The sequence below is a fragment of the Blastococcus sp. SYSU DS0616 genome (assembly GCF_054051015.1).
Window position 1 is genome coordinate 114881 of the sequence record NZ_JBJHAJ010000002.1, and the last position, 57671, is coordinate 172551.

A 57671-nucleotide genomic window follows, 5' to 3' on the forward strand; every position below is an offset into this window, starting at 1 on the left:
TCGGGTCCGTCGGCGAGCACCGGCACGTCGGCTCGGCCGCCCGCGCCACCCAGGCAGCTGACCGCGAGGACGGCGACCAGCAGGATCACCGCCGCGGCCGCGAGCAGGCGCCGCGGGGACCAGTCCCGGGCCCACGGCGGGAGCCGGTCGGTCACCCGCTCCAGCGTCGAAGGCTCCACCTGCTGCCCGCCCCCTTCCGTCTGCGGCCGGGGACGGGCAGCAGGGTTCAGCTACCGCCGGCGATCCGGCAGATCTGCGCGAACTCGTCGGCGTCCAGGCTGGCCCCACCGACGAGTGCGCCGTCGATGTCCGCCCCGGCCAGGATCCCGGCCGTGTTGGCGGCCTTCACCGACCCGCCGTAGAGGATACGGACGCCGGCGCCGGTCTCGGCGCCGAAGCGCTCGGCGAGCCGCGCCCGCAGGGCACCGCACACCTCCTGCGCGTCCTCCGGGGTGGCCACCTCGCCGGTGCCGATGGCCCACACCGGCTCGTAGGCGACCACCAGCCCGCCCACCTGCTCGGCGGTCAGGTTCTCGAGCGCGGCGTCCAGCTGCCGGGTGCAGTGCGCGACGTGGTCGCCGGCCTGTCGGACGTCGAGCCCCTCCCCCACGCACACGATCGGCACGAGCCCGTGGCGCACCGCCGCCTGCACCTTGGCGGCCACCACGGCGTCGTCCTCCGCGTGCAGCGCCCGCCGCTCGGAGTGCCCCACGGTCACGTACGTGCAGGCGAGCGCAGCGAGCATGCCCCCGCTGACCTCACCGGTGTAGGCGCCGGCGTCGTGGGCGGAGAGGTCCTGGGCTCCGTAGCCGATCGCCAGCTTGTCGCCGGCCACCAGCGTCTGCACGCTGCGCAGGGCGGTGAAGGGCGGGAGGACGACGACCTCGGTGGCGTCGAGCTCCTTCTCCTTGAGGGAGAACACGACCTTCTGGACGAGCCCGATGGCCTCCAGGTGGGTCATGTGCATCTTCCAGTTGCCGGCGATGAGCGGCCGGCGGCCCTCGCGGGGCTGGGTGCGGCGGTCGTTGCGGGCCATCTCACTCCCCCGCTCGGTCGGCCAGCACGGCGAGGCCCGGGAGCTCCCGGCCCTCCAGGTACTCCAGCGACGCACCACCGCCGGTGCTGATGTGCCCGTAGGCGTCCTCGTCGAGGCCCAGCACCCGGACAGCGGCCGCCGAGTCCCCGCCGCCCACGACCGACAAGCCGGCGACGGCGGAGACCGCCTGGGCCACCCCGCGGGTGCCCGCCTGGAAGGGAGCCAGCTCGAAGACCCCCATCGGCCCGTTCCAGAACACCGTGCGGGCGTCGCCCAGGGTGGTCCCGAAGAGCTCCACGGTGCGCGGGCCGACGTCCAGGCCCATCTGGTCGTCCGGGATGGCGTCGACCGCCACGGTGGTGGTCGGGGCGTCCGCGCTGAACTCCGGCGCGCAGACGACGTCGACCGGGAGCACGATCCGGTCGCCGGCCTCGGCCAGCAGCCGGCGGCAGGTCTCGACCTGGTCGGTCTCCAGCAGCGACTTCCCGACCCCGTGCCCCTGCGCGGCCAGGAAGGTGAAGCACATCCCGCCGCCGACGAGCAGCCGGTCCACCTTGGGCAGGAGCGCCTCGATCACCGCGAGCTTGTCGCTGACCTTGGAGCCACCGAGCACGACGACGTACGGCCGCTCGGGTTCGGCCGTGAGCCGGGTGAGCACCTCGAGCTCGCGGGCGACCAGCCGCCCGGCGTAGCGCGGGAGCCGCTCGGCGACGTCGAAGACCGAGGCGTGCGCCCGGTGCACCGCGCCGAAGGCGTCGTCGACGTAGACGTCGGCCAGCGTGGCGAGCCGGTCGGCGAGCGCGCCCCGCTCGGCGGCGTCCTTGGCCGTCTCGGCGGCCTCGAAGCGGACGTTCTCCAGCAGCAGGACGTCGCCGTCGCCGAGGGCGGCGGCCTTGGCCTGCGCGTCCTCGCCGGCCACGTCGGACGCCAGCGGGACCGTCGTCCCGAGCAGCTCGCCCAGGCGGGCGGCGACCGGCCCGAGCGAGAACTGCGGGTCGGGCGCGCCCTTCGGGCGGCCGAGGTGGGCGGCCACGACCACCCGCGCCCCGGCCTCCCGCAGCGCCTGGAGCGTGGGCAGGCTGGCGCTGATCCGGCCGTCGTCGGTGATCGCGCGGGTCTTCTTGTCCAGCGGGACGTTTAGGTCGGCGCGCAGGAGCACGCGCCGACCCGACACGCCTTCGGCGATGAGGTCGTCGACGGAGCGCATCAGAGGGACTTGCCCACCAGGGTGGTCAGGTCGACGAGGCGGTTGGAGTAGCCCCACTCGTTGTCGTACCAGCCGAGCACCTTGGCCATCGGCCCGAAGACCTTGGTGAGCTTGGCGTCGTAGATGCACGACGACGGGTCGGTGACGATGTCGGAGGAGACGATCGGCGCGTCCGTGTAGGTGAGGTACTTGCCGAGCGGGCCGGCGGCGGCCTCGCGGTAGGCGGCGTCGATCTCGTCGGCCGAGGCCTGCTTCGTCAGCTGGACGGTGAGGTCGGTCGCCGAGCCGGTGGGCACCGGGACGCGGATGGCGTAGCCGTCGAGCTTCCCCTTGAGCTCGGGCAGGACCAGGCCGATCGCCTTCGCCGCACCGGTGGAGGTGGGCACCATGTTGAGGGCGGCGGCGCGGGCGCGACGCAGGTCCTTGTGCGGGCCGTCCTGCAGGTTCTGGTCGGCGGTGTAGGCGTGGATGGTGGTCATCAGGCCGCGCTCGATGCCGAACGCGTCGTTGAGGACCTTGGCCAGCGGGGCCAGGCAGTTGGTGGTGCACGAGGCGTTGCTGATGATCGTCTGCGAGCCGTCGTACAGGTTGTCGTTGACGCCCATGACGATGGTGATGTCGTCGTCGGTGGCCGGCGCGGAGATGATGACCTTCTTGGCCCCACCGGCGTCGACGTGCTTGCGCGCGTCGGCGGCCTTGGTGAAGAAACCGGTGGACTCGACGACGACGTCGACGCCCAGGTCGCCCCACGGCAGGTTGGCCGGATCGCGCTCGGAGAGGACCTTCATGGTCTTCCCGCCGATCTTGATGCCCTCGCCGTCGGCGGCGACGTCCTCCTTGAGGACGCCCAGGATGCTGTCGTACTTCAGCAGGTGGGCGAGCGCCTCGTTGCTGGTGAGGTCGTTCACCGCCACGATCTCGATGTCCTGGCCGCTGGCGGCGGCGGCACGCCAGAAGTTGCGGCCGATCCGGCCGAATCCGTTGATGCCTACCCGGACCGTCACTGCAGACCTCCCATGGGAACCGTCACGTTGGCTGCCGCGCGGACCGCGCGGCCTCGCTCCGTGCAGACCCTATCGGTCGCGGCGAGACGCGGCTCCCACTCGCCCCGTTCGAGCACCCGCCCCCTGTTGATCAGGTCACCTGATCAACAGGGGTCCTGGCTCAGTGTCGACGGTGAGCCAGGACCCCGTCAGGTGAGCCAAGAGGCCGAGAGGTGAGTCGGGACGTCGGGCCGGCGCCCGCACGTCGACCGGCCCGCCACCCCGGGGGGCGACGGGCCGGTCGACGAAACGGTCGAGCAGTGCCGGGCGGGGCCGGGCCGCTACTGGGTCAGCATGTCGTCGGTGACGACCGACTCCGTGTCGGGGATGCCGAGATCCTTGGCCCGCTTGTCGGCCATGGCCAGCAGACGCCTGATGCGGCCGGCGACCGCGTCCTTGGTCATCGGCGGGTCGGCCCGCTGCCCGAGCTCCTCCAGCGAGGCCTGACCGAACTCCAGGCGGAGCCGGCCGGCGACGAGGAGGTGCTCCGGAGCGTCCTCCCCGAGGATCTGCAGGGCCCGCTCGACCCGGGCGCTGGCGGCGACGGCGGCCCGCGCCGAGCGGCGCAGGTTGGCGTCGTCGAAGTTGGCCAGGCGGTTGGCGGTGGCCCGGACCTCCCGGCGCATCCGCCGCTCCTCCCAGGCGAGCACCGCGTCGTGGGCGCCCATGCGGGTGAGCAGCGCGCTGATCGCGTCGCCGTCCCGGACGACGACCCGGTCGGCCCCGCGCACCTCGCGGGCCTTGGCGGCGATGCCCAGGCGGCGAGCGGCTCCGACGAGGGCCATCGCCGCCTCCGGGCCGGGGCAGGTGACCTCCAGAGAGGAGGAGCGGCCGGGCTCGGTCAGGGAACCGTGGGCGAGGAAGGCTCCGCGCCAGGCAGCCTCGGCGTCGTTGATGCTGCCGGACACGACCGCCGGGGGCAGGCCCCGGACCGGGCGTCCGCGCTGGTCGACCAGGCCTGTCTGGCGGGCCAGACCTTCGCCGTGCTTGGCGATGCGGACCAGGTAGCGCACGCCGCGGCGGATGTTGCCGCCGGCGAGCACGCTCACCCCGCTGGTGTAGCCGTAGACCTCGCTGATGTCCCGCCGCAGCCGCCGGGCGACCGAGCCGGTGTCCAGCTCGGCCTCGATGACCACGCGACCACCGACGATGTGCAGGCCACCGGAGAACCGCAGCAGCGCGGTCACCTCGGCCTTGCGCTCGGAGGTCTTCGTGCACTCCACCCTGGAGAGCTCGTCCTTCACCATCGCGGTCATCGCCACGCCGTCCACCCCCACGTTCCCCCGGGGTTTGCCGCCCCCGCAGTCCGGGTCAGCGTCATCTACGCCGTCCCCTCTCCCCCTCGTGCCGGCCGGTCGACCGTCCACCTGGTACCCGCTCGCACACCGCTATTCGTTCACCGCAGCCCGACCACGGAGGCCAGCGCCGCGGACAGCCGCACCGGGTCGTGCCGCGGCGCGCCGTCCGGCTCGGCGACCGGCGCCAGCAGCAGCTCCGCGCCGCACCCGCGGACCGCCTCAAGCAGACCACGGCGGTCAACCACCGATTCCACGTCCGCGATCACGGTGTGCAACGCCACTCCGTCCAGATGGACCTGCAACACGGACAGGTGCTCCTCCGGGGAGAAGCCGTCCGTCTCGCCGGGCTGCGGTTCCAGGTTCAGCACCACCACCACCCGTGCCCGGGTCGCCGCCAGGGCGGCACGGAGCCGGGGCACGAGCAGGTGCGGCAGCACCGAGGTGTACCAGGAGCCGGGCCCGAGCGAGACCACGTCCGCCGCGGCGATCGCCTCGAGCACCGCGGGGTGCACCACCGGATCGGCCGGGGCGAGCCGGATCTCGCGGACCCGGCCCGGGGTCGCCGCGATCGCCACCTGCCCGCGGATGGTGCGCACGCGGGCCGGGTCGTCCGGGTCGGCGGTCTCCACCCGGGCGACCAGGTCCAGTGGCTCGTCGGCCATGGGCAGCACCCGGCCGGCGGCACCGACGAGCGAGCAGAGCTCGTCGAGGGCCCGGACGGTGTCACCGCCGAACATCTCCGTCAGCCCGGTCAGGAGCAGGTTGCCGACCGGGTGGCCGGCCAGGACACCGCTGCCACCGAAACGGTGCTGGAACAGCGTGGCGAGGGTCTGCTCGCGCTCGGCCTCACCCGCGAGCGCGGCCAGCGCCATGCGCAGGTCGCCGGGCGGCAGCACCGGCATCTCCCGCCGGATCCGCCCGGAGGAGCCGCCGTCGTCGGCCACCGTCACCACGGCGGTCAGCGCCGGGGTGATCCGGCGCCAGGCGGCCAGCGCAGCCGCCAGGCCGTGCCCGCCGCCGAAGGCGACCACCCGGGGCGCTCGTCCCGGGACCGTCGGCCCTGCCACTACTCGCGCCCCAGGTCGCGGTGCCGGGCCACGGCGGCGATGCCCTCGGCGCCCAGCCGCCGGGCGAACTCCTCGGCGATCGCCACGCTGCGGTGCTTCCCGCCGGTGCAGCCGACCGCGAGCGTCAGGTAGCGCTTGCCCTCGCGGCGGTAGCCGGGCAGCAGCAGCCGCAGCACCTCGCCGTACCGGTCCAGGAAGTTGGCGGCGTCCTGCTGCCCGAGCACGTAGTCGCGGACGTCGGCGTCGCGCCCGGTGTGCCCCCGCAGCTCCGGCACCCAGTGCGGGTTCGGCAGGAAGCGGGCGTCCACCACGAGGTCGGCGTCCAGCGGCAGCCCGTACTTGAAGCCGAAGCTCATCACCGTCGCGGTGAGGGGCGGGGTCTGGCCGTCGCGGGCGAACGCGTTCTCCAGGGTGGCACGTAGCTGGTGGACGTTGAGATCGCTGGTGTCCACCCACAGATCGGCCTCGCCGGCGATGCCGGTGAGCAGCGCGCGTTCGGCGGTGATCCCGTCGATGAGCGTGCCGTTCCCCTGCAGCGGGTGCTCCCGACGGACGGACTCGTAGCGCCGGACCAGCACCTCGTCGCGGGCGTGCACGTACACCACCCGGGGCCGGTGCCCGGCCTCGGAGAGGACCCGGATGGCCTCCTGCAGGTCGCTGGAGAAGGCCCGGCTGCGGACGTCGACGACGGCGGCGAACCGGCGCAGGTCCCCGCGGGCGCCCAGCTCCACCATCGGCAGCAGCAGCGCCGGCGGCAGGTTGTCCACGACGAACCAGCCGAGGTCCTCGAGCACCCGGCCGGCGCTGTTCTTCCCGGCGCCCGAGAGCCCGGTGACGACGACGACCTCGAGTGGCTGGGTCTCCGTGCTCGCCGGGTCCATCGCCGGCGAGACGTCGTTCTGGGGCCCCACCGGGGGCGTGGTGCCGGGCCCCTGGGCCGGCGCCTCGGCCTCCCTGCCGGCGTCCGCGGTCACGAGGCCACCCGGCCGACCTCGGCGGTGTTCCCGGAGCCGGCGCGCGGGACGCCCTGCTCGGCCGGGCCCTGGGGCGCGAGGGTGGTCTCCGCCGCCGGCGGCTTCCCCTCCTCGGGCGCCGGCACCGGTTCGGCCACCGCCATCTGCACCGCCTCCGCCGTCCGCCGGCCGATGCCGGGTACCGCCATGAGCTCCTCCACTGTCGCGGCCCGCAACCGTTTGAGCGAGCCGAACTGCTTCATCAACGCCTTGCGACGCGTCTCCCCGAGCCCGGGGACGTCGTCCAGGAGGGAGACCAGCATGCCGGTGGACCGCTTCTGCCGGTGGTAGGTGATGGCGAAGCGGTGGGCCTCGTCGCGCACCCGCTGCAGCAGGTAGAGCGCCTCCGAGGTGCGCGGCAGGATCACCGGGTCGCTCTCCCCCGGCAGCCACACCTCCTCCATGCGCTTGGCCAGCCCGCAGACGGCGACGTCGACGATGCCGAGCTCGTCCAGCGAGCGCGCGGCCGCGGCCACCTGGGGAGCACCGCCGTCGACCACCAGCAGGTTCGGCGGGTAGGCGAACCGGCGGGGGCGCCCCTCCTCGGCGGCGATCCCCTGCTCGTCCCGGCGGTCGGCCTCGTCCTTGAGGTGCCGGGCGAAGCGGCGGCGGACCACCTCGGCCATGGCCGCGGTGTCGTCGGTGCCCTCGGTGACGGAGAACCGGCGGTAGTCGGACTTCTTCGCCAGCCCGTCCTCGAAGACGACCATCGAGGCCACCACGTTGGTGCCCTGGACGTGGCTGATGTCGATGCACTCGATCCGCAGCGGTGCGTCGGGCAGCTCGAGCGCCTCCTGGAGCTCCGACAGCGCGAGCGAGCGAGCGGTCAGGTCACTGGACCGCTTCACCCGGTGCCGGGCGAACGCCTCCTTGGCGTTGCGCTCGACGGTCTCCATGAGGCTGCGCTTGTCGCCCCGTTGCGGCACGCGCAGTGAGACCCGGCCGCCGCGGAGCTCCTCGAGCAGCTCGACGTAGACGTCGGCGTCGTCGGGCAGCTCGGGGACGAGCACCTCGCGCGGGACGGCCTCGCCGGCCTCACCGACGCCGGTCTCCTCGTCGACCCCGCCGTACACCTGGAGGAGGAACTGCTCCACCAGTTCGCCGGTGGTGACGTCCTCGACCTTGTCGATGATCCAGCCCCGCTGCCCGCGCACCCGCCCGCCGCGGACGTGGAAGACCTGGACGGCCGCCTCGAGCTCGTCCTGGGCGAAGGCGACGACGTCGGCGTCGGTGCCGTCGCCGAGGACGACGGCCTGCTTCTCCATCGCCCGCTTGAGCGCTCCGATGTCGTCGCGGAGCCGGGCGGCCTTCTCGTACTCCATCGCCTCGGCGGCCTCACCCATCTCCCGCTCGAGCCGCTTGATCATCGAGTCGGTGCGCCCGGCCATGAAGTCGCAGAAGTCGTCGACGATCCGCCGGTGCTCCTCGGCGCTCACCCGGCCCACGCACGGGGCGGCGCACTTGCCGATATAGCCCAGCAGGCAGGGCCGGCCGATCTGGCCGGCGCGCTTGAAGACGCCGGTGGAGCAGGTCCGTGCCGGGAAGACGCGGGTCAGCGTGTCGAGGGTCTCGCGGATCGCCCAGGCGTGGGCGTAGGGGCCGAAGTAGCGGACGCCCTTCTTCTTGGGCCCGCGCATGACCTGCAGCCTCGGGTACTCCTCGTTCAGCGTCACGGCGAGGCTCGGGTAGCTCTTGTCGTCGCGGTAGCGGACGTTGAAGCGGGGGTCGAACTCCTTGATCCAGTTGTACTCGAGCTGGAGCGCCTCGACCTCGGTGCCGACGACGGTCCACTCCACGCTCGACGCCGTCGTCACCATCTGGCGCGTGCGCGGGTGCAGGCCCGCGACGTCGGCGAAGTAGCTGTTCAGCCGCTGCCGGAGGCTCTTGGCCTTGCCCACGTAGATGACCCGGCCGTTCGGGTCACGGAACTTGTAGACCCCCGGGGACTCCGGGATGGAGCCGACCGCCGGGCGGTACGTGGAGGGGTCGGCCATGCCTCCACACTAGGTCGCCGCACCGACACGTCGTCAGCGAGCGCACCCGTCCGTCACAACCGCCCCAGCGGTTGCGGGCAGGCGTCGAGCCCGGTCCGGCGCCAGCGCGCCGCACCGGGCTCGGGGACGCCGGCTCAGACGACCGGGCGGGACCGCCAGGGCGCGTGGGCGGTGAGCCCGGCAGTCGCGCGCTGGGCGAGGTGAACCGCCCGCCGCGCCAGCACCAGGGCCGACACGGCTCCCGCACCGCCGGCCGCGACCGTCATCACGCCCGACGCCCCACCGGTGAGGACGGACGCGGACAAGGCCAGCACAGCGAGCAGGACGATCGTCGACCGCACTCCCCCGCCGGACACGGGCGAGCCGCAGTTCGAGAGATCGGGGTCGCAGTCGGGCGTCAGCGCACTCATCGCTGTCCTCCTCCGAGGGACTCCGCCACGCTGCTCGAATGCTCTACGTGACGTCGGTCACAACGAGAGTACGGCGGTCGGGCTTCCCGCTCAACCCCCGTGGCCTCCACCCCCCGGTCCGGCGGCCCCGCGGTGCGGCGGCCCGGGGGTGCGCCGACCCCACGCAGCACGCCCACGCGCGATCCGCCACGGCGCCCGACCAGCACGCCGAGCAGCGCCGCGTGGTTCGGCGATCGCGGCACCGGGCAGGCGTGCCGGGTGGCCCGGAACGACGACCGGAAGAGGTGACCGATGATCCCGACCCTCCCCGCGCCCGACAGCTCGCTGGCCCTGCTGCGCGACGGCTACGCCTTCATCTCCCGGCGCTGTGACCAGCTCGATACGGACGCCTTCCGCACCCGGTTGCTGCTGCAGCCGGCGGTCTGCATGCGCGGCGCCGAGGCGGCCCGGATCTTCTACAGCGGTGAGCGCTTCACCCGGACGGGGGCGTTCCCCTCGTCGGTGCTGCGCCTGCTCCAGGACGAGGGCAGCGTGCAGGCGCTGGACGGCGAACCGCACCGCCACCGCAAGGACATGTTCCTCAGCGTGCTCCAGGGCACCGGCAGCGAGGCGATCACCGAGCGGCTCGCCGACGAGTGGCGCCGCGCCGTCCCCCGCTGGCAGCGGGCCGGTCGCGTCGCGCTGCACGACGCGGTGAACGAGGTGCTGACCCGTGTGGCGGCGGGCTGGGCCGGGCTGCCGATGAGCGAGCGCGACGTGCGCCTGCGCACCCGGGAGATGTCGGCGATGGTCGACCACGCCGGTGACCTGGGGCCACGGAACTGGCTGGCCAGGGTGCTGCGCAACCGCTCGGAGCGGTGGGCGCGGGACCTCGTCGAGCGCACCCGCCGCGGCGCCCTGCAGCCGCCGGCCGGCAGCGCGCTGGCCGTGATCGCCGCCCATCGCGACACCGCCGGGGAGCCGCTCACCCTGCCGGCTGCCGGGGTGGAGCTGCTCAACGTCCTGCGGCCCATCGTCGCCGTCAGCCGGTACGTCGTCTTCGCGGCGATGGCGCTGCTGCGTCACCCGTCCTGGTACGACACCTTCGCCGACGGTGACGAGACCGACCTCATGGCCTTCGTCGACGAGGTCCGCCGGTACTACCCGTTCTTCCCGTTGATCGGCGGGCGGGTGCGCCGGCCGTTCACCTGGCAGGGGCACGACTTCCAGGTGGGCCTGCGGGTGCTGCTGGACCTGTACGGCACCAACCACGATCCGCGGCTGTGGCCGGACCCCGAGGCGTTCCGCCCCGAGCGGTTCCGCGACTGGGAGGGCGATGCCTACACGCTGGTGCCGCAGGGCGCGGGCGAGTACGGGGACGACCACCGCTGCCCCGGCGAGCCGATGACCCGGCTGCTCATCGCCGAGGCGATCCGCCAGCTGACCCGGTCGATGCGCTACCGGGTGGGGGTCCAGGACCTCAGCGTCAGCCTGCGCCGGCTGCCGACGCTGCCGGCCTCCGGCTTCGTCATCTCCGACGTCCGGCCGCTGCCGACGGCGGTTCCGGCCGCGGGCTGAAGCCGCCCGCGACGTCGACGGCCCGGGCCCCGGCGTGCGGGCGCGGGCCGTCGACGTCCACCGGTCAGCTGGCCTTCTTGCGCGCCCGCTTCTTCACCGGGCCGGCCGCCGCCGCGGCGACGGCGTCGGCGTCCAGCAACGGCACGAGGTACCGGCCGGTGTGGCTCTCCGGGACCGAGGCGACGAACTCCGGCGTGCCCTCCGCGACGACCATGCCGCCGCGGAAGCCCCCCTCGGGCCCCATGTCGACCAGCCAGTCGGCGCTCTTGATGACGTCGAGGTTGTGCTCGATCACGAGCACCGAGTTGCCCTTGTCCACCAGCCCCTGGAGGACCAGCAGCAGCTTGCGGATGTCCTCGAAGTGCAGACCGGTGGTGGGCTCGTCGAGGACGTAGATGCTGCGCCCGTTGGACCGCTTCTGCAGCTCGCTCGCGAGCTTCACCCGCTGCGCCTCACCACCGGAGAGCGTGGTCGCCGGCTGGCCGAGCCGGACGTAGCCCAGGCCGACGTCGGTGAGCGTGCGCAGGTACCGGGCGATGGCCGGGATGGCGGCGAAGAAGTCCGCCGCCTCCTCGATCGGCATGTCGAGGACCTCGGACACCGTCTTGCCCTTGTAGTGCACCTCGAGGGTCTCCCGGTTGAACCGGGCGCCCTTGCACACCTCGCACGGCACGTAGACGTCGGGCAGGAAGTTCATCTCGATCTTCAGCGTGCCGTCGCCCGAGCAGGCCTCGCAGCGGCCGCCCTTCACGTTGAAGGAGAACCGGCCCGGCAGGTAGCCGCGGACCTTCGCCTCCGAGGTCTGGGCGAACAGCTTGCGCACGTGGTCCCAGACGCCGGTGTAGGTGGCCGGGTTCGAGCGCGGGGTGCGGCCGATCGGCGACTGGTCGACGTGCACGACCTTGTCCAGGTGCTCCAGCCCGGTGACCGTGCGGTGCCGGCCGGGCACCAGTCGCGCCCGGTTCAGCTCGTTGGCCAGGACGCTGTAGAGGATGTCGTTGACCAGGCTGGACTTGCCCGACCCGGAGACGCCGGTGACGGCGACGAGCATGCCGAGCGGGAAGGTGACGTCGACACCCCGCAGGTTGTTCTCGCGGGCGCCCTTCACCACCAGCTCGCGCCCCGGGGTCCGCTCGCGGCGTTTCGCCGGGACGGTGATCTCCTTGCGCCCGGACAGGTACTGGCCGGTCAGCGACCGCTCGCTGGCGAGCAGGTCCTCGACCGTGCCGCTGACCACCACCTCGCCGCCGTGCTCACCGGCTCCCGGGCCGATGTCGACCACCCAGTCGGCGGTCTTGATGGTGTCCTCGTCGTGCTCGACGACAATCAGCGTGTTGCCCATGTCACGCAGCCGCACGAGGGTCTCGATGAGCTTGGTGTTGTCCCGCTGGTGCAGCCCGATCGACGGCTCGTCCAGCACGTAGAGGACACCGACGAGGCCGGATCCGATCTGGGTGGCCAGCCGGATGCGCTGCGCCTCACCGCCGGCCAGGGTGGCGGCCGGGCGGTCGAGGGAGAGGTAGTCCAGCCCGACGTCGACGAGGAAGGACAGCCGGGCCTGGATCTCGCGCAGCACGCGATCGGCGATCGCCTTCTCCCGCTCCCCGAGCTCCAGCGCGCCGAGCCACTGCGACGCCTCGCCGATGGAGAGGTTGGTGACCTCGGCGATGGAGCGGCCGTTGAGCTTCACCGCGAGGATCTCCGGCTTGAGCCGGGTGCCGTGGCAGACGGGACAGGGCACGTCGCGCATGTAGCCCTCGTACTTGTCCCGCATGTAGTCGCTGTCGGTGTCGTCGTGCCGGCGCTCCAGGAACGGCAGGACACCCTCGAAGGCGGCGTAGTAGCTGCGCTCGCGGCCGTACCGGTTCTTGTAGCGCACGTGCACCTGGTCGGGCGAGCCGTGCAGGATCGCCTTCTGCACCTTGGCCGGCAGCCGCTCCCACGGATCGTCCATCGAGAAGCCGATCTGCTGCGAGAGACCGGTCAGCAGTCGGGTGAAGTACTCGTTGCTCATCGAGCTCGACCACGGGGCGATCGCGCCCTGGTTGAGGCTCTTGCCGGGATCCGGCACGACGAGCTCGGGGTCGACCTCCTTGCGCGTGCCGATCCCGGTGCACTCGCCGCAGGCGCCGAAGGGCGAGTTGAAGGAGAACGAGCGCGGCTCGAGCGCCTCGAACGACAGCCCGTCGTCGACGCAGGCCAGGTGCTCGGAGAAGGTGCGCTCGCGCGCGGGGTCACCCTCCGGCAGGTCGACGAAGTCCAGGACGACCAGCCCCCCGGCCAGCCCGAGCGCGGTCTCCACCGAGTCGGTGAGCCGGCGCTTGGCGCTCTCCTTCACCGTGAGCCGGTCGACGATCACCTCGATGCTGTGCTTCTCCTGCTTCTTCAGCGCCGGCGGTTCGGTGAGCGGGTGCACGGTGCCGTCGACGCGGACGCGGGAGAACCCCTGGGTCTGCAGCGAGCTGAACAGGTCCACGTACTCGCCCTTGCGCGCCCGCACGACGGGGGCGAGCACCTGGAAGCGGGTGCCCTCCTCCATCGCCAGCACCTGGTCGACGATCTGCTGCGGGGTCTGCCGCGAGATCGGCTTGCCGCAGTTCGGGCAGTGCGGCTGCCCGGCCCGCGCGTACAGCAGCCGCAGGTAGTCGTAGACCTCGGTGATGGTGCCGACGGTCGACCGGGGGTTTCGGTTGGTCGACTTCTGGTCGATCGACACCGCCGGCGAGAGCCCCTCGATGAAGTCGACGTCGGGCTTGTCCATCTGGCCGAGGAACTGGCGGGCGTAGGCCGACAGCGACTCGACGTACCGCCGCTGCCCCTCGGCGAAGATCGTGTCGAAGGCGAGGCTGGACTTGCCCGACCCCGACAGCCCCGTGAAGACGATGAGCGCGTCACGGGGGAGGTCGATGTGGACGTCCTTGAGGTTGTGCTCGCGGGCGCCGCGGACGACGAGCCGGTCCATGTGATCCCTGTCGGTCGCTGGTGGGTGGTGCGGTGGTGGCCTGGACGGCGGCGGTCGTGGTCCGATCGCGGCCCAGCCCGTGCAACTCCGGCGCGGCCCGCGGTCGTCCACCCGGCGCTGTGAGTTGCGCCCGGTCACCGGGCGGCCGCTGCGCGCTCGGGCTCAGGCCGGCGTCGCGGTGGGGTCGAAGACGGGCGCGTACCGGCGCCAGGGCCGACGGGACTCCAGCTCGCCGGCGATCCAGAGTAGCCGCTCCTCGGCACCCGGCGGCCCGACGAACTGGACCGGCACGGGGGGCCCGCCCGGCCGGGCGCCGGCCGGCAGGACCGCGGCCGGGATGCCCGCGAGGTTCCAGGCCGCCGTCCACGGGGACCAGCGCGCGTTGGCCGTGAGGTTGGCCAGGAAGGACCGCTCGTGCCAGGGCCGGGCGGGCAGCGGCGGACCGGTGGTGACCGGCGTGAGCAGCAGGTCGACGTCGTCGAAGAAGCGCTCCATCCGCTCCCGGAACCGCTCCTGCGTCCGGGGCCGCACCAGCCCGAGCCGGCGCACCAGCCTGCCGACGCGGGCGTGCGTGCGGCTGCGGGGCTGCAGCCGCGCACGGTCGATGCCGAGGAACTCCGCGTCGTCCTCCGCCCCGGCCATCCACCGCGCGAGCGCGCCGGCCGCGGCGGCCGGGGTGACCGGCGGGTTCCGGCGCACCACCGTGTGCCCGGCCGCCCGCAGCTGGTTCACCACGGCGTCGACCGCCGCGCGGGTGGCCTCGTCCGCGCCGACGCCGGGGAGCGGCGACCGGGTGCTGACTGCGATCCGGAGCGGACGTCCGGGCGCGGCCGGGGCCGTGGGCCGCTCCCCCGCCAGCACGGCGTGCGCGACCGCGAGGTCGGCGACCGTGGTGGCCAGCGCGCCGTTGACGGCCATGCCCGACCAGTCGTCGGCGCCGATGCCACCCGGGACCACCCCGACACCGGGCTTGAGCGTGACCAGCCCGCACGCCGCGGCGGGCAGCCGGAGGGAGCCCATGCCGTCGTTGCCGTGGGCGAGCGGGACGGCGCCGGAGGCCACTGCCGCCGCGCTGCCGCCCGAGCTGCCCGCCGGCGAGAGGGCGGTGTCCCAGGGGTTGCGCGTGACCGTGCCCGGGCCGTCGGTGGCGGCGTACAGGCACAGCTCGGGCACCCGGGTGATGCCGACGACGACCGCGCCGGCCTTGCGCAGCCGGGTGACGATCTCGTGGTCGCGGCGCTCCGGTCCGCTCTCCCGGGCCGGGGAGCCGTCGGTGCACACCTCGCCGGCCACCGGCACGTTGTCCTTCACCGCGACGGGCACCCCGGCCAGCGGGAGGGCGAAGCGGGTGAGGCTCGCGTCGACCGCGGCGGCCTCGGCCAGCGCCGCCTCGCGCCGGACGACGCGGAAGGCGCCGACCCGCGCGTCGACCGCCTCGATGTGGTCGAGGTGCGCGCGGACCACCTCCACCGCCGTCAGCTCGCCCGCGCGGACCCGCGCCGCGATCTCCGTCGCCGTCAGCCCGACGATCCGCGCCCCGGGCTCCTGCGGCTCGCCCCCCGCGGCCCCGCCTCCTGCAGCGTCGCCCTGAGCGGTGCCGACACCTCCGCTAGCGTCCATGACTGGACCGTAACCGCGCCCGCCGACACTTTCCGAACGGAGTCCGGATGAGCACCCCCACCTATACCGGAGACGTCACGGTGGGCGGCCCCGCCGACGTGCGCGAGCTGCCCGGGCTGACCATCAGCAAGGTCGCGGTCAGCGAGATGGCGAACAACGCCTACCTGCTCCGGTGCACCGCCACCGGCGAGGCCCTGCTGGTCGACGCCGCCGACGAGCCGGCCACCCTCCGCTCGCTGGTCGGCGACGCCGACCTGCGCACGGTCGTCACCACCCACGGGCACTGGGACCACCACCGGGCGCTGCCCGACGTCGTGCGCGAGACCGGGGCGGCGACCGTCGCCCACCCGGCCGACGCCGCCGCCCTGCCCGTTCCGGTGACGCGGCCGGCCGAGCACGGCGACACCGTGGCGGTCGGTGAGCAGACGCTCGAGGTCGTGCACCTGCGCGGGCACACGCCCGGCAGCATCGCGCTGGTCTGGCGTGGCCCCGCCGACGCGGGGGTGCACGTCTTCACCGGCGACAGCCTCTTCCCCGGCGGCGTGGGCAAGACCTGGTCGGCGGAGGACTTCGCCAGCCTGATCGACGACGTCGAGGAGCGACTGTTCGCCGTCCTCCCGGACGACGCCTGGATCTACCCCGGGCACGGGCGGGACACCACCCTCGGCGCGGAGCGCCCACACCTGGGCGAGTGGCGCGAGCGCGGCTGGTGACCCCGCCGGTGGTTCCGGGTGCACCAGGCGCCATCCGGCCGTCGACAGGTACCCCGGCGAGGTCAGCTGACCGCCGCGCCGGGACGGAAGGCGTACACCGCGGCGAGCCGGAGCCGGGTCGCCGCCGCGTAGGCCGGTAGTCGGGTGAGCGTGGCGGTGGACGGGCGGTACCCCTCGAGCACCGCGTCGCGCAGCACCGCCGCGGTTCCGAGAAGACCCTGCTGCTCCCGCAGCTCCAGGTGGACCAGCAGATTGGCCACGTCGAGCGCCGGCTCCCCGGCGGCGAGCAGGTCGAAGTCGAGCAGCCCGACGGACCCGTCGTCGGCCACGAGCACCTGCCGGTCGTGCAGGTCCCGGTGCAGGAGCGCCGGTGGACCGGCCGGCCGGTCCGCCAGTGCGCGGGCCACGTCCTCGACACCGGGGACGTCCGCCGCTCCGAACGTGCGGGCCAGCTCCGCCCACCGACGGAGCACCGCCACCTCCGCCGCTGCGTCGTGCACCGGCGTACCCGGCGGTACCGGCGCCCGGTGCAGCGCAGCCAGGGCCGTGCCCAGCGACCGGCAGGCCGGCACCGCGGCTGCGGAGGCGAGCAGTTCGTGCAGCGGCCGGCCCGGCAGGGCGGCCGTGGTCAGCCGGCCGAGTCCGAGGTCGGACCCGAGCAACCGCGGTGTGCGCACCGGTAGCCGGGGCACCCGCTGGGCCGCGAGCAGCAGGCCCGGCAACCGGTCCGGCCGCACCACCTTCGTGTAGGCCACTGCTCCGTCCGGTCCGCCGTGGCGCAGCACCGCGCGCCGCTCCGGGCGGTGGGCCAGCAGAGCGGCGCCCGGAGCGGCGAGGAGCTCGCCCAGGCCGCGCAACCGCCGGTCGGCGCCCTGGGGCTGCAGCACGAGGCCGCCATGCACGGTCGCGCCGACGGTCGCCTCGGCGACCGCCCGGGCGCGTCCGGGATCGCCGAACCACTGCCCCGCGGTCGGCCCCCCGCCCAGCGTGGCCTCCAGGAGCAGGTGCTCCGGACCTCGCGGCCAGGCCCGCAGCAGCCGACCGCCCAGGCTCTCGACGGCGGCGCAGGCGGCGGCGAGCCGGGTGCGCGTCCGGCTCCCGTTCACGACAGGGCCCGCTCGGCGGCGTCCAGGGCGCGGACCAGACCGCTGTCCCACGCGGGTTCGGCCAGCCGGAAGGGCTCCGGCGCCCGGCGCAGCAGCGCAGCGGCGGTGTGGGCGGCCAGCTGACGAGCCGGGGGCAGCGCACGGATCGTGGCGTAGCCGGCGAGCACCGGCTCCACGTCCCCCCCGTGCCCGCCACCGTCGAGACGGGCGCCGGCGATCATCGACGCGAGGTCGGCGGCAGGATCGTCGAGCGCCAGCTCGTCGAGGTCGGCGAGCGCCGGGCCGCTCGGCCCGACGACCACCTGGTCGGCCGAGAAGTCACCGTGGCAGACCCGCAGCCCGGGCGGTGGTCGGAGCCGCGCCGCGATCACCGCGGCCAGGCCCAGGGCGCGGCCGGCCTGCGCGGGGAGCAGCCGCGCCACGAGGCGGGCTCCGGCCCGCGTGCTCTCCGCGACCGTCTCGGGACGGCGCCGCAGCCCCGGGGCGGAGTGCTGGTGGAGCTGCGCCAGCGCCCGGCCCGTGGCGCGGAGCAGCGGCGCACGGTCGCCGACGGGGACGTCGCTCAACGCCTCACCGGGCAGCCACTCCATGACCGTCAGGCCGAGGCCGGCATCCGCGGCGACGAGCCCCGGCGTGCGCACCCGGGCCGTGCCGAACGCGGAGAGGGCGGTCACCAGTTCGGCGGTGACGGCCGGCCGGTGGACACGCATCAGCACCGGCTCCCGGCCGGCGGCGGTGAGGACGCCGACCCACCGGCGGGCGGGCTTGTACCGCAGCACCCGGATCGTCGCCGCGGCGAGCGGCCACCCCGGGAGCAGCGGAGCCAGGACGCCGGGCCCGCCGCCCGGCCCGGCCAGCGCGGCGACACCCGGCAGGTCGCGGTCGGCCGCCCCGGTGGTGAGCAGCAGGCGCCTGCCCTCGTCCACGGCGAGCACCGTTCCGCCCGGGGCCCGGCGCCGGGTCTTGGCGAGCTTGGGCGCGCTGTGGCCGGCCCAGGCGCTGAGCACCGCGGGGACCGCGCCCGCCCCGGTGCGCAGCTCCAGGCCGAGCACGCAGCCGGTGCCCGGCTTGTACCGGAGGTAGCGGCGTCGCGCGGTCCCGAGGCCGTGCCCGGCCAGCCAGCCGGCCAGCACGTCGTCGTCCAGCAGCACCGGCAGGCCCGGCAGACCGGGGTCACGGGCGGCGAGGTCGGCGTCAGCGGGCTGCACGGGGGAACTCCTCGGACCGCGTCGCCGGCCGGTCCGCCGGCACGACGGAGATCGGCGCGGTGCGCGGGTGCTCCGCCGGCAGCGGGACCGGCCCGGTCGGCAGGACCGCCTCGGGCCGCCCGGTGCGGAGCACCCGGCCGTCCTCCATCCAGAACACCCGGTCGGCGTTCCGGGCCGCGGCGAGGTCGTGGGTGATCACGAACGTGGTGCGCCCGTGGGTCAGCCGGGCCAGCGCCGCGGTCACCTCCGCCTCGGTGTCCTCGTCGAGGCCGGTGAGCGCCTCGTCCAGGACGACGATCGGGGCGTCGCGGAGAGCGGCCCGTGCGATGGCGATCCGCTGCCGCTGGCCGCCGGACAGCGTCGAGCCGCGCTCGCCGACCACGGTGTCGTAGCCCTGCGGCAACCGCCTGACGAAGTCGTGTGCACCGGCGAGCCGGGCGGCCGCCTCGATCTCCTCCTGGGTGACCTCCCGGTCGACACCGAGCGCGATGTTCTCCCGCACCGATGCGGCGAACAGCACGCTCTCCTGGAGCACGATGGACACGCTCGCGCGCACCGACGCGACGGTGAGGTCGCGGAGGTCGTGCCCGTCGAAGGCGACGGTGCCCGTGTCCGGGTCGCGCAGCCGGGACAGGAGCGAGACGAGGGAGGACTTCCCCGCCCCCGAGGGGCCGACGACGGCGATCCGCTCCCCCGGCCGCACCCGCGCGCTCACGCCCCGCAGCACGGGATGACCGGGCTCGTAGGCGAGGTGGACGTCGTCGAACTCGACGTAGCCGAGCAGTGCGGGGCACGGGCGTGCCCACGGGGCGTCCCGCAGCCCCGGCTCCTCCTCCAGGACGTCGACGATCCGCTCCCCGGACGCGGCGGCCTTGGAGATCCGGCCGGTGTACTTCGCGATGTCGCGCATCGGCTTGAACGCCGTCTTCAGGTAGGTGAGGAAGACGGTCAGCTCGCCGGGAGTCAGGTCACCGGCCAGGACCTGACGGGCCCCGACGTAGAGGACGATGCCCGTGGCCAGGCCCACGAGGACGTCGGTGCTGCGCTCCAGCCCGGCAGAGAGCCGCTTGGCCCGCACGCCGTCGCGCAGGCTTCGCTCGTTGCTGCCGCCGAAGCGCTGCTGCATGCGCTCCTCGAGGGAGTAGCTCTGCACCACCGTCATCGCCCCGAGCGACTCGGTGGCCAGCGACGCCAGCGCTCCCTCGGCCGTGCGCTGGGTCCGCGAGACGCCACTGATCCGCCGGGTGAGCCGCACGCTGATCAGCCCGAAGAGCGGGAAGACCAGCAGCACGACCATCGCCAGCTGGAGGTTGAGCGCGGCGACGACCGCGAGCATCCCGAGCAGCGTCACGGCGTTACCGAACAGGGGCAGCGCCGCGGTGACCGTCGCCTCCTGCAACCGGCCGACGTCCCCGGTGACCCGCGTGACCAGGTCCCCGGTCCTCGCACGGTCGTGGAACGCCATCGACAACCGGTTGAGGTGGGCGTACAGCTCGCCGCGCACCCGGGTGAGCACCCGGTTCCCGGCCAGCGCGAAGCAGACGGTCATGCCGAAGGAGGCCAGCGCCCTCAGCGCGACGACCGCGAAGACGGCGATCGAGGCGACGACCAGCACGGTGCCCAGGTCGTCACGCGGTGCGACGGAGAGGTCGGCGCCGGCAGCGACCACGACGGCGTCGATGACCCAGGCCAGCGGCCAGGGCTCCAGCAGCCGCATGGCGACCTCGGCGAACAGGGCGAGCAGCCCCAGCAGGAGCAGCCGGCGCTGGCTGCGCACGTGCGGGCCGAAGCGGCGCAGCGTGCGCCGCAGCCCCGGCAGCGCCGAGCGCAGGCCGATCGGCCGCTCACGGCGGATCGGCGTGCCCGTCCTCACCGCGGCACCCCCGGCCCCGCCGGCGCGGCCGTCCCGAGCGCGTGCGCGAGCGAGCGGCGGACGACGTCCCGCCAGGTGTGCCGGGACACCGCGGCCGCGCGCCCGGCGGAGCGGAGGCGCTTCCGCTCGGCGGCATCCGCGCGCAAGGCCGACAGGGCGGCGGCCAGCGCGGCCGGGTCGCCGGGCGGGACGAGCCGGCCCAGCGGCCGCCCGTCGGGCCCGCCGCCGAGGATGCCCGGCACCTGCCCGACCCGGCTCGCGACGACCGGGAGCCCGGCGGCGAGGTACTCGTAGACCTTCAGCGGGGAGAAGTAGCTGTTCTCGTCGGCGGGGTAGGGCGCCACTCCGACGTCCATGCGCTGCAGCTGGGCCGGCACGTCCGCCGGCGGCAGGGCGCCGGTCGCCTCGGCCACGGCGCCGACCTCCGCCGCCCGGGTCAGCAGGGCCGGCCCCATCGGCCCGTCACCCACCAGCAGCAGCCGCCAGGTCGGGTCGTCCACGGACAGAGCGGCGACGGCGTCGACCAGCGTCTCCACGCCGTGCCACGGCTTGAGGGTGCCGACGAAGCCGACCGTGAACGGCGTGCCCCATGCCGGGGTCACCGGCCGCGACGTCGGCTGCACCCGCTCGACGTCGACCCCGTTGGGCTCGGTCCGCACCCGGTCGGGACGGCGGGACACCGACCGTGCCCAGGCGGCGACCGGGTCGCTGACGCACACGACCGCCGTCGCCGCGGAGAGGGCCGCGGAGGCGACGGCCTCGGCGCCCGCGCGGTCGGCCAGCGACCGGTGCGCGGCCTGCTCCGCGGGCAGCGGCGCGTTGACCTCCAGCACGCTGGGCACGCGGGCTCCCTGCGCCCAGGCGGTCGCGGTCCGCCCCCACAGCGAGTACCGCTCGTAGACCAGCTCGGGTCGGATCCGATCGAGGCAGGCGGCGACGGCGGCGTCGCAGGCCTGCGCGGAGCGCTCCCGGTCAGCGTCCTTTCCCGTGACCGGTGGCAGACCGTCCAGCGTGAGGCCGGGCAGCGGCTCGCCGCCCAGGCGGGGACTGAGGACGTGCACCTCGTGCCCGTCGGCGGCGAGCTCGCGGAGGACCGCCTGCAGGTGCACCGACGCGCCCTTGCTGCCGAAGACCGGGATGCCCGGATCGGTGCAGACGACGGCGACGCGCATCAGCCGGCCACCACGGCCTGCGTGCGGGCCGTCGACGCGCTCCCCGTGGGAGCTGCAGCGGGCGGGAAGCCGGCCGCGACGCCGGCCGCCTGCCGGCGGGCGTCGAAGTCGGCCTCGATGCGGTGCCGCGCCGACGTCGCCAGCCGGGCGCGCAGGTCGGCGTCGTCCAGCAGTCGGCCCAGAGCGGTCGCGAGCGCCCCGGGGTCGCGCTCGGGCACCAGCAGGCCGGTCTCCTCGTCCCGCAGGACCTCGGGGATGCCGGTCACCGGCGTCGCGACGCACGGCGTCCCGAGTGCCATCGCCTCCAGCAGCACGGTGGGCAGCCCGTCGCGGTTCCCGTCGACGCCGACGACGCAGGGCGCGGCGAAGACGGCGGCCGAGCCGACCACCCTCCGCACCTCCTCCTGGGTGAGCGCCCCGGTCATCGTCACGACGTCGTGGAGCCCCAGCCGGCCGACCCGGGCGGCCAGCTCGCCGGCCAGCGGTCCGGTGCCCACCAGCTGCACCGAGAGCTCGCGGCCACGGGCGCGCAGCAAGGCGACGGCGTCCAGCAGGTCCGCGAACCCCTTCTTCTCCACCAACCGGCCCACCGCCGCGATCACCGGCGGGCGGTCCGTGACCGGGTTGCGCGGGAAGGCGGCGAGGTCCAGGCCGTTGTAGACCCGCCGGACCCGGTCCGCGGCGGAACCGAAGCGGCCGCGCAGGTGCGCGAGGTTGAAGTCGCTGATCGTGACGACGTCGGCGGCGTCGACCAGCTTGGCGCGCAGCTCCTCGTGCCGGACCTCGCTGTGGAAGATGTCCTTCGCGTGGGCGGTGAACGAGTACGTGATCCCCGCCAGCCGCGCGGCGAGCCGGGCGACCGTGGTCGCGACGGACGCGAAGTGGGCGTGCAGGTGCGTGACTCCCCCGGCGCGGACGGCGAGTGCGAGCTCCAGCGCCTGCGCGGCGTCGAGCGCGTCGGCGTCCCACAGCTCGTCGGCGTGGTGGGCGAGGTCAGGCAGCCCGGCGCGGGCGTCCCGGAACGCCGTCCACAGGTCGTCGGCGCGGATGCTCGACGAGCGCAGGTAGGTGACCGGCGCCCGCAGGCGGGCGAGCGACTCGTGGAAGCGGCCGTCGGCCGGTGGCCGCAGGGAGAAGACCGCGACGTCGAGACCGCGCTCCTGGTGGGCGAGCAGCTCGGTGACCACGAAGGTCTCGGAGAACCGTGGGTACATCTTCAGCACGTAGCCCACGCGGCCGGGGCGGATGGGCTCAGGCAGCTGCACGACGGACCTCCTGCAGCGCGGTGCCGCCCGCGCCACCGGTCCCGCGGGCGGAGCGGCCGAGGGGCGGACGGGACCGGCCGCCCAGCACCAGGTCGGCCAGGTGCGGGACCCGGCGCAGCCCGTCCAGGTCGACCGGCGCACCGGCCGGGGCGGGCGTGCTGACCGCGGTCGCCAACCAGTCGCCCAGCACGGCGCCGCTCAGGTCGGCCGGGCGGCAGTAGTCGAGCAGCCCGCGCTCGGCGAGCCGTTCGGCACGTACCAGCTGCTCCTCGCGTGGGGCCACCCGCGGGACGACGAGCGCCCGGACGCCGGCGGCGAGGAGCTCGCAGACGCTGTTGTACCCGCCCATCGAGACCACCGCGGCAGCCGCGGCGAAGAACTCCTCGCTGTCCGGCACGAAATCGAGGACGGTCAGGCGCTCGTCGGCCGCGGCAGCGGCCCGGACGGCGTCGCGCACGGAGGCCGCCATGAACGGCCCGGTGAGCAACACCCCCCGGTGCCCCTCGGGCAGCGGCGCCGAGGCGAAGGCCCGGGCCAGCTCCTGGCCGTCCTGCCCACCACCCACGGTGCAGAGGACGTAGGGCTCGGCGGGCGGGGTGAGCCGGGCGGTCGGGCGGCTTCGCGGGCGAACGGTGTCCCGGCGGCCGTGCCCGAGGTAGCCGGTGTACTGGACCATGGCGACCACCTCGGGCGGCAAGCGGTACTCGGCGACCGGGTCGTAGACGACGGGATCGCCGTAGACCCACACCGCGTCGAAGTAGTCGACGAGGATCTCGGTGGTGGCCGACCGCTCCCACTCCTCGATCGCCACCTCGGGGCGGTCGAGCACCTCCCGCAGCCCCAGGACGACGCGGGTGTCTCCCAGCTCGCGGAGCGTGCTCAGCGCCGGGAGCAGCTCGCCGCAGACCCCGGCGGCGACCTTGTCGACGACCAGCAGGTCGGGGGCGAAGGCTCCCAGAGCGGCGTCCAGGATGCGCGCCCGGACGTCCAGCACCACCTCGAGCGGGCTGGCCAGCGCACGGGCTGCGTAGTCCCCGTCGTCGGTCTTCCGGATCGTGGGCAGCGTGAGGACGTCCGTGCGCGGTGGGAGCGGAAGCATCGCCGCCTCCGGGTTGCCGGTCAGCAGGAGCACGTCCGTGTCGGGGCGTGCCGCCACCAGCGCGGCGGCCAGGGCGATGTTGCGGCGCGTGTGCCCGAGACCCTGGGTGTCGTGCGAGTAGAACGCGATCCGCCGCAGCCGCGGCGAGGCCTGTGAGGTGCGCGAGGGCTGGGGTGTCGGCGACATGAGGTCCTCCGGCGACGAGGACGTGGCCGTCCGGTGTCGAGTGGGTGACCCCACCGTGCCCAGCTCGCGTGGCACCCCGGTGAGCCGTGGATGAGAGAGACCTCATCCACGGGCGGGTCGAACGGCACGCGGGGCGCGTGGCCGGCCCCGCTCGCGGCGTCAGTCCTCGGTGAAGAGCGCCACCAGCTCGTCGGGCGTGCCGGGCACGTGCAGCGGGAGCACGGAGACCGACCACTCCGGGCGCCGCTCGTCGACGCCGAGCGCCAGGTCCCACGCCGCGCGGGGGGTGAGCGGGCCGAAGCAGGCGTCGTCGCCGTCCTCGCCCAGGTCGACCTCGACGAGCCACTGGTCCGACAGGTCGGCGGCGAGCTCGGCGAAGTCGGGGGCCGCGTCCTCGTCGGGCTCCGGGGAGTCGATCCGGACCGGGTAGATGAGCGCCATCCTGCGCACGGTAGGCCCCCGGGCCCCGTCCGGCATCCCCCGGACGCCCGGGGCGCCGGGGAGTGCCCCGACCGTAGGTTGGGCGCATGACGACGCCGCGGGACGACGGTCGCTCCATGCGCGAACGGATGCTGGCCGGCGAGCCGTACCTCGCCGACGACCCGGAGCTCGGCGAGCTCAGCTCGCGGGCCCTCGACCTCGCCGACGCCTACAACGCGACGTCGGTCCGCCAGGCCGGGCTGCGCCGGAAGCTGCTCGAGCAGCTGCTGGGGTCGGTCGGCGAGGACACCGAGCTGCGCCCGCCGTTGCGCGTCGACTACGGCCGGCACCTGACCGTCGGCGCCCGCTGCTTCGCCAACTTCGGGCTGGTCGCCCTCGACGTCGCCCCCATCACCATCGGGGACGACGTGCAGATCGGGCCCAACGTCCAGCTGCTCACGCCCACGCACCCGGTGGAGGCGGAGCCGCGGCGGCAGAAGTGGGAGGCCGCGCAGCCGATCACCATCGGCGACAACGTCTGGCTCGGCGGCGGGGTCATCGTCCTGGCGGGCGTCACGATCGGCGCGAACACGGTCGTCGGCGCGGGCGCCGTCGTCACCCGGGACCTGCCGGCCGACGTCGTCGCGGTCGGCAACCCGGCACGCGTCGTGCGCCACCTGGACGAGGCCCGGTAGCCGACGAGCCGCCGCCGGCGTCCCCGTGGGAACGCCGGCGACGGCTCGACCGGTCGGAGGCCGACGGGGCGCGGCCGGTGCGACCGCGCCCCGTCAGCCGTCAGTCGTCAGTCCACGACCTCGTGACCGTGCACGTGGTCGTGCGCGAGGCCGCCGCCGCCGGCCGCCTCCCTGAACGTGCCCTGCTCGCCGGCCGGGGCCGGCAGCTCGAACGCCGGACCGGGGACCGGTCGGCCCGGGACGCCGTTCACCGACTCCGTGGAGAAGGCGAACGTGAGCATCGCGAAGGCGATGAGGTCGCTGTTCACGTCCAGCGCGTCGAGGGCCATGTTGTCGATCTGGTCGCAGGCCAGGTGGTAGCACGGGTCGAACTGCTCGCCCGCGGTACCGCCCCAGATCGCCGCCTGCTCCTCGGTCTTGCGCACCTCGGCGCCGGTGAACAGACCCCCGGACGGGATGCCGGCGTTGATGAACGCCTGGTAGTCGCTGCGGCCGGAGTACTCCGCGTCGTCGTAGGGCACCCCGATCTTGGTGTAGTACGACTCGTAGAGGTCCTCGATCGCGGTGGAGCCCGCCGGGATCGGGGCCGAGGCGTCCCAGGTGGACTCGTCCGAGTCGTAGACCATCTGCACGTAGTTCGGCGACGCGACCATGTCGTAGTTCATGTAGAGCGCGATGCGGTCGAGCTCGGACTGCGGCAGCTTCTCGACGTAGCTCGTCGAGCCGACCAGCCCCTGCTCCTCCGCGGCCCACCACGCGAACCGCAACGTGTTGTGCGGCTTCATCCGAGCCATCGACAGCGCCGTCTCGAGCAGCGCCGCCGACCCCGAGCCGTTGTCGTTGATACCGGGTCCGACCTCGACGCTGTCCAGGTGGGCACCCGCCATGACGACGTTGTTCCGGTCCCTGCCCCGCAGCTCCGCGATGACGTTGTAGTCGGTGCGGGTCTCCGCGGGGAGCACCTTCACGAAGGCGGTGGCACCGTCGGCTGCCAGGGCCTCGCCCTGCGCGAAGCTGGCACCGACGACCGGGATGCCGTGCTGCACCGTGGTGCCGTCGCCGAGGGTCGCCGCGTTGGCGACGATCAGCTCCATGCGGTCGGGGCCGTTCCCCTGGTTGAAGATGATCACCGCCTCGGCGCCGGCCTGCTCGGCGTTGGCCGCCTTGTCGCCGAAGTTGCAGGTGCCGCGCTGGACGAGGGCGATGTCGGCCGGGCCGGTGAGGTCCAGCCCGGCGAAGTCCTCGGCCTCGCAGCCGCTGCTGGAGGCGGCCGGGTCGGTCAGTGCGAGGTCGACCGGTACGACGGCGCCCTCCACCGTGCCCGAGCCGCTGCCGGTGAAGACCCCGGTCTCGTACTCGGCCTCGACGGGGGCGAGCTGGCGCAGCTCGGCGGGGAAGTTGAACGTGACCTCGACCGGGTCGAGCGTGACGTCGAACCTGGCCTGCCGCAGCAGGCCCGCGACGTACTCCACGCTGTCGGCGTAGCCGTCCGTGCCCGCCGCGCGGCTGCCCGGGTAGACCGGGTCGTCGCTGTTGTCCGCGATCTCCTGGAACGCGCGCTGGTGCTCGAGGATGTCCTCGAGGTCGACGCACTCCAGCAGCTTCTCGTACGTGATGTTGTGCCGGCGGTCGCACGGATCCCGGGGCAGGGTGTTCGAGTCCCGCGGTGCGGCGGTGGCCGTGGCGGGGAGGGCCAGCGCCAGCAGCAGTCCGCTGGTGCCCAGTGCGATGGCTCGAGCCGCCGTCCGTCGTGCGGACGCGGTCCGTCGTTCGTTCACGCTCGATCCCTTTCGATCGGTGGTCGGCGGGATCCCCGCCGGCGCCGGCGCCCTTGCCGGCACCGGAACTCCACCGGAGGAGAGGGCGCTTGCATAGGGGGAGTTCGCGATCCGGAACTGGCAGGAGCCCGCGCGGCACCCACCCGTCGAGGGCTCTTCTCCGCGGCCGACCAGCGGATTCAGGCGTGAGCCAGGTCACGACACGCAGAAAACGGAAACGACCCTCCGTGACGGGCTGCGACGCTCGGCGACCGTCGCCGGGCGGGCGGGACCTCAGCCCGCCCGGCCGGCCCCGTCCACCGGAAGCCACCGGCGCCACCAGCGGAGCAGGTGCTCCAGGCGGTCCACCCGGTGCCGGGGGCGGCCGCGTCGCGCCAGCTCGTGCCCCTCGCCGGGGAACAGGAGCAGCTCTGCCGGCACCCCGCGCCGGACCAGCTCCGCGTACAGCCGCTGCCCCTGCTCCAGCGGCGTCCGCCGGTCCTCCTCCGCGTGGACGACCAGGGTCGGGGTGCGGATCGTCCCTGCCCGGGCCAGCGGGCTCTGCGCCGCCAACCGCTCGGGGTCGCTGCCCAGATGCGTGTCGACCAGGTACCAGCCCGCGTCGGAGGTACCGGCGAAGGCGACCGGGTCGATGAGCGCCCCCTCCACCACGGCCGCCGCGAACCGGTTCGTCCGGCCGATCAGCAGCGCGGCCAGCGAGCCGCCGTAGGCGCTACCCATGATCCCCACCCGACCGGCGTCCAGCGCCGGCTCGGTGAGCACCGCGTCGAGGAAGGCCAGGACGTCCTCGGCGTCCGGGCCGCCCCACGCGCCCCGGACGACCCGCCCGTGCGCCGCGCCGTAGCCGGAGGAACCACGCGGGTTGCACTGCACGACCGCGTACCCGGCGGAGACGAGGACCTGGACCTCCTCCGCCAGCTCCCATCCGCACTGGCGGAACGGCCCGCTGTGCACCACGAGCAGCACCGGGTGCGGGCCCGGCCCCGGTGGCGCGGTCACCCAGCCGTGCACCGGGTACCCGTCGGGGGCGTGCGCGGTGCACTCCCGCATCCGGTGCAGCCGACCGGTGGCACCGAGGTGGCGGCCGAAGCCGGTGAGCAGCCGGCGCCCCCCACCGCCGACGGCCAGCAGCTCCCCGGCCGACCGGTCGTGGCCCACCGTGGCGACGACGACCCCGCCCCCGGCGGCGATGCCCCGGACGGTGAACGGGCCGTCGACGAGCGTCTCGGGTGGCCCGCCGTCCAGCGGAACCCGCAGCAGCTCGACCGCGCCCCGTCGTTGGACGCCGACCAGCACCGCTCCGTCGGCCAGCACGGTCGCGGGGGTCGTGTCGCCCCGCCCGTGCTGCTCGGGGTCGAGGAGCACCGCCAGCGGGCCGCCGTCGACGGGGACCCGGCAGGGGACCGCCTGCCGGGCGGCCGCGTCCACGCCGTCCGGGCCCAGGTCGGGGATCGCGGTGAGCACGATCGTGGCGCCGTCCGGCGTGTACGCCGGGGAGGAGCAGTCGCCGCGGGACTGCGTGACGCGACGGAGCGCGGACCCGTCGGGGCCGATGACGTACACGTCCCGGACCAGGTCCCGGTCCGCCCGGTCGTGGCGCGCCGACACGAACGCCAGCTCGGCGCCGCCCGGGTGCCAGGCCACGTCCGCGCAGTCCGCCTCCCCCGCCGTCACCTGCACCGGCTGCGGGGGCGCGGCGGTGTCGTCGGCGAAGTCGGCCGGCAGCGAGGCGACGAAGACCTGGGCGGGGCGGTCGCGGAAGAAGCCCAGCCCGTCCCGGCGGTAGGTCAGCGTGGTGATCAGGCGCGGCGGCTCGGCCTCCGGGCGCACACCGGGGACCGTGCCGTACCGGCCGTGCTCGGGCACCCGTGCGACGTAGGCGATGCGGCGGGAGTCCGGGGACCAGACCGGCGCACCGGCACCCAGCGGGTGGTCGGTCAGCCGGCGCGGCGCGCCACCGGCGGCGGGCAGCACCTGCAGCTGCGGACGGCCACCTGGTTCCGCGCCCAGATAGGCCAACCACCGACCGTCCGGGGAGAACTGCGGGTCGGTGTCGCACCGGCCGGTGGTGAGCGGGCGCGCCGGCGCGGAGCCGTCGGTGGGCACCGCCCACAGCTGGCTGCGGTACTCGTCGGCGACGGGGTCGGGCCAGCCGACGGCCACGACCGCCATCCGACCGTCGGGCGAGACCGTCGGCGTCCCCGGCGTGCGCAGGAGGGCGAGGTCCGACGGGCGCATGCCGGCGACGCTAGCCGAGGGATCCGGGCCGGCCGCCCGGCGGCCGGGCCGTCGCCGTCAGCGTGCCGCGCCGCCCCCGCCCGGGCCGCTGGGGTCGGCGATCCGCGCCTCGGCCGCTGCCGCGGCCTCGGGCCCTCCCGGCGCCACCGCCTCGGCCTCCTCCGGCTCGATCACCGGCTCGTCGGCCGAGACGAGCCGGCCCCGCGTGCGCAGCAGGCTGGCGATCGTGGCGACCACGAGGACGCCGAGGATGACCGACAGCGACAGCCAGATCGGGATCTCGGGAACGGCCTCGAGGTGCTCGCCGCCGTTGATGAACGGCAGCTCGTTCGTGTGCAGCGCCTCCATCACCAGCTTGACCCCGATGAAGGCGAGGATCACGGCGAGGCCCAGCGAGAGGTAGACCAGGCGCTTGAGCAGGCCACCCAGCAGGAAGTAGAGCTGACGCAGCCCCATGAGCGCGAAGACGTTGGCCGTGAAGACGATGAACGCCTCCTGGGTGAGGCCGAAGATCGCCGGGATGCTGTCGAGCGCGAAGAGCAGGTCCGTCGTCCCCAGGGCGAGGAAGACGATGATCATCGGCGTCCAGAGCTTCGCGCCGTTCTCCGTGACCCGGACCTTGGCGCCCCGGAAGTCCTGGGTCATCGGCAGCACCCGGCGCATGCGCCGGATGAACGGGTTCTCCTCGTAGTCCTCGTCCTCGCCGCGGTGGCGGACCAGGTTGATCGCCGTGTAGACGAGGAACGCGCCGAAGACGTAGAAGACCCAGGTGAAGCGCTCGATCACCGCGGCGCCCAGCAGGATGAAGATGCCGCGCAGGACCAGCGCGATGATGATGCCGACCATCAGGGCCTCCTGCTGCAGGTGCCGCGGCACCCGGAAGCGGGCCATGATGATCACGAACACGAACAGGTTGTCGACCGAGAGCGAGTACTCGGTCAGCCAGCCCGCGTAGAACTCGGTCGCGGAGGTGCCGTCGGCGACCCAGAACAGGATTCCGCCGAACACGAGGGCCAGCGCCACGTAGAACGCGACCCAGCCTCCCGCCTCCTTCGTGCTGGGTTCGTGCGGGCGGCGGGCGACGATGGCGAGGTCGGCGAGCAGCAGGACGGTCAGCCCCACCAGCGTCGCGACCTCGAACCAGACGGGGAGGGCCACGCGCCGGAACGCTACGTACCGGAACGGCGGCCCGCCCGGCGAACGACGGGCCGGGGGCGGTGAGGCTGCTCACGTGCCGCCGCGGCCCGCCGGACGGCCGGCTCCGCCCGGGGAGACCACCCCGGGCGGAGCCGGCCGGGGCTCAGTCCGTCGAGCCGTCGTCCCGCGAAGTCACCGGGGCGTTCCTCGGGTCCGGCGGACCCTCGCCGCGCCCGGGGGTGTCCAGACCGTCGTGGCTCCCCGGAGCGGGCACGTTGCGCCCGGTCCGGTCGGCGCCCGGGTCCCCGGCACCCGTCGGGCTGGTGTAGCCGGCTGCCTCGTCGCGCTTGTTCTTGGCCAGGCTGGCGACGGTGGTGATCAGCAGGGTGACGAGGATGACCGTCAGGGACAGCCACGTCGGGATCTCGGGCACCACGGTGACGTGCTCCCCACCGTTGATGAACGGCAGCTCGTTCTCGTGCAGGGCGTGGATGAGCAGCTTGATCCCGATGAAGCCGAGGATCACCGCGAGGCCGTAGGCCAGGTAGACCAGGCGGTCCAGCAGGCCGTCGATCAGGAAGAAGAGCTGCCGCAGCCCGAGCAGCGCGAAGGCGTTGGCGCTGAACACCAGGTAGGTCTCCTGGGTCAGCCCGAAGATCGCCGGGATGGAGTCGACGGCGAAGAGGATGTCGGCGCTGCCGATGGCCACCAGTGCGATCGCCAGGGGCGTGATGTAGCGCTTGCCCTCGAGCTTCGTGACCATCCGGTCGCCGTGGTACTCCTTCGTCGTCGGCACGGCCTTGCGGGTGAGGCGGAGGAGGAGGTTCTCCTTGAACTCCTCGTCCTCGTTGTGCCCGCCGCTGCGCGCCTGCGCCCAGGCGGTGTAGATGAGGAATCCGCCGAAGAGGTAGAAGACCCAGCTGAAGTTGTTGATCGCCGCGGCGCCGACGAGGATGAAGGCGGTCCGCAGGACCAGCGCGAACGCGATCCCGAACAGCAGCACCTTCTGCTGCAGCTCCCGCGGTACCGCGAAGCTCGCCATGATCAGCACGAAGACGAACAGGTTGTCCACCGAGAGGCTCTTCTCGGTGATGTAGCCGGCGAAGTACTCACCGCCGTACGTGCCGCCGTAGGCCCACAGGATCAGCAGTCCGAAGACGACCGCGATCCCGACGTAGATGGCCGACCAGGTGGCCGATTCCCGCAGGGTCGGCGCGTGCGGCGTGCGCACGTGCCCGTAGAAGTCGAACACGAGCATGCCCACGATCGCGCCGACCGTGACCGCCCACACCCAGAAGGGCACGTCCATTGCAGAAGACCTCCGGTATCACTGCCAGCCATCCGGCACCGGAGGTCTCTCCCGCCGCCGGCCCGAGGCCTGCGGCCGGCAGCACCGGAGGCCATGGGACCTCGTGATGACGACGCTGCCGCGCGGGGATACTCCCCTCCATTGTGCATCCCGCCGCCGTGCAGACGTCGTCGGATGCGGGCGCCGGGGTGCTGGGCGACACGCTACCCCGAGGGCGCCGGAACCACCGCCCGTGCGTCCAGGCGCGCCGCCCGGCCCCGCTCCCGGGCCCACCGACCGGCCGCCGTCAGGCGTGCGCGGCGTCGAACTGGCGCAGCTCCTTCTTCAGCTCGTTCAGCTCGTCCCGCAGGCGGGCGGCGACCTCGAACTGCAGCTCGCGGGCGGCGGCGAGCATCTGCTCGTTCATCTGCGTGATCAGGTCGGCCAGCTCGGCACGCGGCAGGCCCTGCACGTCGATCGAGCCGGCCTTGACCTTGCCCTTCGACGACAGCCCCGGCACCGGGGCCTTGCCGCGGGACTGCTGCCGCCCCGATCCGCCGACGAGCTCGACCGACTCGGAGTCCTCCGCCTCGCGGTAGATGCCGTCGAGGATGTCGACGATCTTCTTCCGCAGCGGCTGGGGGTCGATGCCCCGCTCGGTGTTGTAGGCGATCTGCTTCTCGCGCCGGCGGCTGGTCTCGTCGATCGCCTGGGCCATGGACGGGGTGATCTTGTCGGCGTACATGTGCACCTGGCCGGAGACGTTGCGCGCCGCGCGGCCGATCGTCTGGATCAGCGACTTGCCCGACCGGAGGAAGCCCTCCTTGTCGGCGTCGAGGATCGCCACCAGCGACACCTCGGGCAGGTCCAGCCCCTCGCGCAGCAGGTTGATGCCGACGAGCACGTCATACTCGCCCTGCCGGAGTTCCCGGAGCAGCTCGACGCGGCGCAGGGTGTCGACCTCGGAGTGCAGGTACCGCACCTTGATGCCCAGCTCGAGCAGGTAGTCGGTCAGGTCCTCGGCCATCTTCTTGGTGAGCGTGGTGACCAGGATCCGCTCGTCCTTCTCGGTGCGCAGGCGGATCTCGTGCACCAGGTCGTCGATCTGCCCCTTCGTCGGCTTCACCACCACCTCCGGGTCGACCAGCCCCGTCGGCCGGATGACCTGCTCGACGACGTCGCCCTGGACGCGGCCGAGCTCGTAGTCCCCGGGCGTTGCCGAGAGGTACACCGTCTGGCCGATCCGGTCGGCGAACTCCTCCCACTTCAGCGGGCGGTTGTCCATCGCCGACGGCAGCCGGAACCCGTGCTCGACGAGCGTGCGCTTGCGGCTCATGTCGCCCTCGTACATGCCGCCGATCTGCGGCACGGTCACGTGCGACTCGTCGATGACCAGCAGGAAGTCGTCGGGGAAGTAGTCGATGAGGCAGGCACCGGCGCTACCGGCCGCCCGGCCGTCGATGTGCCGCGAGTAGTTCTCGATGCCGGAGCAGAACCCGACCTGGCGCATCATCTCGATGTCGTAGGTGGTGCGCATGCGCAGCCGCTGCGCCTCCAGCAGCTTGCCCTGCTTCTCGAGCTCCGCCAGGCGTACCTCCAGCTCCGCCTCGATGGAGGCGATCGCCCGCTCCATGCGGTCGGGGCCGGCCACGTAGTGGCTGGCCGGGAAGACGAACAGCTCCTCCACCTCGCGCACGACCTCGCCGGTGAGCGGGTGCAGGTAGTACAGCCGCTCCACCTCGTCGCCGAACATCTCGATCCGGACGGCGAGCTCCTCGTAGACCGGGAAGACCTCGATCGTGTCGCCGCGCACCCGGAACGTGCCACGGGTGAAGGCGAGGTCGTTGCGGGTGTACTGCTCGGTGACCAGGGTGCGCAGCAGCTCGTCGCGGTCCCGCTCCTCCCCCACCGAGATCTTCAGCGCGCGGTCGACGTACTCCTCGGGCGTGCCCAGGCCGTAGATGCAGGAGACCGTGGACACCACCACGACGTCGCGCCGGGTGAGCAGGCTGTTCGTGGCCGAGTGCCGCAGCCGCTCGACCTCCTCGTTGATCGAGGAGTCCTTCTCGATGTAGGTGTCCGTCTGCGGGACGTAGGCCTCGGGCTGGTAGTAGTCGTAGTAGGAGACGAAGTACTCGACCGCCGCGTCGGGCAGCAGCTCGCGGAACTCGTTGGCCAGCTGCGCGGCGAGGGTCTTGTTCGGCGCCATCACCAGCGTCGGGCGCTGCACCTGCTCGATCAGCCACGCCGTGGTCGCGGACTTGCCGGTGCCGGTGGCGCCGAGCAGGACCACGTCCTTCTCCCCGGCGTTCACCCGCTCGGCGAGCGCCTTGATCGCCGCCGGCTGGTCGCCCGCGGGCTCGAACTCGCTGACGACGCGGAAGCGCCCCTGCGTGGGCCGGAGATCGGTGGTCGTGCGCACGCGACGACGGTACGTCGGCGGTGTGACAGAAGGCGTCGCGCGCGCACCGGGCGGTGGCTGGGGCGGAGGGGACGGCGGCGGCGGGGCCGGTACTTGTCTGCTCCGGCTCGCACCCCTAGCGTGCCCAGTCGCAGGAGCGGTCCGCGCCGAGGACCAGCGCCACCCGGGGCTCCCCGGGCGAGGTCGGACCCGGCGCGCCGCCGGCCCCACCCCACCGGGCAGGTGGCACCGCCGCCCCCCGGTCGGCCGGGCCCCCGGTGGCATCCCGGCCGGACCTGCGCACGACGCCCCCCGCGGTCCGCCGCGGGGGGCGTCGTCGTCCGTCGGAGCGGCGTCCCGCCGGAGACCCGGGGCACGGTCGCCGGTCTCACGCCCGCCGGAGGTGTGGCGAGCCCCGGACGCGGGCACCGGGGTCCCGACGTCCGTCCCGACCCGGTCACGCGAGCACGCGCCCGGGTCTCCCGCCCCCAGCCCCGGGGCGCCCTGCGCAGGAGGAACGACCCAGATGACCCAGGTGTGGCCCGGTAGCGCCTATCCCCTCGGTGCCACGTACGACGGCACCGGAACCAACTTCGCGATCTTCAGCGAGGTGGCCGAGAAGGTGGAGCTGTGCCTGTTCGACGAGGACGGCAACGAGGAGCGGGTCCGGCTGCCCGAGATGGACGGGTACGTCTGGCACGCGTTCCTCCCCGGCGTCCACCCGGGCCAGAAGTACGGCTTCCGGGTGCACGGGCCCTACGACCCCTCGCAGGGCCTGCGCTGCAACCCGAACAAGCTGCTGCTCGATCCGTATGCCAAGGCGATCGACGGCCAGGTCGCCTGGCACCCCTCGGTCTTCGGCTACGACTTCGAGACCCAGGAACGCAACGACGAGGACTCGGCCCCGCACATGCCGAAGTCCGTCGTCGTCAACCCGTTCTTCGACTGGGGCGTCGACCGCCCGCCGAAGACCCCCTACAACAAGACGGTCATCTACGAGGCCCACGTCAAGGGGCTGACGATGACCAACCCGCGGATCCCCGAGGAGCTGCGCGGTACGTACGCCGGCATCGCCCACCCGGCGACGATCGAGCACCTCACCGACCTGGGCATCACCGCCCTCGAGCTGCTGCCGGTGCACCGCTTCGTGCAGGACGACACCCTGCAGCAGAAGGGCCTGCGCAACTACTGGGGCTACAACTCGATCGGCTTCTTCGCGCCGCACGACGAGTACGCCAGCGACACGACGGCGGGTCAGCAGGTGCAGGAGTTCAAGGGCATGGTGCGCGCCCTGCACGAGGCGGGCATCGAGGTCATCCTCGACGTCGTCTACAACCACACGGCCGAGGGCAACCACCTGGGCCCGACCCTGTCGTTCAAGGGCATCGACAACCGGGCGTACTACAAGCTCGTCGAGGGCGACGAGCAGTACTACATGGACTACACCGGCACCGGCAACACGCTCAACGTCCGGACGCCGCAGGCGCTGCAGCTCATCATGGACTCGCTGCGCTACTGGGTCACCGAGATGCACGTCGACGGCTTCCGCTTCGACCTCGCCTCCGCCCTGGCCCGCGAGCTGCACGCCGTCGACCGGCTGGCCACCTTCTTCGACCTCGTGCACCAGGACCCGGTCGTCAGCCAGGTGAAGCTGATCGCCGAGCCCTGGGACGTCGGCGAGGGCGGGTACCAGGTCGGCAACTTCCCGGCCCTGTGGACCGAGTGGAACGGCAAGTACCGCGACACGGTCCGCGACTTCTGGCGCGGCGAAGGCGGCACGATCGGGGAGTTCGCCGACCGCATCTCCGGCTCCTCCGACCTCTACCAGCACTCGGGCCGGCGACCGGTGGCCAGCATCAACTTCGTCACCGCGCACGACGGCTTCACCATGCGCGACCTCGTCTCCTACAACGATAAGCACAACGAGGCCAACGGTGAGGGCAACAACGACGGCGAGAGCCACAACCGCAGCTGGAACTGCGGGGTCGAGGGCGAGACCGACGACCCCGACGTGCTGGCCTGCCGGGCCCGCCAGCAGCGCAACTTCATCACCACGCTGATGCTGAGCCAGGGCGTGCCCATGCTGCTGCACGGTGACGAGCTCGGCCGCTCGCAGGGCGGCAACAACAACGGCTACTGCCAGGACTCGCCGCTGACGTGGATCGACTGGGAGAACGTCGACGAGGGGCTGCTGGAGTTCACCAAGAAGGTCACCAAGCTCCGCGCCGACCACCCGACGTTCCGCCGTCGCCGGTTCTTCCACGGCCGGCCGGTCCGCCGCGGGCTGGGCGACCCGGTGCCCGACATCGCCTGGCTCGCCCCGACCGGCGAGGAGATGGCCGACGAGGACTGGGACGCCGCCTACGCCAAGTCGCTGGCGGTCTACCTCAACGGCGTCGGGATCCGGGAGACCGACGAGCGCGGCGAGTACGTCTCCGACGACCACTTCTACCTGGCGTTCAACGCCTCGCACGAGCCGATCGAGTTCACCCTGCCCAGCGCCGACTACTCGCGGAGCTGGACGCCGGTGCTCGACACCGCCGAGATGCACGAGGTGGAGCCGGTCGAGGTGAAGCCCGGCGAGACGGTGACCGTGCAGGCCCGCTCGATCATCGTCCTGACGGGTCCCGCCCAGTGAGCGAGCCCATCCAGGTGCCCGGGGACGAGCGTCGCCGCGCGGACCCCACGGCGACGTACCGGCTGCAGGTGCACGCCGGCTTCCCGCTGCAGGACGCCGCCGAGGTCGCGGGCTACCTCGCGGACCTCGGCGTCACCCACGCCTACTCCTCCCCGCTGCTCCGCTCGGCCGAGGGCAGCAACCACGGGTACGACACCGTGGACCACGCGCACATCGACGAGGCGCGGGGCGGGCAGGCCGGCTTCGACCGGTTCGTCGCCGCGCTGCACGAGCACGGGCTCGGGCTGGTGCTCGACCTGGTGCCCAACCACATGGGCGTCGACGACCCGGCGGCGGCGCCGTGGTGGTGGGACGTGCTGCAGCACGGCCGGGACAGCGCGCACGCGGACGCCTTCGACATCGACTGGGACTTCGGCGGCGGGAAGGTCCGCATCCCCGTCCTGGGCTCCGCGGACGACGTCGAGAAGCTCGAGGTGGTGGACGGGGAGCTCCGCTACTACGACAACCGCTTCCCCATCGCCCCCGGAACCGGGGACGGAACGCCGCAGGAGGTGCACGCGAGGCAGCACTACGAGCTGGTGGACTGGCGCCGCGCGGACAGCGACCTGAACTACCGGCGCTTCTTCGCGATCAACACGCTCGCCGGGCTGCGGGTCGAGGACCCGGCGGTCTTCCAGGCCACGCACGAGCTGGTGCTGCGACTGGTGCACGACGGCGCCGTCGACGGGCTGCGCATCGACCACCCGGACGGGCTGGCCGACCCGAAGGGCTACCTGGACCGCCTGGCCCAGGCGTCGGACGGCCGGTGGACGGTCGTGGAGAAGATCCTCGAACCCGGGGAGGACCTCCCCGAGAGCTGGGCGACGGCGGGGACGACGGGTTACGACGCCCTCGCCGAGGTGGACGAGGTGCTCGTCGACCCGGCCGGGGAGCCGGCGCTGACCGCGCTGGACACCGAACTCGCCGGCCGGCGGGTCGACTACGCCCAGCTGGTCCACGACTGCAAGCGCGAGGTCACCGACGGGATGCTCGGCTCGGAGGTCGCCCGGCTGGTCCGGGTCATCGGCGCGCTCGGAGGGGCGGGCGGCGGCGCGGTCGACCGGGAGCAGGAGACCGAGGCGCTGGCCGAGCTGCTCGCCTCCTTCCCGGTCTACCGGAGCTACCTGCCCGACGGCCGGGAGCACCTGGACCGGACCGTGGCCGCGGTCCGGGAACGCCGCCCCGACCTGGCGCCGGCGCTGGAGGCGCTGCACCCGGTGCTCTCGCAGGCCGGTACCGAGGCGGCCACCCGCTTCGAGCAGACCAGCGGGCCGGTCATGGCCAAGGGCGTCGAGGACAGCGCGTACTACCGGTGGGCGCGCTTCGCGGCGCTGAACGAGGTGGGCGGTGACCCGGCCCGCTTCGGCAACACGGTCGCCGAGTTCCACGAGGCACAGCGCCGGCGGCTGGCGTTGCGGCCGCGATCGATGACCACGCTGTCCACGCACGACACCAAGCGCAGCGAGGACGTGCGCGCCCGGCTGGCGGTACTCGCCGAGCTCCCCGCCGACTGGGCGCGGCTCGTGCGGGGCTGGATCACCCGGCACCCGCTGGCCGACCGCTCGCTGGCCCACCTGGTGTGGCAGAACCTGGTCGGCGCGTGGCCGCTCTCCCGGGAGCGGGCGCACACCTACGCGGAGAAGGCGGCCCGCGAGGCCGGCACCTCGACCACCTGGACCGCTCCGGACCAGGAGTTCGAGGAGCAGCTGCACGCCCTGGTCGACGCCGCGTTCGACGACCCCACGACGCGGTCGGAGATCGACGCCTTCGTCACCCGGATCGCGCCGCTGGGCTGGTCGAACTCGCTGACCCAGAAGCTCCTGCAGCTGACGATGCCCGGTGTCCCCGACGTCTACCAGGGCACCGAGCTGTGGGACTTCTCGCTGGTCGACCCGGACAACCGCCGCCCCGTGGACTACGCCCTGCGCCGGCAGCTGCTCGCCCGGCTCGACGGCGGGGAGGTGCCCGCGGTGGACGAGTCCGGCGCGGCGAAGCTGCTGGTCGTGTCGCGCACCCTGCGCGCCCGCCGGGACCACCCCGAGTGGTTCACCGCCTACGAGCCGGTGGCGGTCACCGGGGCGGCGGCCGACCACGTCATCGCCTACGACCGCGGCGGTGTCGTCGTGGTCGGCACGCGGCTGCCGGCGAAGCTGGCGCAGGACGGCTGGGGCGACACCGCGCTCCAGCTGCCGAACGGCGCGTGGCGGGACCTGCTCACCGGTGGACGGGCGGTCTCGGACGTCGCCGGTATCGCTGCCGACGTCGTGCTCTCCCGCCTGCCGGTGACGCTGCTCGTGCGGGAGTAGGCGGCACCGCCGGTGGCGCCGGAGCATCCTCCCGCGCCACCGGCCGACGTCACGACACCATCCGGGCCTCGGGCGGTGCGGTCGCACGACGCCGCCGGGGTCCTGGCTCCGGCACCGGGTGCGGTGCCGTCGGCAGGGACCAGTGCTCCCCGAGCCAGGCATCGAACGAACGGGGCTCGTACCGCATCGTGCCCCCGCTCGGGTACGGCGTGAACTCGCCGAACCAGACCGCGTTCCCCGTGGTGTAGAGGTCGACCCGCATGAAGTCGAAGGACCGCCCGAGGACCCGCGCGGCGTGCAGCATGGCGGCCAGGTTCTCCGGCGCCGCCATCGGCGGCCCGCACGGGGCGACGAGCTGGACGGGGATCTGCTCCCACTCGGGGGTGTAGTAGCTGCGCGTCTGCTCGCGCGTGAACCTGCCCCGGTCCACCTGGATCGCGGCGACCTCGCCGTCGAAGACGAGGAACTTGAAGTCGTCCAGGCGCGCTCCCCCGGCGATGTGCTCCTCGAGCACGAACAGCTTGCGCGCCCTGCTGTAGGCCCACTCCCCCAGCAGCGCACTCTGGTCGTCCCGCAGCCACTCCCGCGTCGCCGCCACGGTCGACGCGTCGATCACCTCCGAGGCCGCCCCGAAGCGCACCAGGCCGCTGCGGTGGTTCGGCTTGAGCACCCACGGGCGGTCGGACGCGCGACCGACCACCTCGCCCAGGTCCTCGCCCCACCACAGGGTCTCGGGCACCAGCACGCCGGCCTCCTGCTGGAGGCAACGCGCGTGCTCCTTCATCGCCAGCTTGTCGCAGGTCCACTCCAGCTCGGGCCGGCGGTCCCGAAGGATGCGCCAGCTGACCTTCTCCGTGAACGTCCGCGGGTCGCGGAGCCGAGGGAGGCGCCGCTGCCCGGCCAGGTAGAGGTACCGCCGTCGGGCGGCCGGCGGCAGGAAGCCGGCGAACCGGCGGTGCGCGGGCTGCAGGCAGGAGCGGAGAACCGCGTTGAGCTGGCTCCGGGGCATCACGAGCTCCTTCCGCGCGGGGCACCTGTTCGTCCGACGTTCTCCTGACCGTGGTGGACACAGGTATCCCACCGTGGCGGAGAGGCTAGTGGGGAAAGCGCCGCCCGACGTCCCCCCGTCGAGCGAGGCGCCACCCGCGGGACCGGTGCTCCGGGCAGCTCAGAAGCGGATCGCATCGATCACCTTGGCGCGGACGGCGATGATCGCGGGCAGCAGGCCGGCCAGCGCGCCGACCGCCGTCGCGGCGACCAGACCCTCCACCGCCGCGGCGACCGGGAAACCGGGGGCGTCGGCGAGCGGGATGCCATCGTTGAGCCACTGCTCGAGCGGCAGGTTGCGGACGAGCACGATCGACGCACCCACCGCGGCGACGCCGGCGAGCGCGGTCGCGCAGACGCTCTCCAGCATCACCGCGGAGAAGATCCGGCCGGACGTCGCACCGAAGCTGCGCCGGACGCCGATCTCGCGGATCCGCTGCCGCACGGTGACCAGCCCGATGTTGAGCACCCCGAGACCACCGAGCACCAGCACGACGATGCCGGCCCCGCGGATGGCCAGCCGCAGCATGGCCAGGGTCTCCTCCATCCCGGAGGCGTCCTGCCGGAAGGTGTCCACCTGCACCCCGCCCAGCGCGGCACCGAGATCGCGGGACACCGTCTCCATCACCTGCTCGGCCTGGTCCGGCGGCACCCACAGCTCCAGCGTGCTGGGCCCGCCGTACATCGCCTGGGCAGGATCGACCGCGCCGGCGTCGTCCCACGCCCCACCGGACCGGTCGACGCGGTAGACGATGGGCTCGGTACCCCACCCTTCGCGGACGACGCCCACGATGGTCGCCCGCACCGGGGCCGGCCCGCCCAGGACCACGGTGGGCCGGGCCGACAGGTCGGGGACGCCGAGGACCTCGAGGAACGCCTCGTTGACCACGAGCGCCGGGCTCAGGGACGTGCGGTCGCCCTCCCGGAACCACCGGCCCTGCACCGGCTCCTTGCGGTGCAGCCCGCCGAAGGACGGCGACACCCGCATCGTCTGCACCCGCTGGGTGCCCCCGGGCAGCCGGTAGAGCCCCTCGCCGTAGGAGATGCTGGCCGCCGTCGCGATGTCGTAGCGGTCCACCAGGTCGGCCACGGCGGCGTCCCACTCCGCCGGGTCGGGCGGCATGCCGGTCACCGGGTCGTAGGCGTTGACGGCGACCGTCGCCGGCCGGCCCGAGCCGCGCTCGGCGGACTCCTGCTGCACCTGGGCCACGATGAGCCCGAGCGCCGTCACCGTGGTCATCGCGAAGACCGCCAGGAACACCCCGACCAGGGACAGGACCGCGCGGCTCTTGTGGACCCGCACCTCGTCCCAGGCCTCCGACAGCGCGCCGAGGACGCCGGTCATGCGGTGCCCCGGTCGGCGGTCGCGGCGTCGAGGGCGCCGACCTCGACCAGCGGGGAGAGCCGGCCCCCGTCGAGCCGGAACCGCCGGTCGGCCAGCGCGGCCACCGAGAGGTCGTGCGTGATGGTGACGAGCGCGGCACCGTTCTCCGCGGTGGCCCGGGCGAGCAGCTCCATCACCTGTGCCCCGGTCTCCACGTCGAGCGCGCCGGTCGGCTCGTCGGCCAGCACGACCCGCGGCGCGCGGACCAGCGCCCGGGCGATCGCGACCCGCTGCTGCTCCCCACCGGAGAGCCGTTCGGGGACCTGGTCGGCCCGGGCGCCCAGACCGACCCGGTCGAGCATCTCGGCCGCGGTGCGGCGGCGCCGCAGGAACTCGCGGCCGCGGGCGTACAGCAGGGGGGCGGCCACGTTCTCGACCGCGGTCCGTCTCGGGAGCAGGTTGAACTGCTGGAAGACGAAGCCGAAGACCTCGCCGCGCAGCCGCGAGCGGCGGCGGGCCCGGAGGTGGTCGGTGGGCTCGCCGTCGAGGAGGTAGCTGCCGGCGGTGGGGGCGTCCAGCAGGCCGAGGATGTTCAGCAGCGTCGACTTGCCCGACCCCGAGCGGCCGACGATCGACACGTGCTCGCCGGGCGCCACGTCGAGGTCGACGCCGGTGAGGATCGGCAGCACGGTGCCGTCCGGGAGGCCGACCTCCCGGCTGACGCCGCGCAGGGACAGCAGGCTCATCCGTACGGCCCGCCCATCATCGGGTCGTCCACCGAGTCGTCGGGCACCGGCACGAACTGCAGCACCTGCTCGCCCTCCGCCACGCCGTCCCGGACCTCGATCTGGTCGCCGTCGCTGAGCCCGAGGGCGACCGACCGCTGCTCCTGGGCGCCGTCGGCGCCGACGACCCAGACGTTGCCCTGCTGCACCGAGCCCTGCACCGCGGTGATCGGCACGACCAGGACCCCCTCGGCGGTGCCGGCGGCGACCGCGACCGTCGCCGCCATGCCGGCGAACACGGTCACCTCCGGCGGCACCGCGCAGCGGGCGGTGGTGCCGCCGGACTGCGCCGGCACGGGGAATCCGCCGGCGTCATCCCCTGCCGCCGCCGGCGCTCCCGCACCGAGCGCCAGCGCGGTGCAGGTGAACGGCGCGGGGCCGCCCTGCACCGTCACCTCCGCGGTGGAGGGCGGCGCCAGCAGCCGGAACTGCTCTGCCTGGGTCAGCGAGGCCGTGACCGACAGCGTGCCCGGGGAGATCTCGCCGAGCTCGTCGCCCACCGACACCACCTGGTCGACGAGCGCGTCCATCGCCGTCACGGTGCCGCCGCTGGGGGCGGGCACGGTGACCGTCCGGACCTTCGGCGGCCGCGGGGTGACCGTGGGATTGCCCTCGGCGTCGGTGCCGGTGACCGGCTCCTGCTCCTCCTCGACCCGGATCTCCAGCACCGCCTGCCCGGCCGCGAGCGTCCCGCCCCGAGGGACGAGGACCCGCCGCACCGTGCCGGCGGCGGTCGCACGGACCGGCACCGGGTCGTCGGCGACGACGGTGCCCGCCACCGTGACCGTGTTGGCCACCGTGCCGCGGGCGACCGGGACCACCGGGGCGGTGAGGTCGAGCGTCGGCGCGCCCGACCCGGCCGGGCCGCCGCCGGTCCCGCCGCCCCGGAAGGCGAGCACCACGAGCGCCACGGCGATGACCGACCACACCAGCAGCCGCAGGGCGGGGAAGACCAGGGTGCGGACCGTGCCCACGGGCGACCTCCGATGAACGGGTACCCACCGGTACCGGTGGTGCGGGACGATAACGCGTGCCCGGCCGGTCACGGCCCGTTCCGGTCGCGCCACGCGGCGCGGGTTCCCGCGGGCGCCCCGGTGCGGCCCTCGGCGTGGGCGCCACGGGGAGCAGCTGCCGGTCGCGGCCGATCGCGTGGTTGGGCGGCGGCGGTGCGGGCATGAAGCTCGCGCCTGGAACCCCTCGGCCAGGTCCGTCCCGCCCGCCCCCCTGGAGGCCCCCGCATGTCCGCACCCGTCGAGTTCTCCGTCTGGGCCCCGCTGCCCGAGCGCGTGCGGGTCCAGGTCGACGGCACCGTCCACGACATGCGCCGGGACGAGGGCGGCTGGTGGCGCGCCGAGGTGGAGGCCGGGCCGGAGGCCGACTACGGCTTCCTCGTGGACGACGACAGCACGCCCCGCCCCGACCCGCGGTCCCGTCGCCAGCCCGAGGGCGTGCACGGGCTGTCCCGCCGGTTCGACCCGTCCGCCCACCGCTGGGGCGACGGTGCGTGGACCGGCCGCCAGCTCGCCGGCGGCTCCGTCTACGAGCTGCACGTGGGCACCTTCACCCCGGAGGGGACGCTGGACGCCGCGGTCGCGCGGCTGGACCACCTGGTCGACCTCGGGATCGACTTCGTCGAGCTGCTGCCGGTCAACGCCTTCGACGGCACCCACAACTGGGGCTACGACGGCGTGCTCTGGTACGCGGTGCAGGAGACCTACGGCGGCCCCGCCGCCTACCAGCGCTTCGTCGACGCCTGCCACCAGCGCGGCCTGGGCGTGATCCAGGACGTCGTCTACAACCACCTCGGCCCGTCGGGGAACTACCTGCCGCTGTTCATGCCGATCTTCAGCGAGGGCGGCGCGAACACCTGGGGGGAATCGGTCAACCTCTCGGGGCCGGACTCCGACGAGGTGCGCCGCTACATCCTCGACAACGCGCTGATGTGGCTGCGCGACATGCACGTCGACGGGTTGCGGCTGGACGCCGTCCACGCCCTGGTCGACGAGCGGGCCACCCATCTCCTGGAGGAGATGGCGCAGGAGGTGGACCGCCTCTCGGCGGCCGTCGGGCGGCCGCTGACCCTGATCGCGGAGAGCGACCTCAACGACCCCCGGATGGTGACCCCGCGGGTGGCGGGCGGCACGGGCATCCACGCCCAGTGGAGCGACGACTTCCACCACGCGCTGCACGCCACGCTGACCGGCGAGGACCAGGGCTACTACCGGGACTTCGCGCAGGCCGGGCTGGGCGGCCTGGCCAAGACCCTCACCGGCGCCTTCTTCCACGACGGCGCGTGGTCGAGCTTCCGGCGCCGGCACCACGGCCGGCCGGTGGACACCGCACGGCTGCCGGGCTGGAAGTTCGTCACCTATCTGCAGGACCACGACCAGATCGGCAACCGTGCCGTGGGCGACCGGATCTCGGCCTCCCTCTCCCCCGGGCTGCTGGCCGTCGGTGCGACGCTCGTGCTGACCAGCCCGTTCACCCCCATGCTGTTCATGGGCGAGGAGTGGGGCGCCGCCACGCCGTGGCAGTTCTTCACCAGCCACACCGACCCCGAGATCGGCCGGGCGACGGCGGAGGGGCGCAAGGGCGAGTTCGCCGAGCACGGCTGGGACGCCGACGAGGTGCCCGACCCGCAGGACCCCGAGACCTTCACCCGGTCGAAGCTGGACTGGTCGGAGCTGGGCGCGGAGCCCCACGACCGGCTGCTGGCCGTGCACCGCTCGCTGCTCGCCCTGCGCCGGGCGCACCCGGACCTGGTGGACGCCGACCTCTCCGCCGTGCAGGTCAACTGGGACGACGCCGACCGCTGGCTGGTCGTGCACCGGGGCTCCCTGCGGGTGGTGGCGAACCTGGCGGACCAGCCGCGGGAGATCGACCTCGACGTGCCGGCCGGTGACGTGCTCTTCGCGACCGGTGAGCTGCCGGACCTCGACGGACGCACGGTGACGCTCCCGCCGGAGAGCGCGGCCGTGCTCGGCACCCGCTGACGTGCGCCGGCTGTTCCCCGAGCCGGCCGAGCTCGACGACGCCGGCCTCGTCGAGGCCTACCGCTGCCCGCCCGGGCGGTGGCTGCGCATGGACTTCATCGCCTCGCTCGACGGCGCCGTCACCGTCGACGGGGTGAGCGCCGGCCTGGGATCGCCCGGCGACCGCCGGGTGTTCCGCGTGCTGCGCGCGCTCGCCGACGTCGTCCTCGTCGGGCACGGCACGGCGGCGACCGAGGGCTACCGGCCGGTGCTGCCCGACTCGCCGGTCGGCCGGCTGCGGGAGTCCCTCGGCCGCACGCCCGCGATGCCGGTCGCCGTGGTGTCCCGGCGGGCGTCGCTGGACCCCGCGAGCAGGCTGGTGGCCGACGCCGTCCGCCCGACCGTCCTGGTCACCTGCGCGGCGGCCGACCCCGGCCGCCGCGCGGCCCTGGCCGCGGCCGGCGTCGAGGTGCTGGTGTGCGGCGACGACGACGTGGACCTGCCCGCCGCCCTGGAGGCGCTCGCCGGGCGCGGGCTGGAGCAGGTGACCTGCGAGGGCGGCCCGCAGCTGCTGCGCACCGCGCTGGCGGCCGGGGTCGTCGACGAGCTGGACCTGTCGGTGTCACCGGCGCTGGTCGGCGGCGAGGCCCGGCTGCTCGACGCAGCCCTGCCGGCACCGGTGCGGTTGACGCTGCGCCAGGTGCTCGAGGAGGACGGGATGCTCTTCACCCGGTACGGCGTGGACGGCGCGTCGCTCGCGTAGGGAGGAACCGTCGGCCCGGGGTCACGCCCGGACGACGGCGACGGTCCCGCGCACGACGGTGCCGTCCGCCGCGGTCCACTCGGCCTCGATCGAGCCCGCGCCCTCCCCCGGTGCGCCGTCGCCGGGCTGCAGCACCCGGACGAACTCGACCGAGCCGGTGGCCTCCGGCGCGCCGGCACCGGTCCAGCGGCGCGCCACCGAGGGATCGGGTGTGTCGCTGTCGTCCTGGTGCTGCGCCTCGGCCGCCCCCGCGACGAATGCCCGCACCTGGGCGACGGCGACCGGGTCGTGCGCGGCGTCGTAGATCCAGCGCGTGCCGAGGACGCCGTGCTCGGACGTGCCGAGCAGCCCCTCCTCCGCCCCGGCGAGGGGTGCGCCGCGGTAGCTCAGCGGCACGAAGTAGGTCGTCTCCCGCCCTGGGGGGCCGTCGGCGACCACGATGAACTCGAGCCCGACCTCGCCCGCGGGGTCGTCCAGCCGGAACCCCCCGGCGCGCCGCAGCGCCGGCGGCGCGCCCGGCGGGCGGTACCAGGGCTGGCGGGGCAGCCACCCGCCGATCAGCTCGAGCTTGGTCGGCACCATCGTCGTCCGGTGGATCGTCGCCATGGCCCCATCCTGCTCCCGTGGACGGCACCGCAGCAGGTGGCGTGCGAGGGTGGGGCGACGGACGAGGCCCGCGAGCCGGTACGAGGAGAGCCCGTGGAACCGCTGGACCGGGACGGCATGGCCGGGCGTCTCGCCGGCTTCCCGCGGGTGGCCGCGGAGCGGCCCGAGCTGAAGCAGGCGGCCGTCGCCGTGTGCGTGACCGTCCGCGACGGCGCTCCCTGCCTGGTGATCACCCGCCGCGCCGCGGGGCTGCGGGCGCACGCGGGTCAGTGGGCGCTGCCCGGCGGGCGGCTCGACGCCGGTGAGGGCCCCGTCGAGGGCGCCCTCCGCGAGCTGCGCGAGGAGGTCGGGCTCGACCTGGGGCCCTCGGCCGTCCTCGGGCTGCTCGACGACTACGTGACGCGCTCGGGCTACGTGATGACGCCGGTGGCCTGCTGGGCCGGTCCGGTCGACCGCCTCACCGGGTCCGAACGCGAGGTGGCCGCCGTCCACGAGGTGCCGCTGGCCGACCTCGACGTCGACCCGGTCGTCGAGACCATCCCCGAGTCCGAGGCGCCGGTGATCCGGCTGCCGCTGCTGGGCGGCCACGTGCACGCGCCCACGGCGGCGGTGGTCCACCAGTTCTGCCGGATCGCCTGCCGCGGCGAGGTGCAGCGGGTCGTCCACTACGAGCAGCCGGTCTTCGCCTGGCGCTAGCCGTGGCCACCGCCGCGACGCGGCCGCCGCCGGTGCGGTGGTGCTGCTTGACTGACCGGCATGGATCTGCCCGTGCAGCCGCCGGTGAAGCCGATGCTGGCCAAGGCCGCGACGAAGGTGCCGACCGGCGACGACTGGTTCTACGAGCCCAAGTGGGACGGCTTCCGCTGCATCGTGTTCCGCGACGGCGACGAGGTGGAGCTGGGCAGCCGCAACGAGCGCCCGCTCACCCGCTACTTCCCCGACGTCGTGGCGGCGGTCAAGGCCAACCTGCCGGAGCGCTGCGTCGTCGACGGCGAGATCATCGTGCCGCGGGGCGACCGGCTGCACTTCGAGGCGCTGCTGCAGCGCATCCACCCCGCCGAGTCCCGCGTCACCCTGCTCGCCGAGCAGACGCCGGCGTCGTTCGTGGCGTTCGACCTGCTGGCCGTGGGCGACGAGTCGCTGCTCGAGACGCCGTTCGCCGACCGGCGGGCCCGGCTGGAGACCGCGCTGGCCGGCGCCCGGGCGCCCGTGTACCTGACCGGCGTCACCCGCGACCCCGCGACCGCCGAGCGCTGGTTCGAGACCTTCGAGGGCGCCGGCCTGGACGGCGTCGTCGCCAAGTCGGCCGCCCTGCCCTACGGCCCCGACCAGCGGCTGATGACCAAGGTGAAGCACGTGCGGACGGCGGACTGCGTCGTCGCGGGTTTCCGCTGGCACAAGAGCGGGCCGATCGTCGGCTCGCTGCTGCTCGGGCTCTACGACGGCGGCGAGCTGCAGCACATCGGCGTCGCGGCGTCCTTCCCGATGAAGCGCCGGGCCGAGCTGGTCGAGGAGCTCGCGCCCTACCGCGCCGAGGCGCTCGACGGCCACCCCTGGCAGGACTGGGCGAACGCCCAGGTGCAGGCCGACGGCGAGCAGCGGATGCCCGGAGCGGTGAGCCGGTGGAACGCGAAGAAGGACCTCTCGTGGGTCCCGCTGCGGCCGGAGCTGGTCGTGGAGATCAAGTACGACCAGCTCGAGGGCCGTCGACTCCGTCACACCGGTCAGTTCCTCCGCTGGCGCCCCGACCGCGACCCCCGCAGCTGCACGTACGACCAGCTCGAGGTGCCGGTCCGCTACGACCTGGGCGAGGTCCTGGAGGGCTGAGACGGTGCTCCGCGGCGGCCTTTCTGCTGGGGCCCGCCGCGAGCGTGCGAGCGGTGGGGGGCAGAAAGGTCCCTATGCTCGTGATCATGCGTCTGCACCGAGGCCTCCCGGCCGCCGCGTCCGGCCTGCTGCTGGCCTTGCCCCTCACGCTGAGCGGCTGCACGTCGTTCGGGGAGAGCGCCGAGGAACCGGCGGCGACCACCACGGCCCCGGCCGAGCCCGAGGCGGCGCCGATCGAGTGGACCGACTGCGACGCGCAGATCGAGCCGCTGATCGAGGGCCTGCCCGGCAGCGAGCGCGACATCGCCTTCGAGTGCGGCCGCACCGACGTGCCGATCAGCTACGACGAGCCCGGGGGCGCCACGCTGCCGCTCTTCCTGGTGCGCGCCGTGCTGGCCGGGCAGACCGACCGCATCGGCTCCCTCATGGTCAACCCCGGTGGACCGGGCGGCTCCGGCGCGGACGCCGCCATCGGGCTGGCGCTCACCCTCCCCGAGGACGTGCTGCGCCGCTTCGACGTCGTCGGCTTCGACCCGCGCGGCGTGGGTCTGTCCACACCCGTCGAGTGCATCCCGAAGGAGCTCAAGGACCGCGCGATCGCCGCGGAGCCCCGCCCCACCACCGACGAGCAGCTCGACAGCGTCTTCGCACTCTCCCGCGAGATCGCCGAGGGCTGCGCCGAGGAGTACGGCGAGGCGCTCGGCACGTTCAACACCGTGGACACCGCGCATGACATGGAGCGGCTGCGCGAGGCCCTGGGCGAGGAGCAGCTCAACTACCTCGGCTACTCCTACGGCACCACGCTGGGCTCCACCTACGCCGAGCTCTACCCCGACCGGGTGCGCGCCATGGTCCTCGACGCCGCGGTCGACCCCGACGACGACGCCATCGCCGAGGCGGAGGCCAGCGCCGCCGGGTTCGAGGCCGGCTTCGACGCCTTCGCCGAGAACTGCCGGGGCCTGATCGCCGGCTGCCCGCTGGGCGACGACCCCCGGCGCTTCCTCGAGGACCTGCTCGCACAGGCACAGGCCGCGCCGATCCCGAGCAGCGAGGAGGGCGAGACCCGCCAGGCCACGCCCGGCGTCGTCCTCACCGCGGTGCAGGCGGCGCTCTACGACACCGCGTCGTGGCCGCAGCTGGCGCAGGGCCTCGCCGCCGCCCGCGACGGCGACGCCCGGGCGCTCTTCTCGCTGGCCGACGACTACAGCGGGCGGCTGGAGGACGGGTCGTACTCCAACCTCCTCGACGCCAACGTGGCCATCAACTGCGCCGACACCGAGGAGACGGTGGAGGAGAGCCGGGTCCGCCAGCTCGCCGCCGAGTGGGGCGAGCGGTACCCGCTCTTCGGCGCCGGTTCCGCCGCCGGGCTGTTCACCTGCTCGGTGTGGGAGGCCGACCGCACCCCGGTTCCGGAGCGCGACGCCGAGGGCAGCAACCCGATCGTCGTCGCGGGGAACGCCGGTGACCCGGTGACCCCGCTGGCCGGCGCCGTCGACCTCGCCGAGGACCTCGACAACGGCGTGCTGCTGACCTGGGAGGGGCAGGGCCACACCGCCTACCCCAAGACCGACTGCGTCACCGGGGCGATCAACGCCTACCTCATCGACCTGGCGCCCCCCATGGACGGGCTGACCTGTCCGGCGTGACACTCGTCGGCCCCGGAGCGAGCGGAGCAGCTGCATGGCCACGAGCAAGGACGCCGTCGTCCTCGACGTCGACGGGCACGAGGTGCGGGTGTCCAACCCGGAGAAGCCCTACTTCCCCGATCGCGGGATCCGCAAGATCGACGTCGTGCAGTACTTCCTCGCCGTGGGCGAGGGGATCCTCTTCGCGCTGAAGGACCGGCCGACGACGCTGGAGCGCTGGCCCGGCGGCTACTCCCCCGACGCGAAGATGGCCACGCGGGCGGACACCCACGGCGACGCGTTCTACCAGAAGCGGGTGCCCAAGAACGCCCCGGACTGGGTGCCGACCGCGCACATCACCTTCCCCAGCGGGCGCACCGCGGACGAGATCGCCCCGGACTCGGTCGCCGTCGTCGCGTGGTGCGCGAACCTCGGCACGCTCACGTTCCACCCCTGGCCGGTGGACAAGACCGACGTCGAGTCGCCGAACCAGATCCGCATCGACCTCGACCCCCAGCCGGGCACCGACTTCTCCGACGCGGTGTGGGTGGCGCCGCACGTGCGGGAGCTGCTGCACGAGTTCGGCATGGAGGGGTGGCCGAAGACCTCGGGCGGCCGCGGGGTGCACGTCTACGTGCCCATCCAGCCGCGCTGGACCTTCACCGACGTCCGCCGGGCGGTGATCGCCTTCGGCCGCGAGCTGGAACGCCGTCTCCCCGACCGCGTGACGATGTCCTGGTGGAAGGAGGAGCGCGGCGAGAAGATCTTCATCGACTACAACCAGATGGCCCGGGACCGCACGATCGCGTCGGCCTACTCGATCCGGCCCCGGCCGCACGCCCCCGTCTCCGCGCCGGTCGACTGGGACGAGCTGCCCGACGTGCACCCCGCCGACTTCGACGTGCTGAGCATGCCGGCCCGCTTCGCGGCCGTGGGTGACAAGCACGCCGGGCTGGCCGAGCACGCCTTCGGCATCGAACCGCTGCTGGAGCTGGCCGAGCGCCAGGCCGCCGACGACGGCCTCGGCGACCTGCCCTATCCACCGGACTACCCGAAGATGCCGGGCGAGCCCATGAGGGTGCAGCCCAGCCGCGCCCGCCGCACCGCCCCCACCGGGGACTGATCCCCGAGCGCCTCCCCGGAGCCGGCGGTCACTGCGTTCACCGGATGCTCCTCCGCGGGTCGCCATGCCGTCCTCCCGGCGTCCTCCCCGGACACGACGCTGTCCGCCGGACACCCCACGTCGAGGAGGCACACGTGACCGGATCATCGAGTTCCCTGGACGGCTCGTCGGCCGAGGCCGCGCTGACCCGGAGGCGCCTGCTGCAGGCCGCCGCCGTGGTCGGGGCCGGCATCGGGGCGGGCACCGTGCTGGGCCCCGCCCCCCGGGCCTTCGCCGCGCCGGGCCTGGCCCGGTCGCGGCCGGAGGTGCGCTGGGGCGTGCAGAGCGGGGACGTCACCGCGCGCTCGGCGGTCGTCTGGTCCAAGACCGACCGCCCCGCGCGCATGGTGGTCGAGGTGGCGGCGACCGAGGACTTCCGCACGCCCCGTGGCCGGTGGTCGGTCGACGTCGGGCCGCACACCGACCACACGGGCAAGGTGCTCCTCTCCGGCCTGCCGGCCGGGACCGAGCTGTTCTACCGGGTCAGCTTCGCCGAGCACGACGCGGGGCAGACCAGCGAGCCGCTGACCGGTCGGCTCCGCACCGCCCCGGGCGACCGCCGGGACGTGAGCTTCGCCTGGTCCGGGGACGTCGCCGGCCAGGGGTGGGGCATCAACCCCGACACCGGCGGCATGACCGGGTTCGAGGCGGTTCGCCGGCTCTCCCCGGACTTCTTCATCCACTCCGGCGACAGCGTGTACGCCGACGGACCGCTGGAGGAGCGCGTCGTCCTGCCCGACGGCACGGTCTGGCGCAACGTGGTCACCCCGGAGAAGAGCAAGGTCGCCGAGACGTTGGACGAATACCGCGGCCAGTACCGGTACAACCTGCTCGACGACAACGTTCGGCGCTTCGCGGCGGAGGTCCCGCAACTGGTCCAGTGGGACGACCACGAGGTGACCAACAACTGGTACCCGGGCGAGGTGCTCACCGACGAGCGGTACACGGTCAAGGACGTCGACACGCTGGCCGCCCGCGGCCGGCGGGCGTTCCTCGAGTACATGCCCATCGGCGGCAAGCGGATCGACCGGGTGCTGCCGTACGGCCCGCTGGTGGACGTGTTCACCCTGGACCTGCGCACCTACCGCGGCCCCAACTCGCCCAACCTGGCGCAGGGTGGCCCCGAGGCCCGGGTCTTCGGCACCAGCCAGCTGGGCCAGCTCGCCCGGCAGCTCCGCAACTCCCGGGCCCTGTGGAAGGTGATCGCCTCCGACATGCCGATCGGCCTGGTCGTGCCGGACGGTCCGGTGAACCACGAGGGCATCGCCAACCGCGACCCCGGTCTGCCCGCGGGCCGGGAGCTGGAGATCGCCCGCCTGCTGTCCGACCTCAAGCGGCACGGGGTCCGCAACGTCGTCTGGTTCACCGCCGACGTCCACTACACCGCGGCACACCACTACGACCCGGCACGGGCGACGTTCACCGACTTCGACCCGTTCTGGGAGTTCGTGTCCGGCCCGCTGCACGCCGGCACTTTCGGCCCGAACGAGCTCGACGCCACCTTCGGCCCGCAGGTCGTCTTCAACCGGGCCGCCGACCGCCCGAACCAGCCGCCCAGCGACGGCCTGCAGTTCGTCGGCCACGTACGCGTCGACGGGGGCAGCGGCACGATGACGGTGCAGCTGCGCGACGTCGCCGGGAACGTCCTGCACCAGACAGACCTGACCCCGGCCTGACCGGCTCCCGGGAGGCGGCCGCGAGCGCGGCCGCCTCCCGGGAACGCGTCCGTGCGGCCTCGGCCGCCCGCCGTCGCGGCGCGCCTCCGCGCCCCGCTCCTGCTGGTGGGCCGGTGCACGGCGAGTCGCCCCCTGGAGGTCACGAGGAGGTCACGGTGGTGCGGTCGACTCACCCCATGTCACTCCTCCCGTCGTCCCCGCGACGACCCCTCCTGGCCCTGACCGCCGTCCCCGCCCTCCTGGCCCTCGTGGCGACCGCCGCCCCGGCCGCCGCCCAGTCCCCGCGCGACTTCGACCTGCAGGCGCACCGCGGTGGCCTCGCGCTCACCGTGGAGAACACCCTCCCGGCCTTCGCCAACGCCCTCGAACTGGGGGTCAGCACGCTCGAGCTCGACGTCCAGATCACCGAGGACCAGCAGGCCGTAGTCACCCACGACCGGCAGATCTCCGCCACCAAGTGCCAGGACACCGGGCCGGCCACCCCGGGCGACCCCGAGTTCCCCTACGTCGGCGACTACGTCCACACGCTGACCCTGGCGCAGGTGCGCACGCTGGACTGCGGGTCGCAGCGCCACCCCGCCCATCCGGAGCAGGAGCTGGCGCCGGGCGAGCCGATGCCCCTGCTGTCCGAGGTGTTCGACCTCGTCCGGGCCTACAAGGCCCGGCAGGTGACGTTCAACATCGAGACGAAGGTGGAGGCGGGAGCACCGCACGAGACGGCGCCCCGCGAGCAGTTCGTCCAGGTGGTCGCCGACCTCGTGATGCGGGCGAAGGTCGCCCGCCACGTGACCATCCAGTCCTTCGACTGGGGCGCGTTGATGCGGATGCAGGAGGTCGCGCCGAAGCTGCCGGTGGTCGCGCTCACCAACGGTCAGCAGTTCCTGCAGGCCGGCCAGCCGGGCGCCTCCCCGTGGCTCGGCGGCATCGACATCGACGACTTCATGACCGAGGGTCGTTCCCTGCAGGAGGCCTACGTCGTCGCGGCCGCCTCCTTCGGTGCCGACGCGGTCTCCCCCGTGCACGGCACGCCGCAGGGCGGCTCGGTCGCCGACGCGGGGTACGTGCCGTTCACCACGCCGGAGCTCGTCGACGCCGCGCACGCCGCCGGCATGGACGTCGTCCCGTGGACGGTCAACGACCGCCCCACCATGGAACACCTCATCGGCATCGGGGTGGACGGGCTGATCACCGACCGGCCCGACCTGCTGCGCGAGATCCTCGCGGAGCGCGGGTTCCGGCTGCCGCGGGCCTACCAGCCGCCGCGGACCGGCCGTTCCTGACCACTGCGCACCGCCCGCCGATGGCGGGCGGTGCGCCCGTCCGGGCGGCGGGGCCCGCCACGTCGTCCTGGCGGCCACGCCCCGTCCTGCCCCGGTCGGCTGACCGGAGCCGGTGAGCGTGCGCCCGCCCGGTCAGCCGGCCAGCCGGTGCGCGGCCGGGCCCAGGGCGTGCACCGGCAGCGGGCCCCGCTGGGAGATCTCCTGCGCCAGCTGGGCGGCGGTCACCGCGGCGCGCAGCGCGTCGGCGGACTCGGCCAGCCGGTCGGCGAGGACCAGGTCCAGGTCGGCGTCGTGCAGGTCGTCGACGTCGCGGAGGAAGACGGCGCCGCTCGGGGCGGCGACGCGGGAGGACACGGGCGAGGCGACGAGCGGGTGCATGGCGGTTCTCCTGGATCGGTGGTGCGCCGGATCCGTCCGGCAGGTCCCACCGTCGGGGAGCAGCCGCACGGCGGCGCCGAGAGAACCGCAGGAAAGCCGCAAGACCGCCCGGTCGCCGCGCTGCGCGACCACGTCGCCGGCCTGCTCCGCCGCGGGGGCGGCGCCCGTCCCCCCAACGGGTGAGCGCCGGCCCCCGGGCGGCTCCGGGCGCTCCAGCCGGGGGTAGCGGTGGTCGATGCAGGTGTCGACCACGGCGGAGGAGCACGGGTGAGGATCTGGTTGCTGGCGTACGGCGTGCTGTACGTCGTCGTGGAGATCGTCGGTCACCAGCTGGAGAGCGTCGGCTGGGCCCGGATCACCGCCCTCGACGTGGCGACCGCGGTCACCGACGCGTTCCTCACCGTCTCGATCGTCCTCGCCGTGCTGCTGGCCGGGCAGCTGGGGCTGCGCCGCTGGGCCCCGGTGGTGGCCGCGCGGCTGCACCCCCCGGCGCCTCCGGCGTTCCTCGTCGACCGGCCGCTCGGCGTCCGCTCGTGGCGCGCCGAGCCCCTCGCCCTGCCGGCCGCCACCTCCGCGCGCAGCCCGTACTCGGTGGGCGCCTACGGGCCGGCGTGGAGCCGCCGCGGACGCCGGGTGGCCCCCGCGTTCCCGGAGGAGCCCGGCCACCTGCTCTGAGGCCCGGGTGCCCTCACGACCGGCCCGGAGAAGAGTCCCAGGTCACAGTTCTGCGGCACCGGTGTCCTCATCCCCCGATCGACGGCTAGGGTGAGGACGTCGGGAAGGCCCCGCGCTATGGCAGGACCCCGATGTACCACCTCAGCTAGGAGCGAGCAATGCCCGAAGGAACTGTCAAGTGGTTCAACGCGGAGAAGGGGTTCGGCTTCGCCACCCCGGACGGCGGCGGACCGGACGTCTTCGTCCACTACTCGGCCATCCAGTCCAGCGGGTACCGCTCGCTCGATGAAGGCCAGCGGATCGCGTTCGACATCGAGCAGGGCCAGAAGGGCCCGCAGGCTGCGAACGTCACCCCGCTCTGATCGTCTGATCAGCACAGCGCCCCCCGCCCGGTTCTCCGGGCGGGGGGCGCTGTCGTTCGTGGGCCGGGCCGCCGGTCAGCGGGCCCGCGGCACGTACCCACCGATGAGCGCGGACATGAGCAGGGCCCCGTCGTGCTCGCCGACCGCGGCCGCCGCGTCGGCGAAGGCCCGCCAGCGCTGCCGCTCCAGCTCGGTCGGGGCGTTCTCCGCCCGGGTAGCGAGCTGCTCGAGCAGCCGTTCCCACTCCCCCTGGGGGGTCGGCCAGAGCCCGGCCAGCCGCCGGGCCTCCGCCGAGATCGCCGTGATGCGCACGATGTCGCCGGCGTGGTTGGTCAGCGGCTCGATGTACCCCGCGGACGCCAGCGCCTTCGCCGCGGCGATGACCTCCGCCTTGGGCAGCCCGCTCCCCGGCACGACGGAGCCGAGCAGGTACGGCGCGCCGCCGTGCTTGGGCTCGTCGACCAGCCGGGCGATCGCCCGGAGCACGGGCAGGTCACGGGTGAACCAGACGTCGGGCAGGGCGCCGTCGGGCGGTGGGGGCGCGGAAGTCACTCCCCCAGTCTCTCCCGGCCCCGGACGCGACGGCGCCCCGCCTCCCCGGAGGGGCGGGGCGCCGTCGGCGGTTCAGGCGCGGGCGCCGGTGAGGTGTGGCCGGGTGGCGAGGATGACGCCCAGGGCGACGTACCCGATCAGCAGGTGCGCGGCACCCACGTACTGGGTGATCGCCGGCAGCAGGAAGGCGGTCGGGACGGTGACCGGCGCCCAGCTCTCGGCGACCATCGGCCAGAAGCGGGCGACGCCCGTCCAGCGGCCGGCGATCGCGATGCGGACCCCGAGCGCGGCCATGCCCAGCATGGACAGCGGCCAGAAGAGGTCGATCGCGAAGAAGAACCCGGTGTCGTACAGCCCGGGCGTCAGCGCCCACATGAGCGAGGACACGATCGCTACCGCGAGCAGGCCGTGCTCGACGTGCAGGATCCGCCGGGCCAGGCGGCCGGTGCCGATCGCACCGGTCCGCATCTGCACGGTCACGAGGAGCACCAGGCCGATCTGGAAGGCGACCGCGGCCAGGTTGACGACGGTGGCCTGCCAGGTGCCGGCGGGTGGCGTCGTACCCAGGAACGCGCAGGCGACCGCCCAGCTCCCGGCGCCGGCGGAGAGGGCGATCCCGGCGCGTCGGACCAGGCTCGCGGAGGCGCCGGGGACGCCGCCGGCGGGCGCGTCGAGGTCCGTGCGGGCCGGGGCGGGGGTGGTGCTGAGGGACATCTCGTCTCCCGTGGTCTCGTGCGGTGCCCTGTGCACCGCCTGGGAGAACCGTCTCGGGGCGGCGTCCCGGGCACCCAGGGCCGCGCGCCCCCGATTCGGTCCCGGAGCGTGTCCCGAGAAATACGGGACACCGGCCTCGTGACGTCCGGGACACCGGACGGCCAGTATCTGCGCGTGCAGGCGAGGATCCCGGTGGCCGAGTCCACCGACGCGGGGACCCCGGCGGGCGACGTCGCCCCCTCCCCAGCGCGCCGCCGCCCGCGGGTCGCCGCCTGGCTCGTCGTCGCGGTGGTGTTCGGCTCGACGGCCGCGGCAGCAGTCCTCGACGCGGTCACCCCGGAGGTCGCGCGGGCCGCCCGCCCCGGCGCCGAGCTCGGCTGGGTCGTCGCGCTGCCGGGGCTCGCCCTCGCCGGCCCCGCGTGGCTGCTGCTCACCCGGGTCCCGCGCAACGCGCTCTCGTGGGTGGTCACCGGGACGGCGGTGCTCTGGGCCACGGACGGTCTGGCCGAGTCGTGGCTCACCTACGCGCTGCGCAGCGACCCTCCCCTCCCCGGTGCCAGCCTCGCCTCGTGGACCGTGGAGCGGCTCGGCGCCTTCCTGCTGCTGGGCCTGCCGCTGCTCCTGCTGCTCTACCCCGACGGCCGGCTGCCCACCGGCCGGCTGCGCCGCCTGGCCGTGGCGAGCCTCGTGTCCAGCGCGCTGCTGCCGGCGCTGCTGCTCGTCGTCCCCTCCGAGGTGGCCTACTCCCGGGAGGGCACCGGCACGCCCGACGTCTACGCCGGGCTCGACCTGGACCTCACGACCCTGCCGATCCCGCCGGACGTCGCGCAACCGCTGCTCCGGATCGCCTTCCCGCTCGCGCTGCTGGGCGTCGCCGTGCCGGCCGCCGCGGTCGTCGCGCGGTACCGGAGGGCCCACGGCGAGCAGCGCCGCCGGATGCGGTGGCTGCTCTGGGCGGCCGTCGTCGACGTGCTCGTGATGCTGTCCACGCTGCTCCTGCCCGGCGGGACGAGCACCGCGGCGCTCTCCGTCGCCGTCGCGCTGACCGGGACGGCGGTCACCCTCGGCATCCTGCGCCCGCGGGCGGTCGACATCGACCGGCTGCTCGGCGGCACCGTCGTCTACGGCGTGCTCGGGATCGGCGTGGTCCTCCT

47 protein-coding genes (2 of these 47 running past the window's edge) are annotated in these 57671 nt (G+C 74.1%); 16 read left to right on the top strand and 31 right to left on the bottom strand.

Features of this window, described 5'->3' with window-relative positions; genetic code table 11:
* The 9 genes from ACI79K_RS02130 to ACI79K_RS02170 form a co-directional block, all read right to left on the bottom strand.
* Window positions 1-155, bottom strand: partial view of an ABC transporter substrate-binding protein gene (locus ACI79K_RS02130; RefSeq protein WP_456598838.1) — the beginning only. It extends 1597 nt beyond the left edge of the window; only the first 155 of its 1752 coding nucleotides appear in the window; it begins with the start codon at window positions 153-155; the stop codon falls past the left edge of the window.
* A 71-nt stretch (window positions 156-226) separates the two neighbouring features.
* Window positions 227-1036: a triose-phosphate isomerase gene (gene tpiA, locus ACI79K_RS02135; RefSeq protein ID WP_456598839.1), complete on the bottom strand. Its 810-nt coding sequence runs from the start codon at window positions 1034-1036 to the stop codon at window positions 227-229.
* 1 nt (window position 1037) lies between these two features.
* Window positions 1038-2243 carry a phosphoglycerate kinase gene (locus tag ACI79K_RS02140; protein WP_456598840.1) on the bottom strand — a complete coding sequence of 402 codons (1206 nt, stop codon included), beginning with the start codon at window positions 2241-2243 and terminating at the stop codon, window positions 1038-1040.
* A complete protein-coding gene (gap, locus tag ACI79K_RS02145) occupies window positions 2243-3247 on the bottom strand; it encodes a type I glyceraldehyde-3-phosphate dehydrogenase (protein WP_456590325.1) in 1005 nt (334 codons plus the stop codon). Before gap ends, ACI79K_RS02140 begins: the two co-directional genes overlap by 1 nt.
* Before the next feature lie 320 nt (window positions 3248-3567).
* A complete protein-coding gene (gene whiA / locus ACI79K_RS02150) occupies window positions 3568-4542 on the bottom strand; it encodes a DNA-binding protein WhiA (RefSeq protein WP_456590378.1) in 975 nt (324 codons plus the stop codon).
* A 140-nt stretch (window positions 4543-4682) separates the two neighbouring features.
* Window positions 4683-5615, bottom strand: a complete 933-nt coding sequence (locus ACI79K_RS02155; protein ID WP_456590324.1) for a gluconeogenesis factor YvcK family protein — start codon at window positions 5613-5615, stop codon at window positions 4683-4685.
* 35 nt (window positions 5616-5650) lie between these two features.
* Complete coding sequence (rapZ, locus tag ACI79K_RS02160; RefSeq protein ID WP_456590323.1) at window positions 5651-6625, bottom strand: RNase adapter RapZ; 975 nt, start codon at window positions 6623-6625, stop codon at window positions 5651-5653.
* Entirely contained in the window at window positions 6622-8658 is a 2037-nt protein-coding gene (gene uvrC, locus ACI79K_RS02165; protein ID WP_456596477.1) for an excinuclease ABC subunit UvrC, read from the bottom strand. The genes rapZ and uvrC overlap by 4 nt, the downstream gene beginning before the upstream one ends.
* A 134-nt stretch (window positions 8659-8792) precedes the next feature.
* Window positions 8793-9068, bottom strand: a complete 276-nt coding sequence (locus ACI79K_RS02170) for a hypothetical protein (protein WP_456598841.1) — start codon at window positions 9066-9068, stop codon at window positions 8793-8795.
* Window positions 9069-9359: 291 nt separating this feature from the next.
* On the opposite strand from ACI79K_RS02170, the gene ACI79K_RS02175 reads away from it, so the two are divergent.
* On the top strand, window positions 9360-10625 hold the full coding sequence (locus ACI79K_RS02175) for a cytochrome P450 (RefSeq protein ID WP_456590320.1): 1266 nt from the start codon (window positions 9360-9362) through the stop codon (window positions 10623-10625).
* A gap of 64 nt (window positions 10626-10689) precedes the next feature.
* On the opposite strand, the gene uvrA is transcribed toward ACI79K_RS02175, so the two are convergent.
* Together uvrA and ACI79K_RS02185 are read right to left on the bottom strand one after the other, a co-directional pair.
* A complete protein-coding gene (gene uvrA / locus ACI79K_RS02180) occupies window positions 10690-13587 on the bottom strand; it encodes an excinuclease ABC subunit UvrA (protein ID WP_456590319.1) in 2898 nt (965 codons plus the stop codon).
* A gap of 162 nt (window positions 13588-13749) precedes the next feature.
* A complete protein-coding gene (locus ACI79K_RS02185) occupies window positions 13750-15207 on the bottom strand; it encodes an amidase (protein WP_456590318.1) in 1458 nt (485 codons plus the stop codon).
* A 47-nt stretch (window positions 15208-15254) separates the two neighbouring features.
* Here ACI79K_RS02185 and ACI79K_RS02190 point away from each other — a divergent pair, with 47 nt between their 5' ends.
* On the top strand, window positions 15255-15920 hold the full coding sequence (locus ACI79K_RS02190; RefSeq protein WP_456590317.1) for an MBL fold metallo-hydrolase: 666 nt from the start codon (window positions 15255-15257) through the stop codon (window positions 15918-15920).
* A gap of 62 nt (window positions 15921-15982) precedes the next feature.
* On the opposite strand, the gene ACI79K_RS02195 is transcribed toward ACI79K_RS02190, so the two are convergent.
* The 7 genes from ACI79K_RS02195 to ACI79K_RS02225 all read right to left on the bottom strand — a co-directional run bounded on the left by ACI79K_RS02195 (window position 15983) and on the right by ACI79K_RS02225 (window position 24270).
* Window positions 15983-17026 (bottom strand): phosphotransferase family protein, encoded by a 1044-nt coding sequence (locus ACI79K_RS02195; RefSeq protein WP_456598842.1) that lies wholly within the window; start codon window positions 17024-17026, stop codon window positions 15983-15985.
* Window positions 17023-18234, bottom strand: coding sequence for an aminoglycoside phosphotransferase family protein (locus ACI79K_RS02200; protein ID WP_456598843.1), 1212 nt, complete (start codon window positions 18232-18234; stop codon window positions 17023-17025). Before ACI79K_RS02200 ends, ACI79K_RS02195 begins: the two co-directional genes overlap by 4 nt.
* Window positions 18221-20107 (bottom strand): ABC transporter ATP-binding protein, encoded by a 1887-nt coding sequence (locus ACI79K_RS02205; protein ID WP_456598844.1) that lies wholly within the window; start codon window positions 20105-20107, stop codon window positions 18221-18223. The genes ACI79K_RS02200 and ACI79K_RS02205 overlap by 14 nt, the downstream gene beginning before the upstream one ends.
* The gene (locus tag ACI79K_RS02210; RefSeq protein ID WP_456590313.1) at window positions 20104-21279 is read right to left on the bottom strand and encodes a glycosyltransferase family 4 protein; all 1176 of its coding nucleotides are present in this window, start codon (window positions 21277-21279) and stop codon (window positions 20104-20106) included. The genes ACI79K_RS02205 and ACI79K_RS02210 overlap by 4 nt, the downstream gene beginning before the upstream one ends.
* A complete protein-coding gene (locus tag ACI79K_RS02215; RefSeq protein WP_456590312.1) occupies window positions 21279-22544 on the bottom strand; it encodes a glycosyltransferase in 1266 nt (421 codons plus the stop codon). The genes ACI79K_RS02210 and ACI79K_RS02215 overlap by 1 nt, the downstream gene beginning before the upstream one ends.
* Entirely contained in the window at window positions 22531-23829 is a 1299-nt protein-coding gene (locus ACI79K_RS02220) for a glycosyltransferase family protein (protein ID WP_456590311.1), read from the bottom strand. The genes ACI79K_RS02215 and ACI79K_RS02220 overlap by 14 nt, the downstream gene beginning before the upstream one ends.
* Window positions 23830-23988: 159 nt before the next feature.
* Complete coding sequence (locus ACI79K_RS02225) at window positions 23989-24270, bottom strand: hypothetical protein (RefSeq protein ID WP_456590310.1); 282 nt, start codon at window positions 24268-24270, stop codon at window positions 23989-23991.
* 86 nt (window positions 24271-24356) lie between these two features.
* On the opposite strand from ACI79K_RS02225, the gene ACI79K_RS02230 reads away from it, so the two are divergent.
* Complete coding sequence (locus ACI79K_RS02230; protein WP_456596471.1) at window positions 24357-24944, top strand: sugar O-acetyltransferase; 588 nt, start codon at window positions 24357-24359, stop codon at window positions 24942-24944.
* A gap of 107 nt (window positions 24945-25051) precedes the next feature.
* Here ACI79K_RS02230 and ACI79K_RS02235 read toward each other — a convergent pair whose 3' ends face one another.
* The 5 genes from ACI79K_RS02235 to uvrB all read right to left on the bottom strand — a co-directional run bounded on the left by ACI79K_RS02235 (window position 25052) and on the right by uvrB (window position 33807).
* Window positions 25052-26722 carry a M28 family metallopeptidase gene (locus ACI79K_RS02235; RefSeq protein ID WP_456598845.1) on the bottom strand — a complete coding sequence of 557 codons (1671 nt, stop codon included), beginning with the start codon at window positions 26720-26722 and terminating at the stop codon, window positions 25052-25054.
* A 273-nt stretch (window positions 26723-26995) separates the two neighbouring features.
* Complete coding sequence (locus ACI79K_RS02240; protein ID WP_456598846.1) at window positions 26996-28960, bottom strand: S9 family peptidase; 1965 nt, start codon at window positions 28958-28960, stop codon at window positions 26996-26998.
* A 57-nt stretch (window positions 28961-29017) separates the two neighbouring features.
* The gene (locus ACI79K_RS02245) at window positions 29018-30118 is read right to left on the bottom strand and encodes a TerC family protein (protein WP_456598847.1); all 1101 of its coding nucleotides are present in this window, start codon (window positions 30116-30118) and stop codon (window positions 29018-29020) included.
* A 142-nt stretch (window positions 30119-30260) separates the two neighbouring features.
* On the bottom strand, window positions 30261-31406 hold the full coding sequence (locus tag ACI79K_RS02250) for a TerC family protein (protein WP_456587808.1): 1146 nt from the start codon (window positions 31404-31406) through the stop codon (window positions 30261-30263).
* Window positions 31407-31692: 286 nt separating this feature from the next.
* Window positions 31693-33807 carry an excinuclease ABC subunit UvrB gene (gene uvrB / locus ACI79K_RS02255; protein WP_456587807.1) on the bottom strand — a complete coding sequence of 705 codons (2115 nt, stop codon included), beginning with the start codon at window positions 33805-33807 and terminating at the stop codon, window positions 31693-31695.
* A gap of 505 nt (window positions 33808-34312) precedes the next feature.
* On the opposite strand from uvrB, the gene glgX reads away from it, so the two are divergent.
* A complete protein-coding gene (gene glgX, locus ACI79K_RS02260; RefSeq protein WP_456598848.1) occupies window positions 34313-36424 on the top strand; it encodes a glycogen debranching protein GlgX in 2112 nt (703 codons plus the stop codon).
* On the top strand, window positions 36421-38769 hold the full coding sequence (treY, locus tag ACI79K_RS02265; protein ID WP_456598849.1) for a malto-oligosyltrehalose synthase: 2349 nt from the start codon (window positions 36421-36423) through the stop codon (window positions 38767-38769). The genes glgX and treY overlap by 4 nt, the downstream gene beginning before the upstream one ends.
* Before the next feature lie 49 nt (window positions 38770-38818).
* Here treY and ACI79K_RS02270 read toward each other — a convergent pair whose 3' ends face one another.
* The 4 genes from ACI79K_RS02270 to ACI79K_RS02285 form a co-directional block, all read right to left on the bottom strand.
* Window positions 38819-39778, bottom strand: coding sequence for an ATP-grasp fold amidoligase family protein (locus tag ACI79K_RS02270; RefSeq protein ID WP_456598850.1), 960 nt, complete (start codon window positions 39776-39778; stop codon window positions 38819-38821).
* 159 nt (window positions 39779-39937) lie between these two features.
* Window positions 39938-41161 carry an ABC transporter permease gene (locus tag ACI79K_RS02275; protein ID WP_456598851.1) on the bottom strand — a complete coding sequence of 408 codons (1224 nt, stop codon included), beginning with the start codon at window positions 41159-41161 and terminating at the stop codon, window positions 39938-39940.
* Complete coding sequence (locus ACI79K_RS02280; RefSeq protein WP_456587802.1) at window positions 41158-41886, bottom strand: ABC transporter ATP-binding protein; 729 nt, start codon at window positions 41884-41886, stop codon at window positions 41158-41160. The genes ACI79K_RS02275 and ACI79K_RS02280 overlap by 4 nt, the downstream gene beginning before the upstream one ends.
* A complete protein-coding gene (locus ACI79K_RS02285; RefSeq protein WP_456587801.1) occupies window positions 41883-42899 on the bottom strand; it encodes an HlyD family efflux transporter periplasmic adaptor subunit in 1017 nt (338 codons plus the stop codon). Before ACI79K_RS02285 ends, ACI79K_RS02280 begins: the two co-directional genes overlap by 4 nt.
* Window positions 42900-43163: 264 nt before the next feature.
* Between ACI79K_RS02285 and treZ the strand changes: the two genes are divergently transcribed.
* Together treZ and ACI79K_RS02295 are read left to right on the top strand one after the other, a co-directional pair.
* Window positions 43164-44918, top strand: a complete 1755-nt coding sequence (gene treZ / locus ACI79K_RS02290) for a malto-oligosyltrehalose trehalohydrolase (protein WP_456598852.1) — start codon at window positions 43164-43166, stop codon at window positions 44916-44918.
* Between the two features lies 1 nt (window position 44919).
* On the top strand, window positions 44920-45660 hold the full coding sequence (locus tag ACI79K_RS02295) for a dihydrofolate reductase family protein (protein WP_456598853.1): 741 nt from the start codon (window positions 44920-44922) through the stop codon (window positions 45658-45660).
* Window positions 45661-45681: 21 nt separating this feature from the next.
* On the opposite strand, the gene ACI79K_RS02300 is transcribed toward ACI79K_RS02295, so the two are convergent.
* Window positions 45682-46266: a maltokinase N-terminal cap-like domain-containing protein gene (locus ACI79K_RS02300; protein ID WP_456587798.1), complete on the bottom strand. Its 585-nt coding sequence runs from the start codon at window positions 46264-46266 to the stop codon at window positions 45682-45684.
* A gap of 93 nt (window positions 46267-46359) precedes the next feature.
* On the opposite strand from ACI79K_RS02300, the gene ACI79K_RS02305 reads away from it, so the two are divergent.
* The 6 genes from ACI79K_RS02305 to ACI79K_RS02330 all read left to right on the top strand — a co-directional run bounded on the left by ACI79K_RS02305 (window position 46360) and on the right by ACI79K_RS02330 (window position 53836).
* The gene (locus tag ACI79K_RS02305) at window positions 46360-46962 is read left to right on the top strand and encodes an NUDIX hydrolase (RefSeq protein ID WP_456598854.1); all 603 of its coding nucleotides are present in this window, start codon (window positions 46360-46362) and stop codon (window positions 46960-46962) included.
* Window positions 46963-47022: 60 nt separating this feature from the next.
* A complete protein-coding gene (locus tag ACI79K_RS02310) occupies window positions 47023-48093 on the top strand; it encodes an ATP-dependent DNA ligase (protein WP_456587796.1) in 1071 nt (356 codons plus the stop codon).
* 86 nt (window positions 48094-48179) lie between these two features.
* Entirely contained in the window at window positions 48180-49739 is a 1560-nt protein-coding gene (locus tag ACI79K_RS02315; protein WP_456598855.1) for an alpha/beta hydrolase, read from the top strand.
* A 34-nt stretch (window positions 49740-49773) separates the two neighbouring features.
* The gene (locus ACI79K_RS02320; RefSeq protein ID WP_456598856.1) at window positions 49774-50841 is read left to right on the top strand and encodes a DNA polymerase domain-containing protein; all 1068 of its coding nucleotides are present in this window, start codon (window positions 49774-49776) and stop codon (window positions 50839-50841) included.
* Window positions 50842-50975: 134 nt separating this feature from the next.
* Window positions 50976-52556, top strand: a complete 1581-nt coding sequence (locus ACI79K_RS02325; RefSeq protein ID WP_456598857.1) for an alkaline phosphatase D family protein — start codon at window positions 50976-50978, stop codon at window positions 52554-52556.
* Window positions 52557-52732: 176 nt separating this feature from the next.
* Window positions 52733-53836, top strand: coding sequence for a glycerophosphodiester phosphodiesterase family protein (locus ACI79K_RS02330; protein ID WP_456598858.1), 1104 nt, complete (start codon window positions 52733-52735; stop codon window positions 53834-53836).
* A gap of 132 nt (window positions 53837-53968) precedes the next feature.
* On the opposite strand, the gene ACI79K_RS02335 is transcribed toward ACI79K_RS02330, so the two are convergent.
* A complete protein-coding gene (locus tag ACI79K_RS02335) occupies window positions 53969-54214 on the bottom strand; it encodes a hypothetical protein (RefSeq protein WP_456598859.1) in 246 nt (81 codons plus the stop codon).
* Window positions 54215-54481: 267 nt separating this feature from the next.
* Between ACI79K_RS02335 and ACI79K_RS02340 the strand changes: the two genes are divergently transcribed.
* Window positions 54482-54889 carry a hypothetical protein gene (locus ACI79K_RS02340; RefSeq protein WP_456587790.1) on the top strand — a complete coding sequence of 136 codons (408 nt, stop codon included), beginning with the start codon at window positions 54482-54484 and terminating at the stop codon, window positions 54887-54889.
* Window positions 54890-55047: 158 nt separating this feature from the next.
* Window positions 55048-55251 carry a cold-shock protein gene (locus tag ACI79K_RS02345; protein ID WP_014377016.1) on the top strand — a complete coding sequence of 68 codons (204 nt, stop codon included), beginning with the start codon at window positions 55048-55050 and terminating at the stop codon, window positions 55249-55251.
* Between the two features lie 75 nt (window positions 55252-55326).
* Here the strand turns inward: ACI79K_RS02345 and ACI79K_RS02350 are convergent, their stop codons facing one another.
* Both ACI79K_RS02350 and ACI79K_RS02355 read right to left on the bottom strand, forming a co-directional pair.
* Window positions 55327-55803, bottom strand: a complete 477-nt coding sequence (locus tag ACI79K_RS02350; protein ID WP_456587789.1) for a hypothetical protein — start codon at window positions 55801-55803, stop codon at window positions 55327-55329.
* A gap of 72 nt (window positions 55804-55875) precedes the next feature.
* Window positions 55876-56517, bottom strand: coding sequence for a hypothetical protein (locus ACI79K_RS02355; RefSeq protein ID WP_456587788.1), 642 nt, complete (start codon window positions 56515-56517; stop codon window positions 55876-55878).
* A 174-nt stretch (window positions 56518-56691) separates the two neighbouring features.
* Between ACI79K_RS02355 and ACI79K_RS02360 the strand changes: the two genes are divergently transcribed.
* A protein-coding gene (locus ACI79K_RS02360; protein ID WP_456587787.1) for a sensor histidine kinase crosses the window boundary here: on the top strand, window positions 56692-57671 show its 5' portion. Its footprint extends 1150 nt past the window's final position; only the first 980 of its 2130 coding nucleotides appear in the window; its start codon is at window positions 56692-56694; its stop codon lies off the right edge, out of view.

Coding starts and splice junctions, on each gene's coding strand:
- ACI79K_RS02310 (WP_456587796.1), top strand. CDS start 47,023: ATGGATCTGCCCGTGCAGCCGCCGGTGAAGCCGATGCTGGCCAAGGCC.
- ACI79K_RS02345 (WP_014377016.1), top strand. CDS start 55,048: ATGCCCGAAGGAACTGTCAAGTGGTTCAACGCGGAGAAGGGGTTCGGC.
- ACI79K_RS02190 (WP_456590317.1), top strand. CDS start 15,255: ATGAGCACCCCCACCTATACCGGAGACGTCACGGTGGGCGGCCCCGCC.
- ACI79K_RS02185 (WP_456590318.1), bottom strand. CDS start 15,207: ATGGACGCTAGCGGAGGTGTCGGCACCGCTCAGGGCGACGCTGCAGGA.
- uvrA (WP_456590319.1), bottom strand. CDS start 13,587: ATGGACCGGCTCGTCGTCCGCGGCGCCCGCGAGCACAACCTCAAGGAC.
- uvrC (WP_456596477.1), bottom strand. CDS start 8,658: ATGGCCGACCCCTCCACGTACCGCCCGGCGGTCGGCTCCATCCCGGAG.
- whiA (WP_456590378.1), bottom strand. CDS start 4,542: ATGACCGCGATGGTGAAGGACGAGCTCTCCAGGGTGGAGTGCACGAAG.
- ACI79K_RS02275 (WP_456598851.1), bottom strand. CDS start 41,161: ATGACCGGCGTCCTCGGCGCGCTGTCGGAGGCCTGGGACGAGGTGCGG.
- ACI79K_RS02335 (WP_456598859.1), bottom strand. CDS start 54,214: ATGCACCCGCTCGTCGCCTCGCCCGTGTCCTCCCGCGTCGCCGCCCCG.
- ACI79K_RS02240 (WP_456598846.1), bottom strand. CDS start 28,960: ATGCGCCCGTCGGACCTCGCCCTCCTGCGCACGCCGGGGACGCCGACG.
- tpiA (WP_456598839.1), bottom strand. CDS start 1,036: ATGGCCCGCAACGACCGCCGCACCCAGCCCCGCGAGGGCCGCCGGCCG.
- ACI79K_RS02315 (WP_456598855.1), top strand. CDS start 48,180: ATGCGTCTGCACCGAGGCCTCCCGGCCGCCGCGTCCGGCCTGCTGCTG.
- ACI79K_RS02320 (WP_456598856.1), top strand. CDS start 49,774: ATGGCCACGAGCAAGGACGCCGTCGTCCTCGACGTCGACGGGCACGAG.
- ACI79K_RS02210 (WP_456590313.1), bottom strand. CDS start 21,279: ATGCGCGTCGCCGTCGTCTGCACCGATCCGGGCATCCCGGTCTTCGGC.
- treZ (WP_456598852.1), top strand. CDS start 43,164: ATGTCCGCACCCGTCGAGTTCTCCGTCTGGGCCCCGCTGCCCGAGCGC.
- ACI79K_RS02170 (WP_456598841.1), bottom strand. CDS start 9,068: ATGAGTGCGCTGACGCCCGACTGCGACCCCGATCTCTCGAACTGCGGC.
- ACI79K_RS02140 (WP_456598840.1), bottom strand. CDS start 2,243: ATGCGCTCCGTCGACGACCTCATCGCCGAAGGCGTGTCGGGTCGGCGC.
- ACI79K_RS02230 (WP_456596471.1), top strand. CDS start 24,357: ATGACGACGCCGCGGGACGACGGTCGCTCCATGCGCGAACGGATGCTG.
- ACI79K_RS02270 (WP_456598850.1), bottom strand. CDS start 39,778: ATGCCCCGGAGCCAGCTCAACGCGGTTCTCCGCTCCTGCCTGCAGCCC.
- ACI79K_RS02300 (WP_456587798.1), bottom strand. CDS start 46,266: ATGGCGACGATCCACCGGACGACGATGGTGCCGACCAAGCTCGAGCTG.
- ACI79K_RS02355 (WP_456587788.1), bottom strand. CDS start 56,517: ATGTCCCTCAGCACCACCCCCGCCCCGGCCCGCACGGACCTCGACGCG.
- ACI79K_RS02280 (WP_456587802.1), bottom strand. CDS start 41,886: ATGAGCCTGCTGTCCCTGCGCGGCGTCAGCCGGGAGGTCGGCCTCCCG.
- ACI79K_RS02220 (WP_456590311.1), bottom strand. CDS start 23,829: ATGTCGCCGACACCCCAGCCCTCGCGCACCTCACAGGCCTCGCCGCGG.
- ACI79K_RS02225 (WP_456590310.1), bottom strand. CDS start 24,270: ATGGCGCTCATCTACCCGGTCCGGATCGACTCCCCGGAGCCCGACGAG.
- ACI79K_RS02175 (WP_456590320.1), top strand. CDS start 9,360: ATGATCCCGACCCTCCCCGCGCCCGACAGCTCGCTGGCCCTGCTGCGC.
- glgX (WP_456598848.1), top strand. CDS start 34,313: ATGACCCAGGTGTGGCCCGGTAGCGCCTATCCCCTCGGTGCCACGTAC.
- ACI79K_RS02330 (WP_456598858.1), top strand. CDS start 52,733: ATGTCACTCCTCCCGTCGTCCCCGCGACGACCCCTCCTGGCCCTGACC.
- ACI79K_RS02250 (WP_456587808.1), bottom strand. CDS start 31,406: ATGGACGTGCCCTTCTGGGTGTGGGCGGTCACGGTCGGCGCGATCGTG.